Annotated in this window: 56 protein-coding genes and 2 pseudogenes (2 of these 58 cut by a window edge); 32 read left to right on the top strand and 26 right to left on the bottom strand. The window is 62.0% G+C overall.

All coding sequences use genetic code 11. The annotated features are described in order from the left end of the window. Positions 1-282, top strand: the 3' end of a protein-coding gene (locus ABIE33_RS12375) for a multidrug effflux MFS transporter (RefSeq protein WP_429125256.1). It extends 933 nt beyond the left edge of the window; only the last 282 of its 1,215 coding nucleotides appear in the window; the start codon falls outside the window, past its left edge; its stop codon occupies positions 280-282. A 119-nt stretch (positions 283-401) separates the two neighbouring features. Then, a pseudogene (locus ABIE33_RS12380) lies at positions 402-1,243 on the top strand (isocitrate lyase/PEP mutase family protein). Positions 1,244-1,333: 90 nt separating this feature from the next. Here the strand turns inward: ABIE33_RS12380 and ABIE33_RS12385 are convergent. Beyond that, positions 1,334-2,221 carry an SDR family oxidoreductase gene (locus tag ABIE33_RS12385; protein ID WP_429125258.1) on the bottom strand — a complete coding sequence of 296 codons (888 nt, stop codon included), beginning with the start codon at positions 2,219-2,221 and terminating at the stop codon, positions 1,334-1,336. A gap of 161 nt (positions 2,222-2,382) precedes the next feature. Here ABIE33_RS12385 and ABIE33_RS12390 point away from each other — a divergent pair, with 161 nt between their 5' ends. From ABIE33_RS12390 to ABIE33_RS12400, 3 genes are all read left to right on the top strand, one after another. Then, positions 2,383-2,787 carry a winged helix-turn-helix transcriptional regulator gene (locus ABIE33_RS12390; protein ID WP_429125260.1) on the top strand — a complete coding sequence of 135 codons (405 nt, stop codon included), beginning with the start codon at positions 2,383-2,385 and terminating at the stop codon, positions 2,785-2,787. Positions 2,788-3,195: 408 nt separating this feature from the next. Beyond that, positions 3,196-4,476, top strand: a complete 1,281-nt coding sequence (locus tag ABIE33_RS12395; protein ID WP_429125262.1) for an FAD-dependent oxidoreductase — start codon at positions 3,196-3,198, stop codon at positions 4,474-4,476. A 183-nt stretch (positions 4,477-4,659) separates the two neighbouring features. After that, entirely contained in the window at positions 4,660-5,034 is a 375-nt protein-coding gene (locus tag ABIE33_RS12400) for a VOC family protein (RefSeq protein WP_429125264.1), read from the top strand. Between the two features lie 171 nt (positions 5,035-5,205). Here the strand turns inward: ABIE33_RS12400 and ABIE33_RS12405 are convergent, their stop codons facing one another. Next, a complete protein-coding gene (locus tag ABIE33_RS12405; RefSeq protein ID WP_429125266.1) occupies positions 5,206-5,925 on the bottom strand; it encodes an aspartate/glutamate racemase family protein in 720 nt (239 codons plus the stop codon). Between the two features lie 200 nt (positions 5,926-6,125). Between ABIE33_RS12405 and ABIE33_RS12410 the strand changes: the two genes are divergently transcribed. After that, positions 6,126-6,590 carry an Lrp/AsnC family transcriptional regulator gene (locus ABIE33_RS12410; RefSeq protein ID WP_053252711.1) on the top strand — a complete coding sequence of 155 codons (465 nt, stop codon included), beginning with the start codon at positions 6,126-6,128 and terminating at the stop codon, positions 6,588-6,590. 8 nt (positions 6,591-6,598) lie between these two features. Beyond that, a complete protein-coding gene (locus tag ABIE33_RS12415; protein WP_429125268.1) occupies positions 6,599-7,180 on the top strand; it encodes a cysteine hydrolase family protein in 582 nt (193 codons plus the stop codon). A gap of 180 nt (positions 7,181-7,360) precedes the next feature. On the opposite strand, the gene ABIE33_RS12420 is transcribed toward ABIE33_RS12415, so the two are convergent. The 3 genes from ABIE33_RS12420 to ABIE33_RS12430 all read right to left on the bottom strand — a co-directional run bounded on the left by ABIE33_RS12420 (position 7,361) and on the right by ABIE33_RS12430 (position 9,050). After that, complete coding sequence (locus ABIE33_RS12420) at positions 7,361-7,630, bottom strand: antibiotic biosynthesis monooxygenase (RefSeq protein ID WP_429125269.1); 270 nt, start codon at positions 7,628-7,630, stop codon at positions 7,361-7,363. A gap of 186 nt (positions 7,631-7,816) precedes the next feature. Next, positions 7,817-8,080, bottom strand: a complete 264-nt coding sequence (locus ABIE33_RS12425; protein WP_429125271.1) for a hypothetical protein — start codon at positions 8,078-8,080, stop codon at positions 7,817-7,819. Between the two features lie 574 nt (positions 8,081-8,654). Continuing rightward, a complete protein-coding gene (locus ABIE33_RS12430; protein WP_429125272.1) occupies positions 8,655-9,050 on the bottom strand; it encodes an Ohr family peroxiredoxin in 396 nt (131 codons plus the stop codon). A gap of 154 nt (positions 9,051-9,204) precedes the next feature. Between ABIE33_RS12430 and ABIE33_RS12435 the strand changes: the two genes are divergently transcribed. Then, on the top strand, positions 9,205-9,711 hold the full coding sequence (locus ABIE33_RS12435) for a MarR family winged helix-turn-helix transcriptional regulator (RefSeq protein ID WP_429125274.1): 507 nt from the start codon (positions 9,205-9,207) through the stop codon (positions 9,709-9,711). A gap of 56 nt (positions 9,712-9,767) precedes the next feature. On the opposite strand, the gene ABIE33_RS12440 is transcribed toward ABIE33_RS12435, so the two are convergent. Continuing rightward, entirely contained in the window at positions 9,768-11,549 is a 1,782-nt protein-coding gene (locus ABIE33_RS12440) for an autotransporter domain-containing protein (protein WP_429125276.1), read from the bottom strand. 495 nt (positions 11,550-12,044) lie between these two features. On the opposite strand from ABIE33_RS12440, the gene ABIE33_RS12445 reads away from it, so the two are divergent. Continuing rightward, entirely contained in the window at positions 12,045-13,313 is a 1,269-nt protein-coding gene (locus ABIE33_RS12445; RefSeq protein WP_429125278.1) for an NAD(P)/FAD-dependent oxidoreductase, read from the top strand. Positions 13,314-13,402: 89 nt separating this feature from the next. On the opposite strand, the pseudogene ABIE33_RS12450 reads toward ABIE33_RS12445, so the two are convergent. Further along, positions 13,403-13,562, bottom strand: a pseudogene (locus tag ABIE33_RS12450) (SAM-dependent methyltransferase); the annotation flags it as partial. Between the two features lie 269 nt (positions 13,563-13,831). On the opposite strand from ABIE33_RS12450, the gene ABIE33_RS12455 reads away from it, so the two are divergent. The 3 genes from ABIE33_RS12455 (at position 13,832) to ABIE33_RS12465 (ending at position 16,029) form a co-directional block, all read left to right on the top strand. Next, complete coding sequence (locus ABIE33_RS12455; protein ID WP_429125280.1) at positions 13,832-14,275, top strand: hypothetical protein; 444 nt, start codon at positions 13,832-13,834, stop codon at positions 14,273-14,275. Between the two features lie 3 nt (positions 14,276-14,278). Then, entirely contained in the window at positions 14,279-15,511 is a 1,233-nt protein-coding gene (locus ABIE33_RS12460) for an HlyD family secretion protein (protein WP_429125282.1), read from the top strand. A gap of 152 nt (positions 15,512-15,663) precedes the next feature. Next, positions 15,664-16,029 (top strand): DUF1801 domain-containing protein, encoded by a 366-nt coding sequence (locus tag ABIE33_RS12465; protein ID WP_429125284.1) that lies wholly within the window; start codon positions 15,664-15,666, stop codon positions 16,027-16,029. A 225-nt stretch (positions 16,030-16,254) separates the two neighbouring features. On the opposite strand, the gene ABIE33_RS12470 is transcribed toward ABIE33_RS12465, so the two are convergent. The 3 genes from ABIE33_RS12470 to ABIE33_RS12480 all read right to left on the bottom strand — a co-directional run bounded on the left by ABIE33_RS12470 (position 16,255) and on the right by ABIE33_RS12480 (position 18,374). Beyond that, on the bottom strand, positions 16,255-16,677 hold the full coding sequence (locus ABIE33_RS12470; RefSeq protein WP_429125286.1) for a DUF1801 domain-containing protein: 423 nt from the start codon (positions 16,675-16,677) through the stop codon (positions 16,255-16,257). A 408-nt stretch (positions 16,678-17,085) separates the two neighbouring features. Beyond that, entirely contained in the window at positions 17,086-17,556 is a 471-nt protein-coding gene (locus ABIE33_RS12475; RefSeq protein WP_429125288.1) for an N-acetyltransferase family protein, read from the bottom strand. 386 nt (positions 17,557-17,942) lie between these two features. After that, positions 17,943-18,374: a rhodanese-like domain-containing protein gene (locus ABIE33_RS12480; protein ID WP_429125290.1), complete on the bottom strand. Its 432-nt coding sequence runs from the start codon at positions 18,372-18,374 to the stop codon at positions 17,943-17,945. A gap of 73 nt (positions 18,375-18,447) precedes the next feature. Here ABIE33_RS12480 and ftrA point away from each other — a divergent pair, with 73 nt between their 5' ends. Further along, positions 18,448-19,503 carry a transcriptional regulator FtrA gene (ftrA, locus tag ABIE33_RS12485; protein WP_429125293.1) on the top strand — a complete coding sequence of 352 codons (1,056 nt, stop codon included), beginning with the start codon at positions 18,448-18,450 and terminating at the stop codon, positions 19,501-19,503. Between the two features lie 43 nt (positions 19,504-19,546). Here the strand turns inward: ftrA and ABIE33_RS12490 are convergent, their stop codons facing one another. Further along, the gene (locus ABIE33_RS12490; protein ID WP_429125296.1) at positions 19,547-20,530 is read right to left on the bottom strand and encodes a nucleoside recognition domain-containing protein; all 984 of its coding nucleotides are present in this window, start codon (positions 20,528-20,530) and stop codon (positions 19,547-19,549) included. A 112-nt stretch (positions 20,531-20,642) separates the two neighbouring features. On the opposite strand from ABIE33_RS12490, the gene ABIE33_RS12495 reads away from it, so the two are divergent. Continuing rightward, the gene (locus ABIE33_RS12495) at positions 20,643-21,095 is read left to right on the top strand and encodes an Lrp/AsnC family transcriptional regulator (RefSeq protein WP_429125298.1); all 453 of its coding nucleotides are present in this window, start codon (positions 20,643-20,645) and stop codon (positions 21,093-21,095) included. Positions 21,096-21,322: 227 nt separating this feature from the next. After that, the gene (locus ABIE33_RS12500) at positions 21,323-22,033 is read left to right on the top strand and encodes a glyoxalase superfamily protein (protein ID WP_429125300.1); all 711 of its coding nucleotides are present in this window, start codon (positions 21,323-21,325) and stop codon (positions 22,031-22,033) included. A 171-nt stretch (positions 22,034-22,204) separates the two neighbouring features. On the opposite strand, the gene ABIE33_RS12505 is transcribed toward ABIE33_RS12500, so the two are convergent. Next, the gene (locus ABIE33_RS12505) at positions 22,205-22,954 is read right to left on the bottom strand and encodes an SDR family oxidoreductase (RefSeq protein ID WP_429125301.1); all 750 of its coding nucleotides are present in this window, start codon (positions 22,952-22,954) and stop codon (positions 22,205-22,207) included. Between the two features lie 126 nt (positions 22,955-23,080). Between ABIE33_RS12505 and ABIE33_RS12510 the strand changes: the two genes are divergently transcribed. Next, a complete protein-coding gene (locus ABIE33_RS12510; RefSeq protein ID WP_429125303.1) occupies positions 23,081-23,314 on the top strand; it encodes a hypothetical protein in 234 nt (77 codons plus the stop codon). A gap of 14 nt (positions 23,315-23,328) precedes the next feature. Here ABIE33_RS12510 and ABIE33_RS12515 read toward each other — a convergent pair whose 3' ends face one another. Next, positions 23,329-24,321, bottom strand: coding sequence for a threo-3-hydroxy-L-aspartate ammonia-lyase (locus ABIE33_RS12515; protein ID WP_429125305.1), 993 nt, complete (start codon positions 24,319-24,321; stop codon positions 23,329-23,331). Between the two features lie 488 nt (positions 24,322-24,809). After that, positions 24,810-25,973 carry an IS110 family transposase gene (locus ABIE33_RS12520; protein ID WP_429125307.1) on the bottom strand — a complete coding sequence of 388 codons (1,164 nt, stop codon included), beginning with the start codon at positions 25,971-25,973 and terminating at the stop codon, positions 24,810-24,812. A gap of 316 nt (positions 25,974-26,289) precedes the next feature. On the opposite strand from ABIE33_RS12520, the gene ABIE33_RS12525 reads away from it, so the two are divergent. Next, positions 26,290-26,697, top strand: a complete 408-nt coding sequence (locus tag ABIE33_RS12525; RefSeq protein WP_429125309.1) for a GFA family protein — start codon at positions 26,290-26,292, stop codon at positions 26,695-26,697. Between the two features lie 189 nt (positions 26,698-26,886). Here the strand turns inward: ABIE33_RS12525 and ABIE33_RS12530 are convergent, their stop codons facing one another. The 5 genes from ABIE33_RS12530 to ABIE33_RS12550 all read right to left on the bottom strand — a co-directional run bounded on the left by ABIE33_RS12530 (position 26,887) and on the right by ABIE33_RS12550 (position 32,905). Beyond that, positions 26,887-27,585: a Type 1 glutamine amidotransferase-like domain-containing protein gene (locus tag ABIE33_RS12530; RefSeq protein WP_429125311.1), complete on the bottom strand. Its 699-nt coding sequence runs from the start codon at positions 27,583-27,585 to the stop codon at positions 26,887-26,889. Between the two features lie 65 nt (positions 27,586-27,650). Continuing rightward, positions 27,651-28,136, bottom strand: coding sequence for a hypothetical protein (locus tag ABIE33_RS12535; RefSeq protein ID WP_429125313.1), 486 nt, complete (start codon positions 28,134-28,136; stop codon positions 27,651-27,653). Between the two features lie 237 nt (positions 28,137-28,373). Beyond that, the gene (locus ABIE33_RS12540; RefSeq protein ID WP_429125315.1) at positions 28,374-30,317 is read right to left on the bottom strand and encodes a MacB family efflux pump subunit; all 1,944 of its coding nucleotides are present in this window, start codon (positions 30,315-30,317) and stop codon (positions 28,374-28,376) included. 20 nt (positions 30,318-30,337) lie between these two features. Next, positions 30,338-31,663, bottom strand: coding sequence for an efflux RND transporter periplasmic adaptor subunit (locus ABIE33_RS12545; RefSeq protein WP_429125317.1), 1,326 nt, complete (start codon positions 31,661-31,663; stop codon positions 30,338-30,340). A gap of 345 nt (positions 31,664-32,008) precedes the next feature. Next, entirely contained in the window at positions 32,009-32,905 is an 897-nt protein-coding gene (locus tag ABIE33_RS12550) for a DMT family transporter (RefSeq protein ID WP_429125319.1), read from the bottom strand. 160 nt (positions 32,906-33,065) lie between these two features. On the opposite strand from ABIE33_RS12550, the gene ABIE33_RS12555 reads away from it, so the two are divergent. The 4 genes from ABIE33_RS12555 to ABIE33_RS12570 all read left to right on the top strand — a co-directional run bounded on the left by ABIE33_RS12555 (position 33,066) and on the right by ABIE33_RS12570 (position 36,655). After that, entirely contained in the window at positions 33,066-33,953 is an 888-nt protein-coding gene (locus tag ABIE33_RS12555) for a LysR family transcriptional regulator (protein WP_429125321.1), read from the top strand. A gap of 131 nt (positions 33,954-34,084) precedes the next feature. Next, complete coding sequence (locus tag ABIE33_RS12560; RefSeq protein ID WP_429125323.1) at positions 34,085-34,732, top strand: TetR/AcrR family transcriptional regulator C-terminal domain-containing protein; 648 nt, start codon at positions 34,085-34,087, stop codon at positions 34,730-34,732. A gap of 248 nt (positions 34,733-34,980) precedes the next feature. Further along, complete coding sequence (gene ilvC, locus ABIE33_RS12565; protein WP_077505830.1) at positions 34,981-36,000, top strand: ketol-acid reductoisomerase; 1,020 nt, start codon at positions 34,981-34,983, stop codon at positions 35,998-36,000. A 367-nt stretch (positions 36,001-36,367) separates the two neighbouring features. Continuing rightward, positions 36,368-36,655: an NUDIX domain-containing protein gene (locus ABIE33_RS12570; protein WP_429125556.1), complete on the top strand. Its 288-nt coding sequence runs from the start codon at positions 36,368-36,370 to the stop codon at positions 36,653-36,655. A gap of 313 nt (positions 36,656-36,968) precedes the next feature. Here the strand turns inward: ABIE33_RS12570 and ABIE33_RS12575 are convergent, their stop codons facing one another. Both ABIE33_RS12575 and ABIE33_RS12580 read right to left on the bottom strand, forming a co-directional pair. Continuing rightward, a complete protein-coding gene (locus ABIE33_RS12575) occupies positions 36,969-37,214 on the bottom strand; it encodes a helix-turn-helix domain-containing protein (RefSeq protein WP_429125325.1) in 246 nt (81 codons plus the stop codon). A gap of 509 nt (positions 37,215-37,723) precedes the next feature. Next, complete coding sequence (locus ABIE33_RS12580) at positions 37,724-39,895, bottom strand: P-loop NTPase fold protein (RefSeq protein ID WP_429125327.1); 2,172 nt, start codon at positions 39,893-39,895, stop codon at positions 37,724-37,726. A 379-nt stretch (positions 39,896-40,274) separates the two neighbouring features. On the opposite strand from ABIE33_RS12580, the gene ABIE33_RS12585 reads away from it, so the two are divergent. From ABIE33_RS12585 to ABIE33_RS12605, 5 genes are all read left to right on the top strand, one after another. Continuing rightward, on the top strand, positions 40,275-40,907 hold the full coding sequence (locus ABIE33_RS12585; RefSeq protein WP_429125329.1) for a LysE family translocator: 633 nt from the start codon (positions 40,275-40,277) through the stop codon (positions 40,905-40,907). A gap of 82 nt (positions 40,908-40,989) precedes the next feature. Beyond that, positions 40,990-41,952: a bifunctional helix-turn-helix transcriptional regulator/GNAT family N-acetyltransferase gene (locus tag ABIE33_RS12590; RefSeq protein WP_429125331.1), complete on the top strand. Its 963-nt coding sequence runs from the start codon at positions 40,990-40,992 to the stop codon at positions 41,950-41,952. Positions 41,953-42,264: 312 nt separating this feature from the next. Further along, positions 42,265-43,224 carry an MYG1 family protein gene (locus ABIE33_RS12595; RefSeq protein ID WP_429125558.1) on the top strand — a complete coding sequence of 320 codons (960 nt, stop codon included), beginning with the start codon at positions 42,265-42,267 and terminating at the stop codon, positions 43,222-43,224. A gap of 398 nt (positions 43,225-43,622) precedes the next feature. Further along, positions 43,623-44,144 (top strand): DUF4365 domain-containing protein, encoded by a 522-nt coding sequence (locus ABIE33_RS12600; RefSeq protein ID WP_429125333.1) that lies wholly within the window; start codon positions 43,623-43,625, stop codon positions 44,142-44,144. Further along, on the top strand, positions 44,144-45,271 hold the full coding sequence (locus tag ABIE33_RS12605) for a hypothetical protein (RefSeq protein WP_429125335.1): 1,128 nt from the start codon (positions 44,144-44,146) through the stop codon (positions 45,269-45,271). Before ABIE33_RS12600 ends, ABIE33_RS12605 begins: the two co-directional genes overlap by 1 nt. A 107-nt stretch (positions 45,272-45,378) precedes the next feature. Here the strand turns inward: ABIE33_RS12605 and ABIE33_RS12610 are convergent, their stop codons facing one another. Then, complete coding sequence (locus ABIE33_RS12610) at positions 45,379-47,169, bottom strand: adenylate/guanylate cyclase domain-containing protein (RefSeq protein WP_429125336.1); 1,791 nt, start codon at positions 47,167-47,169, stop codon at positions 45,379-45,381. Positions 47,170-47,429: 260 nt separating this feature from the next. On the opposite strand from ABIE33_RS12610, the gene ABIE33_RS12615 reads away from it, so the two are divergent. From ABIE33_RS12615 to ABIE33_RS12625, 3 genes are all read left to right on the top strand, one after another. Next, positions 47,430-48,089: a peroxiredoxin gene (locus tag ABIE33_RS12615; RefSeq protein ID WP_173420465.1), complete on the top strand. Its 660-nt coding sequence runs from the start codon at positions 47,430-47,432 to the stop codon at positions 48,087-48,089. 157 nt (positions 48,090-48,246) lie between these two features. Then, entirely contained in the window at positions 48,247-49,305 is a 1,059-nt protein-coding gene (locus tag ABIE33_RS12620; protein ID WP_429125338.1) for an MBL fold metallo-hydrolase, read from the top strand. A gap of 238 nt (positions 49,306-49,543) precedes the next feature. Then, the gene (locus ABIE33_RS12625; RefSeq protein ID WP_429125340.1) at positions 49,544-49,876 is read left to right on the top strand and encodes a hypothetical protein; all 333 of its coding nucleotides are present in this window, start codon (positions 49,544-49,546) and stop codon (positions 49,874-49,876) included. 262 nt (positions 49,877-50,138) lie between these two features. Here ABIE33_RS12625 and ABIE33_RS12630 read toward each other — a convergent pair whose 3' ends face one another. Beyond that, positions 50,139-51,107, bottom strand: a complete 969-nt coding sequence (locus ABIE33_RS12630) for an NAD(P)-dependent oxidoreductase (RefSeq protein ID WP_429125342.1) — start codon at positions 51,105-51,107, stop codon at positions 50,139-50,141. A gap of 53 nt (positions 51,108-51,160) precedes the next feature. Here ABIE33_RS12630 and ABIE33_RS12635 point away from each other — a divergent pair, with 53 nt between their 5' ends. Both ABIE33_RS12635 and ABIE33_RS12640 read left to right on the top strand, forming a co-directional pair. Beyond that, on the top strand, positions 51,161-51,517 hold the full coding sequence (locus ABIE33_RS12635) for a winged helix-turn-helix transcriptional regulator (protein WP_429125344.1): 357 nt from the start codon (positions 51,161-51,163) through the stop codon (positions 51,515-51,517). A gap of 516 nt (positions 51,518-52,033) precedes the next feature. Further along, positions 52,034-52,234: a hypothetical protein gene (locus ABIE33_RS12640; protein ID WP_429125346.1), complete on the top strand. Its 201-nt coding sequence runs from the start codon at positions 52,034-52,036 to the stop codon at positions 52,232-52,234. A 202-nt stretch (positions 52,235-52,436) separates the two neighbouring features. On the opposite strand, the gene blaOXA is transcribed toward ABIE33_RS12640, so the two are convergent. Further along, complete coding sequence (gene blaOXA, locus ABIE33_RS12645; protein WP_429125347.1) at positions 52,437-53,243, bottom strand: class D beta-lactamase; 807 nt, start codon at positions 53,241-53,243, stop codon at positions 52,437-52,439. 536 nt (positions 53,244-53,779) lie between these two features. Between blaOXA and ABIE33_RS12650 the strand changes: the two genes are divergently transcribed. Further along, positions 53,780-53,989, top strand: coding sequence for a cold-shock protein (locus ABIE33_RS12650; RefSeq protein WP_025427573.1), 210 nt, complete (start codon positions 53,780-53,782; stop codon positions 53,987-53,989). Positions 53,990-54,131: 142 nt separating this feature from the next. Here the strand turns inward: ABIE33_RS12650 and ABIE33_RS12655 are convergent, their stop codons facing one another. Both ABIE33_RS12655 and ABIE33_RS12660 read right to left on the bottom strand, forming a co-directional pair. Continuing rightward, positions 54,132-54,530, bottom strand: coding sequence for a hypothetical protein (locus ABIE33_RS12655; RefSeq protein ID WP_429125349.1), 399 nt, complete (start codon positions 54,528-54,530; stop codon positions 54,132-54,134). 66 nt (positions 54,531-54,596) lie between these two features. Beyond that, on the bottom strand, positions 54,597-54,777 hold the 3' portion of the coding sequence (locus tag ABIE33_RS12660; protein ID WP_429125351.1) for a hypothetical protein. It continues 104 nt past the right edge of the window; only the last 181 of its 285 coding nucleotides appear in the window; its start codon lies off the right edge, out of view; it ends in the stop codon at positions 54,597-54,599.

Consider the following 54,777-nt stretch of genomic DNA (forward strand, 5'->3'; position numbering starts at 1 on the left):
ATGGTGCTCGGCTTTGCGGCGTTCTTCGCGATCGGGGTGCTCTTTGGCAACCTGAACGCCATGGCAATGCGCTCGCTTGGCCAGGTGGCGGGGCTGGGCGCATCGTTGATCGCCTCCGGATCGAGCCTTATCGCGACCCTGTTTGCGATCGGGATGGGCGCCTTTTACGATGGTTCGACGCTTAATCTGTCGGCTGGCTTCTTCGTCGCAGGCGTCAGCGCACTCGTGCTGGCCGAGATTGCCGTGCACGGCGATACTGCGCCGGTGGAAGCGATACGATAGGCCCCTGGGAACACTCGTCCTCGAGCGGATTACTGAATGCTCGACTGGAACTTGGGTCTGGTTCCCTTTTTGTTCACGACTGTTATGCTTATGCGTGTAGACCTAGCGCGGGGGAAGCAATGTCCGATCAGAAAGAGAAGTTCGCTCGCCTGAAGGCGTTGCACGACAGGGAAACGGCATTCGTCATACCCAACCCCTGGGACGCCGGCTCGGCCCGCCTGCTGACGAGCCTGGGTTTCGAGGCGCTGGCGACGACCAGTGCGGGTTATGCTTTCTCCAAAGGCAAGCGCGATTCCTTCGCGAGCCTCAGCAGACGCGAGATACTGGAAAACGCCGCCGAAATCGCAGAGGCAACCGACCTTCCGGTTTCCGCCGATCTTGAGGATGGTTTCGGAGCTGCGCCGGAGACCTGTGCGGAAACGATCCGTATGGCATGCAAGGTCGGGTTGGTTGGTGGTCTATCGAAGACGCAACGGGCGATCCGGATGAACCGATTTACGAGCTTTCCCAAGCGGTTGAACGCATTCGCGCGGCTGCAGAAGCTGCTCGCGATCTGCCCTTCCTGCTGACGGCGAGAGCCGAAAATTATCTATGGGGGCGGCCAGACCTCAGCGATACCATCAGGCGGCTGCAAGCTTTCTCGGAAGCGGGGGCAAACGTGCTCTACGCTCCGGGTCTTCCTGACCTTGAAGCGATAAGGACCGTTTGCGGTGCCGTGGATAAACCGGTGAACGTCGTCATGGGCCTGAAGGGGCGGAGCTATACGGTAGCGGAGTTGTCCAACGCGGGCGTCCGTCGCATCAGCGTCGGCGGATCTTTCGCGCGCGCAGCGCTCGGTGCCTTGATGCGTGCGGCTGAAGAGGTGAAAGTATCCGGCACGTTCACCTATGCGACGGAAGCGATCCCTGACAACGTCGTGAGCCAGCTTATGGCACAGGACAAATGTATCGAAAGGCGATGACTGCCTCGTCCCAGGATGGGTATCGGGGCCGGTGCGATACGCGGAGCCCGGCGCAAACGGCCGGGCCCACTTCGTTTCGATTGCAATCGATCAGCCGGCAAGTCTTGCCTTGCTGGCTTCCAGGAAAGTCGTGAGCGGCAGCGGTGTGGTGCCGGTCAGGGTCGTCACGTCGCTGGTCACCATGTCGATATGGCCCTCGCGGGTGTTGGCGTCGAAGGAGACGACGATCGGGATGAGAAAGTCCGGCAGGCCCGCACCCTTCAACCCGCCGGCGAGCGCATCGTCGGAAATATGCACGACATCGAGTGGTTTGCCGGCCGCCTTGGAGACGAGCGCGGCGATCTCGTCGGTCGAGCGCAGCTCCGGGCCGGTCAGCGTATAGGTGCGGCTTTCGCTGCCGGCCGAAAGCAGCGCGGCGGCGGCAGCCTTAGCCGCGTCGGCGCGGGCGAGGTGGGCGAGGCGACCCTTGCCCGAGGACGAGTACCACTGTCCGGTTTCAAGCGCATGCGGCAGCGCCATGAACAGGTTTTCCATGTACCAGCCGTTGCGCAGGATCGTGTAGGGGATGCCGGTTGCCTTGATGGCGTTTTCGGTGCCGAGGTGATCGGGCGCGAACGGGATGACTGAGGTCTCCGGGTTCGGCATCGAGGTGTAGAGGATGTGCCTGGCGCCGGCCTTCTTCGCGGCCTCGACGGCGGCCAGATGCTGACGCAGGCGCTTGCCCGGCTGGTCGAGCGCGTCGGTGGAAATGATCAGGATACGGTCGGCACCGGCAAAGGCCTGGTCGAGGGAGGCCGGGTCGTCGAAGTCGGCGACACGCGCCTGCACGCCCTTGCCGCTATAATCGGAAAGCTTTGCCGTATCGCGGCTGGTGGCGATGATGTTGGCCGGCTCGACCTTGCCGGATTGGAGCAGCGCATCGAGCACGAGCTTGCCGAGCTGGCCGGTGGCGCCGGTCACGAGCAATGTATCGGACATGGGTTTTCCTTTTTCTCTGTGATGCCAGCCGACGCTTCGGGAGGGAAAGCACGTCTGCCGGTCGCTGGTCTCTTTTTGAGAGTTGCTCTAATCTAGTAATCTGGTAAGAGCTGTAAAGGAGGCAGTTTTTTCTGCTGTGGTAACAAAAAGGGTACCGCCTCATGAACAAGCTGACGGGTGATGTGAAGGGCAAGCGCGTGGCGATGGTCTGCGGCGTGCCGATGGATGTCGAGAACTGTCCGGTGCGCGATGTCATGGACAATATCGGCGGCAAGTGGAATTCGCTGATGATCCTGTCCTTGGCCGACGGAGCGTTGCGCTTTTCCGAACTCAGGCGGCTGATCCCTGATATCTCCCAGCGCATGCTGACCCAGACGCTGCGCGACCTGCAGCGCGACGGCTACATCAGCCGTACCGTGTTCCCGACGCAGCCGCCGAGCGTGGAGTATGCGCTGACCGATCTCGGGCGCTCGCTGCTCAAATTGCTGAAGCATTTCGTCGATTGGTCGCTTGCCAACCATGTGGCAATCCGCGCCGCCCGCGAGACCTATGACGCGGCGCCGTAGGGGCGCGTTGATCTGGTTTGACGGAAGGCGGGCGCCTGTCCGGCCCGTCTCGACATTCCAAGCTATGGGCGCTGTCTGCCCCTCACCCTAACCCTCTCCCCGCAGGCGGGGAGAGGGGACGTGGCTCACGGTTCTGCCGTGGGAGGGGAAAGTCGCCGCAGTCTTCCTTCTGCCCGCAATTGGGAAAGAGGGATGGAGCGCCGGCAGTGCGGCATACACCTTCTCCCGCCAAGCAGGGAGAAGGTGGCCGGCAGGCCGGATGAGGCGCAATTGCGTCCCGCCGCGTGGGGCGCGTCATGCGCGACGCCATGTCCCGGCGAAGCAAGCTTGCCGTAGCGCTTTGATTTTCCGTATAGTTTGCCGATCAAACGAATCCAGCACATCGACCAAGCGTCGTGCCGGGGGACCATGAAGACACTGAATATCGGCATTGCGGGTGCGGGCCCGGCGGGGCTTGCGGCGGCACTGATGCTGTCGCGGCACGGCCATCGGGTGGAGATCCTGGAACGTTTCGCTGAAGCCGCGCCCGTCGGCTCCGGGCTGATGCTGCAGCCGACCGGGCTGACCGCACTCGACGCGCTCGGGCTGCTTCAGCCGATGATGGTGCTCGGCAGCCGAATCGACCGGCTGCACGGCGCCGATGCCAGAAGCGGCCGCACGGTGCTGGACGTTCGCTATGACGCGCTTGCGGGTGGCCGTTTCGGACTGGCGGTGCAGCGCGCAGCGCTGTTCGGCGTGTTGCACGATGCTGTTACGGCGGCCGGTATTCCCATCCGCACCGGCATGACGCTGACGGCAGCCACGACTTCGGGCGAAAAGGCGGTGCTGACGGATGCCGCCGGCCAGGAGGCGGGGCGCTATGATCTCGTCATCGACGCGACCGGCGCGCGCTCGACCATTGCGGCGGGGGCAGCGACGGCGCCCGGCGTGCGCGAGCTTGCCTATGGCGCCTTCTGGGCGACGCTCGACAGTGACGGTCTGACCCATGATCCAAATGCGCTGACGCAGCGCTACGACCGCGCCAAGGTGATGATCGGCATTCTGCCGGCGGGCCGGGCGCGGCCGGCAGCGCGCGATCGCGTCGCCTTCTTCTGGAGCGTCAAGGTCGGCGATGCCGACGCCGTGAAGGCAGCGGGTCTGGATAGATGGAAGGCAGCTATTCGCGGCTACTGGCCCGATTGCGCCCCCTTGCTCGACCAGATCGACGATTGGGACCAACTGACGTTGGCGCACTATGCCCACCGCACCATGCGCCCGCCGGCGTCGGGCCGCGTCGTCTTTGTCGGCGACAGCGCACATTCGACCAGCCCGCAACTGGGGCAGGGCGCCAACATGGCGCTGATCGATGCGGCGACGCTTGCACACGCGCTTTCGGTCTCGGGCGATATCGACGCGGCGCTTGCAGCCTATGGCCGCGCGAGGCGCAATCACATGGTGCTGTTCCAGCTGCTGTCGCTGGCGTTCACGCCCTTCTACCAGTCGGACTCGGCTGCCCTTGCCTGGCTGCGCGACCGGCTGGTGGCGACGATCGCCCGCATTCCGCCGGCACCGGCGCTGCTCGCTTCGATCGTCTCGGGCACGCTGATCGATCCCTTCGCGACTGCGGGCCTCAAGGAGTGCGACTGGGCAACTGTTGCGGATGAGAGCCATCGGTCGACCGCGGCAACGGCGGTGCCTGCTCCCGCCTGAAACGTCCGGCATGAAGGCGAATTCAGACGCCGTGTATCAGGCTCCTGTCCCTGAGTATGTTGTTCCCAAACCAACTACATATTAATGGGTGAAATGCATTGGGGTCTTCGCGTGCAGGCCGCATAAGGCCGTCCGTTCTCGCCCGTGCCGTCCGGCTCGATTCGCTCCATGATGAGGTTGCCCATGACCGATTTCGTTGCTGCCGTTCTGGTGCATGTCGCCGACGTGGAGGCAGGGCTTTCCTGGTACCAGCGCGCCTTCCCGAGCGCCGAGCGGCACCGGCTGGACGCCTTCGATTTCGAATATCTGAAGATCGGTTCGACCCATCTGGAAATCGTGCCGGCGGACGAGAAGGTTGCCAGCGGCGCGGCCGGCACGGTCGTCTATTGGCAGGTCGAGGATTTCGACCGGGCGCTTTCCCATTTCAACGATCTGGGGGCACCGCTCTATCGCGGCCCGCTGGCGATCCAAGACGGGTTGTGGATGTGCCAGGTTCGCGACCCCTGGGGCAACTGTATCGGCCTTCGCGGGCCACGCAGCGGGCAGGAAACGGCTTGAACATCCGACGCACCCGAACGGCGGTAAACATCAAACACGCCGCGCGGCAAATTCGCATCAGGGGCCGAGCACGGGGCCATGCCGCATGGACCAACGGGAAATGGCCCGCAGCGTACGCTGGGGGCCATTTCGTTTGCGATCAGTGTGATCAGGGGACGCCCGATCCTCAGCTTACGCCGCGCAGCGCAAATCCTGCAGGCCGAGCGCAAATTCGACGGCGGCGTCGGCGTGGATCGCGGTGGAATCGAAGCCCGGCAGCGGCAGGTTCTTCGGGTCGAGGATCAGGCAGATCTCGGTGCAGCCGAGGATGACGGCGTCAGCGCCTTCGGCCTCGGCCTTGTCGATCAGCTCGATCAGCGCCTTGCGGGACGAGCGCAGAACCTTGCCGGCGCAAAGCTCGTCGAAGATGACATTGTGCGTCAGTGTGCGGCCGTCCGCGTCGGGCACCATCACCTCGATGCCGTGACTCTTCATGCGCTCGGCGTAAAAGCCGTGCTCCATGGTGTAGCGGGTGGCGAGCAGCAGCGGCTTGCTGATGCCGGCGGCCTTGAGGCGGGCTGCGGTTTCGTCGATGATGTTGATCAGCGGAATGTCGACGGCCGCCTGCACGGCGTCGGCGATCAGGTGCATGGTGTTGGTGCAGATCAGCACGCAGTCGGCGCCGGCTGCCTTCAGCCCGCGGGCGACGTCTGCGAGCCTTCTTGCGGCGTCATCCCAACGGCCAGCCTTCTGCAGGTCGACGATCGACTGGAAGTCGACGGAGTGCAGCAGCACCTCGGCCGAATGCAGCGCGCCCAGCCGCTCGCGAACGGCCTCGTTGACCATGCGATAATAGACCACCGAGCTTTCGAAGCTCATGCCGCCGATAAGACCGATCTTGCGCATTTCCATCGTCTCTTTCCCTGATCCTGTCGCGATCCGCATCGAGGCGCGGTCAGCTGTTGTTCGATGGGGACACTATGCCGGACCTTCATCAGCAATGGTTTGCTTTGATCGCGCGAGAATGGTGGTTTGGCGCGAATGAATTGCGCAATGAGTGTAGAATGTGCAAGTATGCAGCGTAGAGTATCGATGAAATGGGAGTGGTGAGCGTGCTGGATGAAAGAGACAGGAAGCTTTTGGCGCTGTTGCAGCAGGATGGGAGCATGGCCGTCGGCGAACTTGCCGACCGGGTGAACCTTTCGCTTTCGGCCTGTTCGCGCCGCATCCAGCGGCTGGAAGAGGCGGGCTACATCGCCAAGCGCATCGTCGTTCTTAACCGCGAGCGCATGGGCGTGCCGACGACCGTCTTCGCGATGATCAAGACCGCTCATCACTCCGACGAATGGATCGAGACATTCCGCCGGGCGATCAGCGACATTCCCGAGATCGTCGAGGCGCATCGACTGACCGGAAACTACGACTATATCGTCAAGGTCGTGTTGCCGCGGGTCGAGCATTACGACGTGGTCTACAAGCAGATCGTGCGCAAGGTGGAGCTCTTCGACGTTTCCGCTTCGATCTCGATGGAAATCCTGAAGAGCGGCACGGCTGTGCCGGTCGATTATGCGGAGTGATTGCGGCGGTGAGCGAGAATGACGTCAAACTGGCCGAGGCGCTTGTGGTCGTCGACGTGCAGCGGGCCTTCATATCGGGCGTGGAGGCGGTGCCGGATCACCTGTCGCTGCAGCGCGCCGTTGGCCGGCTGCTCGAGCGGGCGCGGAAAAAGGCGGTTCCCGTGATCTTCCTGCAGAACGACGGACCCAAGGGTGCGCCGGACGAGCCGGGCACGGACGGTTGGCAGCTGTTCTTCGATGCGAGACCCAGTGAAACGGTCGTGCGCAAATCGGCCGACGATGGTTTTCACGACACGGATCTGGCGGCGCAACTGAGGAGCCATGGGGTCGAAACCATTGCGATCTGCGGCATGCTGTCGGAAATGTGTGTGGCGGCAACGGCGCGCCGGGCGATGGATCTCGGCTTCGAGGTGATCCTCGCCCACGATGCGCACGCCACCTACGATGTCCCGCCGGGGCCGGGCGGCTCGCAAAGGGTGCCGGCCCACATGGCGGCGCGGGCGGCCGAATGGTCGCTCGGCGACGAGATCGTGCTGGTGGGAACCGTCGACGAGATCGGCTTCGAGCCGGTGCTTGCACAGGTGCGGTAGCCTGGAGTTTCTTGGTCGCAGCGTCAGGGTTGACGAATATCTCTCGTGCAAGAACCGGCCGTCGGGCAGGTGGCTGCCAATAGAAAGCTGTAGGCGTTGTTTGCACGACTACGGCGTTGCACGAGCGCCTATGCGCCGTGCGAAAACCGACCTCCCATGCAGAGGTGAGTTCCGGTTGCTTCATGCCTTGTTGGTAAACCACACGGTCGGCGTGCCCAGCACACCGCCTTGGCGCATTGCTGCCTTCAGTTCGTCCAGCTTGCCGAACGCCTGAGCCGCTTCAAGCGTGGCAAACTCATGCGTGACCGTAACATCGTTGGGATTGTCGGTGGCTTGATAAACCGCCTCCGCCATGACGCCGTTTGCCTTTTGCACGGGCGAAAACGCATCATAGACGCGGCGCCAGGCTGCGTAGTCGGAGACCTCGTGCCTCACGAATAATGTCGTCATATCATCCTCCCACGTTGAGTTTCCGAGGCTGCTTGAGACGTGTGTCCCGCCTTGAGATGACTCTCGTTCAGGGCGGAGAGAGCCATTCGGAACAAGATGAAGTTGTTTCGCAATGCTGAGGCATCGTCGCAAGAACCGCAAAATCGCCGAGGCCAGGCGAGGCGCTGAACATGACAGCCGCGGCCGTCACGATTGAACGAGAAATACCATGGTCTCAGGCAACACACCGTCATGCGCCATCGCATCCGCAGCTGCTTTGGTTTGCATGAAGGCGTCCAATTTATCCATGTCGGCAACGTCCATGACCAAGCCAACGCGGTTGGACGCTTGAGGATCTACAAACGTACGAATATTGGTGACGCCCACGGGTTCTAATACCTCCTTACGAAGAGGTGAAGCGAGCCAGTGTTTCGTGTCTTTGACATCGTGATAGACCATTACGGTAGGCATAATGTCCTCCTGTTGCAGCCTCAGAATGAAGGCCGCGTACACCACTGCGCGTTGGTATATTTATCTCAAATACTATTACGCAGATGGATGTTTTCGACCCGTCCATCCTAAAGATATATCTGCTATCACTTTGGATTAATTCGAAATAATACAATCACTGGGCGGTCCCGCCCCGCGCTGAAGCTCCAGGTGATTTCTTCGGCAAAATTCGCGCGTAAGAGTTGGTTTTCCGGGAAGGTCGCCGACAAGATTGAAATGCTGACCTGCGGCAAACTCAGGGGCGATACGCCACTATTCGTTTGGCGATCGCAAGCTCAGTGATTGTCCATCTGGCGGGATCACGGTCTATTCGAAACGACTGAAAATGGCGGCCCGAACCATTCAACATGGGTTTCTACCATCCGCCGCAAGCTTCGATGTGAGGGCTTGGGCGACCCCCGTCGCGGGGCCGCCCTGCGTTGGCCGGCATGCTGCGTGATCGACCGCGGTGGACCTGGGATGATTGTCCTTGCGCGTTCCGGTTCATTCGCAGGCATGTATCGTCGGTCTTCGCCGAATGGAGGCTGGATCCGCCTCAGATGAGGTTGGTCTCGACGTCGATGTTGCCACGTGTTGCCTTGGAATAGGGGCAGATCTCGTGGGCTGCATGGATCAACTCGTGGGCGACGTCGCGGTCCAATTCCGGCAGGCTGACGTTGAGCCGTGCCCGCAGGAAGTAGGAGCCGTCATCGACGTTCAGGTCGATCTCGGTGTCGACCGCTAGACCTGCCGGAAGCTTGATCTTTCTCTGCGAGGCGGCGACCTCGATCGCGCCGATGTAGCAGGCGGACCAGGCAGCACCGAAGAGGTTTTCGGCGGCCGGGTGAGGCTGCGCCAACTTGAGGTCAAGCATGCCGTCGCTGCTGTGGGTGCCGCCGTTACGGCCGCCGGTGTTGTGGGTCTTGCCGGTGAAAAGAAGCTTCTCAGTCATGGTGGTGTCCTTTCTGGTTACGTTAGCTCGTATCCGCTTCAATCGGATGCGAGTTAAATATGTCAACTCAAACCGGATGTCAACATCATTGCGATTTAATCGGATGCGATTTATATTGGAGTGGACAGCGAGGACAAAGGAACAGGATATACCCATGCCCACATCCCCAACAGCGAAAGGCGCGAAGACGACCGAGTCTTCCTCATCGCAGGCCGAAAACGGCGGCAGGAAGCTTTCGAACTTTCTGTGCTTTGCAATCTATTCCGCCAACCTGGCCTTCGGCCGCGCGTACAAACCGATCCTCGACAAGCTCGGGCTGACCTATACCCAATACGTGGCGATGGTGGCGCTTTCCGAGGAAGACGACCAGACGGTGGGAACGCTTGGCGAAAAGCTCTTTCTGGAGTCGAATACGCTGACCCCCATCCTCAAGAAGCTCGAGGCCGAGGGCTATCTGCAACGCCGGCGCGACCCGGCCGACGAACGGCAGGTGCGCGTGACGCTGACGCCGGCCGGACGCAAGCTGGTTGAAACGGAGCCTGGATCAGCGCTGACGGATGCGATCGGTCTCGGAGACGACTTTCCGGTCGTGCAGCAAACGGTGGTGCGGTTGCGCGACAACCTGCTGCAGGCGACGCAGGCGGGCTCTGAGAAAGGGTGAGGGTGTGCCGGGGCGGGCAACTCTAATGCGGCCCGTCCCGTGCCGTTCTACCGATCTCAGAAGCTCCACGCGACGTGGAGCTTGCCCTCCCAGACATCGAGATCTTTCTGGCCGAAGCTCAGATAGCCGCCCGTCGCTTCGATCTGGAGGTTGTCGTTCACCAGCATTCTGAAGCCCGAGCGGAGTGAGAACGACCATGGCGAGGGCGTTACTTCCGAAAGGTCGCCGGTCAGGATCTTGCCGTCGTTGGGCCGCTCGAATTGGTATTCGGCACCGAGTTCGGCGAAGGCGAGAAACGGCTGCCCGTCCGGCAAACGGAAGTAACGGCTGACCTCGGTCGAGAGATCGAGGACGCCATAATTGAAGCTGTCGCCGGGAAGGGAAACGCTGACCGGTATGTTGAGGAGGCTGCCCGAGAGGTCGTAAGCGTCGCTGTCGATATGGGACCAATTGACGGATGCCTTGGGGCGGATGAAATAGGCATCGACCTTATATTGGCCGTGGAGAGAGATTTCGCCGGCAAGACGCTCCGAATCCTGTCGGCCACTCAGCACGCTCAGGTCAATATCGTTGTTGTAGCGCCCGTATGTCAGCGATCCGTCGATCGCCCAGTGTTTCGACAGGCGATAGGCCGCATAGGGTCCGAAGCTGAAGCCGTCGGTGTCGATGCCCAATGTGCCGTCAAACGCATCGGTCGAACTGTTCTCAAGGGAAACGGTCATGCCGACGACGAGGTCGTTGGTGATGCGGCGATCGAGACCCATCGTCAACGAGCGAGCGAGTGTGTCGCTGTCGCGGTCATACCGTTCGTCGGATATGTCTGCGAACTGGATATCCGACCAGAAGTTCCAGAGCGAGGGCGCCGGCAGATCGCGACCCGGCGTCAACGGCACCTGTGATCGGTCGGCGCTCTGGGCGGCGGCTTCTTCGGCAGCGAGGTCCCGGCAGATCGGCAGGTCGCGCTGTTGCTTGTTGGGATTTATCGACCGCGGGTCGATACAGGTGTCCGGCGTCCGGGCTGCGACCACGCGGCCGCCTCTGATGGCGGTCGGGGTGCGCGGCGTGAACCCCGGAAACACCGGTTGCGGGCCGATATCCGGCCGCCCGTCGGGCAAATTGAAATCCGGCGGGATGGGCTGCGGGCCGACATCCGGGCGGCCATCGGGCCAGGCGATATCCGGGAAGACCGGTTGGGGTCCGACATCCGGCCGGCCATCGGGCCGGTCGAAACCCGGGAACACCGGCTGCGGGCCGACGTCCGGTCGGCCGTCAGGCAAGTCAAAACCCGGGAAGACCCGCTGTGGGCCAACATCCGGGCGACCATCGGGCCGGTCGAAACCCGGGAACACCGGCTGCGGGCCGACGTCCGGTCGGCCATCAGGCCAGTCAAAACCCGGGAACACCGGCTGTGGACCAACATCCGGCCGGCCGTCCGGCCAGTCGATGTTCGGAAGGATACCACTCCGCACCTGATTCTGCGTGTCGAGCAGGCACGGTTTTCCGCTCGATATATCATAGAGCTTGTGCGTGCCACCGTTGCCGTTTGAAACCACCGGGGACAGTGAGAGATGGAGCCCGCGCTTGCTCTTGCTCCAGGTGTCGACCGTCTGATTGCCCTGAGCCGCCTCGAGGCCGAAAGACCCGGCACTGGTTCCGGAAAGCCAGACTGAGCCGGTGGCCCCTTTCGTGTTGCCGAGATAGGCCAGGCCGCCGCGGGAACGGCAGTTCGCGGCAAATGCGTCGCCGGTCACGCCAAAGCCGCAGAGGCCGGTGAACAGCGCCGCACCCAGGTATGCCATCGATGCCGCTTGCCGGAAATGGAAATCAGCTCTGCGCATGCTTCCCCCAAACTCTCTGCGACATTCCAGCCGCAGCGAAGTAGCGTGAATCGCTCCAAGCCGCTATTGTCCTTGCCCCCGAAGCAGGAAGCGGTTGTCCCGCCGCACCTACTCCAAGTCTATATTTCCCCAAAGCTTGCTGCACTCCCACCGTAGTGGTACGACGTCGGATTTTTTCCCGCATGCCTGGAAATTGGGCCGAACTCGACAAAGCCGTTGCTGATGCTCGACCAACGTCGCCGGGGACAATGCGGAGCACCCCGTGCGGGCGGTTCAAAGGTGAAAGAAACGCGGTTGACCCGTCGTTGCGCGGGGCAGAGGGGAAACGGTCCGGCCAGCACCGACTAGCGGCACCTGTGTACGGTAGCGCTACACATTATTGCAGCGCCGGCGCCGGCGCCATCATCGATTTTGCAAGGGTGGCATACGAAGCCGGCGGTTGTGTTGTGGCGCCTGCGCCCCACATTTGAGAAAAGTCAAATCGGGATCAGGACCATGCGGGACAGGCATCATGTCGTCGTCGTCGGTGGAGGGTTTGGCGGGCTGCAGCTCGTCAACGGGCTTGCCGGCGCGCCGGTGCGCATCACGCTGATCGACCGGCGAAACCACCATCTGTTCCAACCGCTGCTTTATCAGGTCGCAACCACGCTGATCGCCACCTCCGAGATCGCCTGGCCGATCCGCAATCTCTATCGTGACCGGCCGGAGGTAACGACGCTTCTGGGCGAGGTCACCGGCGTCGACGCTGCCGCCAAGGTCGTGACGCTGAAGGGCGGGCAGGCGATCGGCTACGATACGCTGGTGATCGCCACCGGCGCGACGCATGCCTATTTCGGCCATGACGAATGGGAGCCGGTGGCGCCGGGCTTGAAGACGCTGGAGGATGCGACCACCATCCGCCGCCGCGTGCTGCTCGCCTTCGAACAGGCGGAGCTCGAGGACGACCCGGCCGTCCGCGAGGCGCTATTGACCTTCACCGTGATCGGCGCCGGGCCGACCGGCGTCGAGCTTGCCGGCATCATCGCTGAAATGGCCCACCGCACGCTGCCGAGCGAGTTTCGCCGCATCGATACGCGCCAGGCCCGGGTAATTCTGGTGGAGGCGGGGCCGCGCATTCTGGCGGCCTTCAGCGAGGACCTGTCCGACTATGCCCGGCGCGAGCTGGAAAGGCTGGGCGTGGAGGTTCGGACTGGAACGCCGGTGACGGCCTGCACGGCGCAAGGCGTGACGATCGGCGAGACCTTCGTCGCCAGCCGCACGCTCGTCTGGGCGGCTGGCGTCCAGGCATCGCCCGCCGCACGCTGGCTCGGCATTGCCGAGGACCGAGCCGGCCGGGCGGTCGTCGGCGCCGATCTCAAGGCGTCCGGTCATGACGATATCTTCGTTATCGGCGATACGGCCGCCGTCACCTATGACGGCGGCAAGCCGGTGCCGGGCATCGCACCTGCCGCCAAGCAGCAGGGAGCCTATGTCGCCAAGGTCATCCGCGCGCGCCTTGCCGGCGGCAAGCCGCCCGGCGACTTCCGCTATCGCCATCAGGGCAGCCTGGCGACGATCGGTAGGCGGGCGGCGATCATCGATTTCGGCCGCTTCAAGCTCAAGGGCGCGCTTGCCTGGTGGATCTGGGGCATTGCGCATATCTACTTCCTGATCGGCACGCGCAGCCGTTTTGCCGTCGCCTGGAGCTGGTTCTGGACCTATCTCAGCGGCCAGCACAGCGCCCGGCTGATCACCCAGAAGGAGACGGTTCGGGAAAAGGACTGAGTCCCTCGCGGCGCGACGGAGTCATTCGTTTCAGGGCAATGGTGGCAGGCCTGGCCGGCGGCCGCCTCGCCGGAATGGCGCGAAAATCAGCCGAAACCGCAGCCGAAATCTACCACGCACTTTCCTGAAGGGTTCAGTGGCAGCGCGCATTTCCGGCCATTCTGCCGCACCGGCAAGGCCGTGGACCGAGCGTCCGAGCTGGCTGTAGCCTTCGAAGAATTCTGGTCTGTCGTAGACGTTCTGAGCCATGGCGGCCTCCCTGGGGAAGGGTTGGCCAGTGCAAGTGCCTGCCGCGCGCGATAGGGCGAGCGGGCATCTATTGCTGTTACTGGGGGAACAGCATGCTCCTTGAGATCCTGCTCGAAACCAGCGGCACTTCAAGGTGCCGTCGCGCCGATTTGCTAAGGCGCACGGCGCCGCAAGGTTAAGTTGCGGCCGATGTGCAAGCTTTTGTTTTTGTTTTTTGGGGGTGTGCTAATGTTCGATTCTCTGCTCCATCTGCTCTCGGGGGAGACATGATGTCCGACAGCATTCATCCAACTGCAATTCACCATCTGCCGCCTTTCGTTACCGCGCCCGGTGAGACCGACGTCCTGTTCAACGTCGTCGTCATCTTCATGATCCTGGCGATCTTCGCGCTCGGCACTTTTTACCTGCGGCTGCATTCGCTGCCGGAAACCATGGCGCATAAAAGCCACAAGGTGCAATACGAGCTGGTGGCGGTGCTGGGGTTGATCTCGCTGCTCACCCACAACAACATCTTCTGGATCGCGGCGCTGATCCTGGCGCTGATCGATCTGCCGGATTTTTCGTCGCCGCTCGCGGCGATCGCCCGCTCTTTGGAGAGAATTGCCGGCAACGAGGACAAACCCGTTGCAGCGGAGCCGAAGGTCGCGGAGCCGGAGCCGGTGGCGAGCCAGCCCGCCGCGTCCGATCAGGCATCGGTGGAAGGGAAGGTCTAAGCCATGTTCGAGTTTCTGCTTTGCTCGCTTCTGACGATCTTCCCGGACTATCTCTTCCGCCGCTATGTCCAAGGCAAAAGGTTCGGGCGCGAGATCACGCTCTATTCGGTCTGGTTCGAACTGCGCTGGGGCATCACCGCCTGCATCATCCTGACGGTCTCGCTGATCACCCTCATCTTCTACTTCCATCCGTCGACCAAGAGTGTCACTTCGGTGTTCCGCACCGTCGCCGTGCTGCCGGAGACCGGCGGGCGGGTGGCCGAGATCTATGTGAAACTCAATGACAAGGTCGCGGCGGGCCAGCCGCTGTTCCGGCTCGACAATACCGAGGAAGAGGCCTCGGCCGAGCTCGCGCGCCGTCAGATCGCTGAGGTCGATGCCGAGATGACCGTCGCGCGCACCGAGCTTATCGCTGCCGATGGTGCGATCGTACAGGCCGAGGCCGCCGTGAAACAGGCCCAGGACGAATACGATACCCAGGTCGAACTCAATCGGCTGAACCCCAACGTCGTCGCCCGGCGCGAGATCGAGCGCCGGCAGGTCGCGCTCGAAGGGCGCAAGGGCGCGCTTACCGCCGTGCTTTCCAACAAGCAGACGCTTGAGACGAAGATCGCGTCGCTTCTGCCTTCGCAGAAGGCAAGCGCCGAAGCGGCCTTGCAGCAGGCCGATGCCGACCTCGCCAAGACCACCGTTCGCGCCGGCGTGTCCGGTACGCTCAGCCAGTTCGCGCTCCGGGTTGGCGAAGTGGTCAACCCGATGCTCAGGCCGGCCGGCGTGCTCGTTCCCGAGGAGGCGGGCCGCACCGCGCTTGTCGCGGGCTTCGGGCAGATCGAGGCACAGGTGATGAAGGTCGGCATGATTGCCGAGGCCACCTGCATCGGCAAGCCGTTCACGATCATTCCGATGGTCGTGACCCAGGTGCAGGACGTCATCGCAGGCGGGCAGCTACGGGCCAGCGACCAGCTCATCGATGTGGCGCAGCTCGCCCAGCCGGGCACGCTCACCGTCTTCCTGGAACCGCTCTATCCGGGACTGCTGGAAGGGATACCACCAGGCAGCAGTTGTATCGCCAACGCCTATACCAACAGCCACGACGAACTGTCGTCGCCCGATATCAGCACTGGCCGCTGGCTCTACCTGCACGTGGTCGATGCAGTCGGCCTCGTCCACGCGATGATCCTGCGAATGCAGGCGCTGATGTTGCCGGTGCAGACGCTGGTGTTTGGCGGCCATTGAGGGCGATCTCCATCCGAGGCGAGCCGCAGGTCCGTCCTCTTGCGCTCGACCTTGGGTTGCTGCTTGGCTTGGTGCTCCCGCTTCCGGACAGTCCCGTCCATCGTGTTTTGGGGAGGCGTTTGCCGCGCCTTCCCACGGATCGGAGCAAGGACATGGACAAGGCAGTTGATGCCTTCATCGAGGACAAGGTACAGCCTGAACATCGGCCGATCGTCGAGGCTTTTCGGGCGTTGATCCGAAAGGTCGCGCCTGACGTCAAGGAGGGGATGCGCGGAGGCACCGAGGCCTATTACGGGGTGCCGGTCTACCGGCTGAAGCGCGATATCATCGCCATCAGCCCGAACAAGAAGGGCGTCAATTTCGCCTTTTCGAAAGGCGTGCTGATCGAAGACAAGTATGGCCTGCTTCAGGGCCTGGGCAAGGTCAACCGCAATGTCCTCGTGCGGAAAATGGATGAGTTCAATCCGGAGGCTCTCGCCTATTACATCGGGCAGGCGGTGAAGATCGACATGGCCTGAAGCAAGTCGCGATCTCCAGGATCCGCCTGCTGCGCTTTACAGCGCCGCGCGTCAAATATGGCGCGCGAAGGACGCTGTAACGCTGCTGCATAATTCCTTAGATCGAACCCCGATTTAGGGAATTATGCGGTAGCTCTTGTTTTCGCCCATGTTGTTATCGCAAAACCGCTGCGCACTTTTGCGCGACCTGCTGTAGGCCAGCGCAGGCAGGGGCAGGTTACCGCGTCATGCGTCCTTGCTTTTGGCTGCCTTTGTCCGGTTGCTTGCAGGGGCCTTCTTCTTTTTTGCCTTGGCCTGATTGTACTCGATGGCGGCGCGGATGAGGTTTTGGAACGCTCGCTCGTCGATCTCGTCGCCTTCGAAGAGATCGATCGCGCGCCAGACCTTGCCGTTCAGGCCGTTGTTGAACAGATTTTCGGGGTCCGGCAGGCTCGCGCCGTGGGAGAAGGTAAGCTTCACCTTATCCTTGTGGGCATTGCCGACGGCGATGATGCCGTCGCGAGACCACACCGGGCTTCCCATCCACTTCCATTCCTCGATGATCTCCTTGTCCGTTCCAAGGATGGACTTGCGCAGGCTGGCGAGCGTCTTGCCGCGCCAGTCGTCGGTTTCAGCGATCAACTGGTCGATGTGTTCCGATGCATTCATTGGGTCTCGATCCTCCGATTTCCGGCTTCGTTTCATCCGGTGGCAAAACAGCGGCTGGCTTGGTCGTGCACGCGCCGCCGTCTCAGTTGCTCCGCCGCCTGGGCGGCGCAATTGCCACCGCACAATGCCTCAAATCGGAATCGATTCAAGGTTTTATGCGGCAGGATTGATGTGTTGCTGCGCCGTGAAGCGCAGCGCCGTTGTGCCGTCAGTTTGAAGATGCCGCCTGGCGCCATTTCCGGCTTGCGCGGCAATATGGTGCGGGCGGGTACAAGGTCGAGAGTCGCCTTGAGTTGTAGCGATAGACCATCCCACACGACGAGTGGCCGTTGCACTGCCGCGCATCGGCTGCCGCTCGCGGTCGAGTGTGCTGGTGAAAGCCGCTGAGTTTCACTGCCGCGACGTCCCCTAGTCGCCTGATGGCACCGGCATCGTCCACGGTTCCCAGACTACGTCCGGTCCGCCGCCATGGCGCTGGTAGAAGCGTTTTGCCGCGGCGTTGCCGGCAAGCACGGTCCAGTTGATGCGGGGTGCGCCAATGACGGCGGCGTGGCGCTTCAAGGCGGCGATGAGGGCAGCGCCTGCGCCCGACGAGCGCGCGCCTTCCTCGACGAACAGTTCCTTCAGCACCACCGTCGGCTTCAGGTCGTAGGTCCAGGGAATGACATAGTGCACGGCGATGCCGGCGACGCGACCGTCGAGTTCGGCCACGAAGACCCCGAAGCGCGGGTTGTCGCAGAGGCCGTGGTCGATCAGGTCCTTTTCGGTGACGGCAAACTTGTCGATATAGCCTTCGAAGACGGCAAGGCCGCGCATCAGCGCCAGCACCGTGGCGACATCGCGATGCTCGAATGGGCGGGTGGAAAGGGCCATCGTCATCGGGGTCCTCAGCCGGCTTGGCCGGCAATGTTGCTCCTGCCGGCTACCTTGGCGTGTTTGCGCGATTCCGCCAAGGCCATCGTTTGGCGGCCAGAGCGCGATGACAAAGGTTGAAATTGCCAGTTTGGCGGGAGGCTGGTGCAGTTTTCCCTCATTCCGGCCTTGTGCCGGAATCCGGCGAACTGACGTCCATCAGGTCAAAAGACCTTTCAGCCCAAAGACTTGGGCTGGTCCCGCAGTTCCAGCGGAACTGCTAGAGATCTCTGTGACAAGCACAGAGATGAGGGAGATGTTGGCTAACGCCGAGCCTTCACGGTGGCCTGACAACTATTAGCGCCGACTTTGTCAGCAGTCCAAGGCGGCCGTTCGGCGGGCCATCCGTCTCGTCAGGCGGCCAGCAGCAGCTTCGGCTCTCCGGGGGCCGCACCAGAAGCGAAGGCAAAGCCCTCGTCTTCCCAGCCGGTGATGCCGCCGATCATGATCTTCACCGGCCGTCCGAGCCGGGCGATCTTCAGCGCCGCCTGGTCGGCGCCGTTGCAATGCGGCCCGGCGCAATAGGCGACGAACAGGGTGTCGGCCGGCCACTCGGCCATCCGCTCGGCGGTGATCTCGCGGTGGGGCAGGTGGATCGCGCCCGGCACATGGCGGCGGGCATAGGCGGCCTCGGTGCCGACAGCGTGCAGCAGCACGAAATCCTGCTCGCCGGTCTTCAGGGCATGGGCGACATCGGCGCAATCGGTCTCGACGCTGAGCCGCTGGGCGAAATGGGCGATGGCAATCTCGGGTGCGGCGGCTGGGGTTTCGGTCACATAGCTCATCTGGCTCTCCTGTGGCTCTGGTCTTCGGCGGTTGACGAGGATGGTTGTAGCAATGTCGGGAAAGGGCTGGCAGATGGCAGGTTTGCCATATATGCTCAAGATCATGCCAAAACCATTCGCCACCTCGCCATCACCCGCCAACCCGCTTGTCGTCGCTCTTGCCTATGATGGTCTCTGCACCTTCGAGTTCGGCGTGGCGGTGGAAATGTTCGGCCTGCCGCGGCCCGAAATGGGCGAGGGGTGGTATCGTTTCGCCGTCGCGGCCATCGAGCCGGGAGAGTTGAGGGCCACCGGCGGCATCAGGCTGATGGCCGATGGCGGGCTCGATCTGCTGGCCCAGGCTGGAACCGTCATCGTGCCCGGCTGGCGCGGTGCCGATACGCCGGTGCCGGAATCCCTGTGCCAGGCGCTGCGGGCGGCACATGTGGGCGGCGCGCGGGTTCTTTCCATCTGTTCCGGTGTCTTCGTGCTGGCGGCAGCCGGGCTGCTCAGCGGGCGGAAGGCAACGACCCACTGGCGCTACACCGATAAGCTCAAGACACTTTACCCCGATGTCGAGGTCGTGCCCGACGTGCTCTATGTCGATAGCGGCACGGTGCTGACGTCGGCGGGCAGTGCTGCCGGTATCGACCTCTGCCTGCATCTCATTCGCCGCGATTTCGGCAGCGAGGCGGCAAACCGCGTGGCCCGCCGCCTCGTCGTGCCGCCACACCGTGATGGCGGCCAGGCGCAATATATCGAAAGGGCGGTGCCGGAGGTGCACGAGAGCGCGCGCCTCGGGCCGCTGATCGACCGGATGCGCGCGCAGCTCGGTGAGGATTTTTCGATCGCCGCGCTGGCGAAATCGGTGGGCATGAGCGAGCGCACCTTCCTGCGCCGCTTCGAGGCGGCCACCGGCACGACGCCGGCGCGCTGGCTGCTCGGCGAACGGCTGGCGCGGGCGCGGCAACTGCTGGAGGAGAGCGCGCTCGGCATGGAGCAGGTGGCCGAAGGTTCGGGCTTCGGCTCGACCCAGACCCTGCGCCACCACTTCCGCCAGCAGCTTTCGACGACGCCCGCTGCCTACCGCGCCATGTTCGGGCGGACGGCGCCGCTGACAAACATGTCCGCCGAGACGGCTGCGGAGTGAAGCGGCCGGCGTGAACCTCGCCGCCGCGCCTGTGAACCACGAGCTAGGCTTCCGACGGTGCCAGCTTGGCGCCTTCCTTGCGGAAGAACGACTTGAAGAACACTGTGTCGGGCGCCGAGCCGATGATCCTGGCGATCACGGCCGTGGCGACGATCGCAAAGACCAGGCGGCCGAAAAAGACGCTGGTAAAATCCGCACCGAGCGCGACGACGACCAGCGTGTCCTCGACGAGGCTGTGGCCAAAGCCCATGAACACGCAGGCAAGGAACACCTGGCGCGGTTCGACGCTTGCCGTGCGCGCCTCGCGGATCAATAACGCGCCTCCATAGGAGATCCCGAGAAGCACGCCGACGGCGGTAAAGGGCACTGTCTGCGGCTGGATGCCGGCGAGGCGGAAGAGCGGCGCCATTCCCCGGTTCAGCCAGTCTAGGATGCCCACCATCTTGAGGATCTCGATCATCCAGCTGAGCGCCAGCAGGACGACGAGCATGGTGCCAAGCGTCTTCAGCGTGCTGAAAGTGAAGCTGATCCAGTCGGAGCCCTGGTTGACCGGTACCCATGTCGGGCTCAGAGGTGTAGCGAGCCATCCGGTTGCCGAAAACAGCTGGTGCAGCAATGCTGCGAAGATGAGGCCGCCGCCTATACGCAGCGCCCCTGTGACCATGAAGCTCGGCCCTGCTTTCTGGATGATGCGCTGTTCGATCGGAATGGCGTGCGCCACCAGCATCAATGCCGAGAAGACAGTCATGTCGGCGGTCGTCAACTCCGACACCGGCACCAACGCGAAAACCACCACCACCGCCCCCCAGATGCCGACGAGCAGGCCGGTGAGCCAGGCGAAGGCGAGCTCGGGTGGCAGCCCGACCAGGGTCATCAGCGGCGCGAAGGCGGGCGCGATCGCCCGGATCACGCCGAGTTCCTGCAGGACGTGCGTGGCGATGGTGACGGGAACGATGATGCGCACCAGGTCCCAATAGACTTCGAGTGTCGCGAGCGTCTTGCGGTAGAGGATGATGTGAACGGCCATGACAGTGTCTCCCTGGTTGTCACCCAAGGACTAGCGCGAGGCCGTTCGCAGTTGTGGTCAAAATATGCGAGTTTGTGCAATAAAATTGCACGCGACGACAACGGGGGATGAAATGGACCGGATCGACCGAAAGCTGCTCACACTTCTGCAGCAGGATGCGTCGCGAACGAATGCGGATCTCGCCGCCGAAGTCGGACTTTCTCCGTCGAGCTGCCTGCGCCGCATCAGGCGCTTGAGGTCGGCCGGGGTCATCGACCGTGTTGTTGCCATTCTCAATCCGGCGAAGGCCGGCAGGTCGGTGAAGGCGATCATCACGGTCGAGCTCGAGCGCCACGGCGAACAATATGTGCGCCGCTTCCTCGATCTCGCCGCTGCCGAGCCGGCCGTCACCCAGGCGTATAGCGTCAGCGGCGAGACCGACGCGCTGCTGATGCTGCGCCTGAAGGACATGGAGGAGCTCGATGTGCTGACCGAGCGGCTCTTCCGGGAGGAAAGCAACGTCGCGCGCTACTACACCACCTTCGTGATCCGCACGGGCAAGGACACGACGACTATTCCGATTTGACAAGGAGGGCGTGGCTTAACCACGGGGAGGGCTCGCCACTCTGTCGGTCATTTGCCGATACTTGACGAGGAACGGGTGGGCGGTAATCTGCGACTCAGGCCGTGCAGCCTGCCGCTCGCACCCATTGGGGATGGTGAATGCACGAACAGATTTCGGTTTGACCCTCGATACGGGCGATCGCGTCAGCAATGCGAGCACTGACTTTCTGCCGCCCTGAGGATCGGACCATGAGAAGTTTTCTCGATGCAAAAATGATGGCCAAGAGTCTTCGCCAGGCTCTGGCGGACCGAAAGATCGATTTGTCGCACGGTGATTGCCTGGAACTGGTGGCAAAGCAGTTCGGCTTTCAGGAATGGAACATGCTTGCTGCTCGCCTCGGTGAGCTGAAACCAGATGAAAAGCGCCTCAAGCTTCCATCTCGGTGGCAAATGAGTGGGTCCGTGGTTCCGGGCACGACGCATCAACTTGGACTTGACCCCACCATCCCCGGGGCGGCGCTGGTAAAAAGCCTCGTTCCCCGCGCTGGCGAAATCGACCTGACCGGAAAAATCGCGGTATTGCTGCAAAATATCGGCGCCAATGAGTTCGTCGGCAAACGCCTGAAGTTAACGGCCTATCTTAGGACTGGGGATGCTGACATCGGCACGATCTACATGAACGTGTCCGGCGCGCAGGGAACGATGCGCTTTGACAACTTGCTTAGCCGCGAGACTGACGGACCGCTCAAGGGAACACACGATTGGACATTGCGAACAATCGTGCTGGATGTTCCCCAGGGAGCCGAATGCATCCACTATGGCTTCTTCCTGAAAGGATACGGCAAGGTCTGGGCAAGATCGTTCGAGCTGACCGCGGTCGAGGACGACATCGCGCCGACTGCGGTCCATAGCCAATATCTGGACAGACCGGCGAATCTCGATTTTTCGCAGGCCATGTAGAGGGGCCACACTCTCATGACGGCATTCGCATGGCGTGTCTAAGAATGTTCTGATCCGCTGCCGCACTCTGGGGGCGGCTGCCTCATCTTATGCAGCGCGCCAAGCGGGCGCGCTGCCTTTTTGCTGGCGGTCATCGCGGTAAGGATCGATCACCTGGAGGCACGTGACGGGTCACTTGACCGCGGCGTTGCCGCCGTCGGCGTAGAGCGCGGAGCCAGCGACGAAGCTTGCCATCGGGCTTGCCAGGAACAGTGCCGCCCGGGCGATCTCGTCGGGCTGGGCGATGCGCTTCATCGCGTGCAGGCCGGCGGCCCATTCCTTTTGCTCCTTGCTCCCGGCCGCCGGCGTATCGACTCCGCCCGGAAGCAGGGCGTTGGCGCGGATGCCGCTCGCGCCATAGTCGGCGGTGATACCCTTCACCAACCCCATCAGCCCGGCCTTGGAAGCGCCGTAGGCGGCCATGCCGGGGATGCCGGCGCTGGTGCCGACGAAGGTCGAAGTGAAGACCAGCGATCCGCCGCCGCGCTTCAGCATTGCCGGGATCTGGTGGCGGGCGCCGAGGAAGGCAGAGGTGAGGTTGGTGGCGAGCGTCTCCTGCCATTCCACCGCCGTGATCTCGGCGAGCGGTCTCATCGCACCGACGATCCCGGCATTGTTGACGGCGATGTCGAGGCCGCCGAAATGCCTGGTTGCGGCTGCGACCAGCCGGGCATGCGTGTCTTCCTCAGCGACATCGCCGCTGACGGCGATCGCCTCGCCGCCCTTAGCGCCGATAGCCTCCACCACGGCGTTGAGCGGGGCTTCGGTACGGGCGTTCAAAACCACCTTCGCGCCTTCGGCGGCGAAGAGTTCGGCGACCGCGCGGCCGATGCCCGACGAGGCACCGGTGACGATAACGATCTTGTCTTGCAGCATGGACATGGACTGCTCCTCTTGGTTGAGGCGCCCTGAGTAGCGTCGGCAAGGAGCAGCGCCCACCCGATTTCCGATGGGGGTGCAAATGAATGACGGTGGTCATCGAGGATTTGAAGGGTTGGGCCCGCTTGAATGCTGGGTGGCAAGAAAGCCGCATCGAAACGCAGCCTCTGCCACGACCGCGTGTTTGCCGTGCACCCTGGAAAGCTTGCCGCCGCGCGCTCACCTTCATCGGAAGAAGAAAAACCAGACGGCAAAGGCCAGTATCCAAATCAGGACGTAGTAGAACGCTTGTCCCTCGACCATGGCGACGATCCCCATTCCCCCGATCGTCGATATATTAGCATTGATGCAAGCGAAGGATAAGCTGACACGCCGCTTCAGCGTCCGCCCAGAAGTGTGCTGAAGGTTTTCAGATCGATATTGCCGCCGCTCAACAGAATACCCACCCGCTTTCCGCCACAGGGGATTGCGCCATGCAAAACGCCCGCCGCGGCCAGGCAGCCGGTCGGTTCCACGATGATCTTCATGCGCTCGGCAAAGAACCGCATTGTCTCGACCAGTTGGGCATCGGTGACCGTGGCGATGTCATCGACCTTGTCTCTCAGAATGGCGAAGTTGTGGTCGCCGACATGGGTGACAAGCGCACCATCGGCGATCGACTTCGGCACCGGGATCTGGACTACTTCGCCCTTCCGCAATGATTGCTGGCCGTCGTTGCCCGCCTCGGGCTCGACACCGACAATGGTGCAGGCGGGCGACAGCGCTCTCGCGCTGAGCGCGCTGCCGGCAAGCAAACCACCGCCGCCCAGCGGAACGACGAGCAAATCGATCTCCCCGACGTCCTCGATCAGTTCCAGTGCGGCGGTGCCCTGTCCGGCGATAACATCCGGATGGTCATAGGGAGGGATCAGCGCTGCGCCCCGCTCGGCGGCAAGGCGCCGGCTTATTTCCGCGCGATCTTCCGTATACCGATCATAAAAGACGATCTCCGCTCCATAGCCCTTGGTCGCCGCCACCTTTATCTGCGGAGCGTCGCGCGGCATCACCACCGTCGCCGAAACACCTTGGAGCCTGGCGGCATAGGCGAGTGCCTGGGCGTGATTGCCTGAGGAGAAGGCGACGACACCATTCTGTCGGGAGAGTGCGTCCAGAGCAGCGATGGCATTGTACGCGCCACGGAATTTAAAGGCTCCTGCACGCTGCAGATTCTCTGCCTTGAAGAAAAGGGTCGCTCCGGCTCGTGCGTCTGCAGTTCGCGATGTCAAAACGGGCGTGCGGTGCGCTGCGCCAGAGATGCGTGCTCGTGCGGTCCGGACATCGTCGAAGGTCGGGAGGCGCAGCGAAGCGGGTGCCGGTGCAGGATTGACCACGAGAAACCTCCGTTGCGCACTCGGTGGGCCCGGGTCGAGAGGGAATTGTCCAAGGCACGGCAATGTATCATCGCGCCGGCGTTTGCACGAGCCAGGTCGAACAGCCATTGGTGCCGTCTGCCTTACGACACCGCTGCCACGGACCAAACCGCATCGTGCCTGCTTTGTGGCCTTTGCTTATATGAGGAGGGTCAACACGGAACTTTCGTCAGAGTGACATTTCGCACTCCGTCATTCATTGCGGCATCCATGGTCTGGGCCCGTTGCGCGACGCGGCTCGTTGCCAAGCCAAATCCAACTTATATACGGTCGCTGTCCGAGACAGCCGCACCAACATCCCGCTTGCGTGCGGACAGGGCTCAGGAGGACGAAACCATTCTACACTAGCGGCCCATTTTCGGGCCAAGCAAAGGCTCGGTTCGTCCAACCTGGATCCGCCAGGACCAATCGGATCCTGGAAGATTGCAGAATTTGGTTCGGGTAACCGATCAGGCGGTCTTCATGACCGCTCCCTCGATAATGACGCCGGCATTGACGTATTTCCACAGCGCGACGAGCAGCTTGCGGGCGAGCGCGACGATGGTCGTCTTCTTGAGACGGCCACCGTTCTTCTTAACCCGATCTCTAAACCACAAGGTGAGCGCCGCGTGCGGTTGATGACGCACCCACAGCCAGGCCATCTGGATCAACGTCGTTCGTAGTCTCGGATTGCCGGATTTCGAGACCCCTTGGTCGTGATCGACCGAGCCACTCTGCCAGGGTGTTGGTGCAAGGCCGGCATAGGCGGCAACCTGTCGTCGGTTGTCGAAGTGACGAGACAGCCCCTCCGACCAGAGCACGGCGGCAAACTCCGGCCCGATGCCTTTCAGGGTTAGTAGCATCGTCGGTGCTGGCGAGAAGACCTGTGTGGCGGCGAGCATGGCGTCGCGGCCAGCCTCGACAGCCTTGATCTGCTCGAGCAGCAGTTCCAACCGATCGAGTTCGCGGCCGATCTGCGCCTTCAAATGTGCCGGCAGCGGCCGGCCGTCGCCGGTCTTGCATTCCTCCAGTTGCTTGCGTCGATCGCGGCGCAGCGGCTCGTAGCCGGATATGCCTTGGCTGAACAGCAGGCCCTTGATGCGGTTGACGTGCCTTATGCGCTCGCTCGTCAGAGCCTGGCGCTCACGCGAGAGTCGGCGGCGGTCCTCTTCCTCGGGTGTCGGCACCCGAACCATCGCGCACACTCGCGGTTCGCCCCGCTGATAAGCGAGCAATGCGCGAACCAGCGCTTCGCCGTCGATCCTGTCGGTCTTGGCCCGCCGCCGGCGGCGCGAGATTGCAATCGAAGCCGGATCAACAACGTGGCTTTCGATCCCCTCGGCCTCTAACACCCGATGGATCCAGAAGCCGTCGAGCCCAGCCTCCTGGATGACAATGATCGGAAAGCACCTCCCGGTGCGTGCCCGCGCTTTCCTCTTGAGTTCAGCAAAACATCCCAGCATGCCGGCGACGTCGCCAGCCGCCACCGCATGCTTAGACATCTTCTCTCCACCGCTCGGCGACAGCGAGGTGATGACCCATTTAGATTGACTGAGTTCCAACGAGACGAAGATTGCGCCAAGATCAGTCCGGATAGCGGCCGGCCCTTCGGATCGGTGAGCTGAAACAGGCATGCTTGCCTCCAAGGTAGGGTGTTTGTGGTTAAGCAACCTCACCCTGCCACAGGACTGGTCGCTATCCACCCTCCTCATAGGATCTATCTAGAGCGTTTCCGGTTTAGACGGAGTCGCAGAAACGCTCTATCTCTTTGTTTTTACGCATTCCCTGACGGAAAACCGCTTCGCACTTTTCCTGGAAATGCTCTAGCTCCGCGATTTTCAACCGCTGCGACCGGTGGCATAGTTGCGCGGCTTAGCAGCGTCGCGTCGGATATGACGCGCCGCAAGACCTTAAACTGGGGTTCTTTTCAGGCGAGGCGGGAGGGGCGAAATGCTGAAGACCTACACTGGCAGCTGCCATTGCGGCGCGGTGCGCTTCGAGGTGGATATCGACATCAGCGCCGGAACGGGCAAGTGCAACTGTACCCTCTGCACCAAGATGCGGCTCTGGTCGGTTGAGGTAAAACCGGAGGCATTTCGCCTGGTGGCCGGCGAAGCCGAACTGACGGATTATCGCGGCAGCAACCCGGTCGCGCATCACCAGTTCTGCGGCCATTGTGGCGTGCGACCGTTCGAATGGGTCGACGTGCCGAATATGAGCGGCGACAAATACTTCAACATCAATGTCGCCTGCCTCGACGGCGTCGATATCGACGAACTGGTCGCTGCGCCCGTCACCTATTTTGATGGCCTCAACGACGATTGGGGTTCGACACCATCAGAGATACGGCATCTCTGATCGCCGCGGACACTCACGTTTCGCCGGGCGGTCTTAGCGCACGGGCTCCGGCTCCAACGCCGCCAGCGCCGGCGGCTTCGCGGCAAATCGCAGCTTCCGTTCGATGTGCGGAGGCCGCGCGAGCGGGCGATGTAGGCGGCGAAAGCGTCCGGGCTTTTTGGCGCGAGCGGCGGTACGAGTGCCGCGAACTCATGGCTGCGCTATCGAGAAACCGTCGAGCTTGATCTCGCCTGCCGCTCGCGCTGCGCCGCCGGAGATCCACAGCGGATTTCCCACGCATTCGACCCGCCCGGCGGCGACGACGACACCGCCGCCATCGTTGCAGGCAAGGATCGGCCTCGGCGTATGGCCGCTGTAGCGCAGCAGATCGGGAAGGTATCTTGCCTCGTCATTGAGGTGCGGGAAGAACTCGAACGGTACGAGGTCGAGCGCATCGCCGTCCGCTATCTCCTCCGGTTTGCGGCCGATGAACAGCGCGTCTGTTGCGATCGTCGGGCCCATGAGAATGGCGCCGGCGCTGACGCCGATCAGGATGCCGCCGGACAGCGCCCAGTCCCGCAGCGGCTGGATCAGCCCGCTGCGTCGCATCCGATCAAGGAAACCGCCCGTATGTCCGCCGGAGAGGTGAATGGCGTCGCAGGCAAAAAGCGCGGCGATGTCCTCGCTCGAATGCGGTTCGTCGAGATCGAAGAACAACGACAGATCGAGATCGTATCGACCGTAATAGGATCCGGCGTCCAGGAAGAAACGGCGATCCGGCTCGGGGCTCGACGCCACATAAGCAAGCCGCTTACCGGTGCCGCGCCCCTTCATCAATTCGACGAGCCTGCGGTCGATCGCCGAACAGGCGGGCCAGATCTGATCGCTGTAGAGTACGAGGTTGACCAACTTGCCCTCTTGGATTGCCAAGCCGATGCGGCGTTAGCTAACAAAGAACGCCAAAGTCTCGGCGATTATCTAATGCCGCCGAAAGTCTCGTCGTATGGCTGCGTAAAGCGTTCCCCGTTGAAGGTGTGCGAACAGCACCCACATGTCGGCCTCATATCGTCGATGGTGAGCGTAGGGTCCACCAATGCCAGGCGCTTGTTCTCATCAATGTACAGGCCGTTGTAGTACGCACTCTCACCGAGGCGGACGTACGGCTTTCTTTCCTCTTTGCTTCGAGCCCCCAACCAAAAGATGGGATCAGAGCGATCAATCCTAGCGACAGCTTCGCTGTACGTTTTGTCCCAATCGTCGCCAACGCGTGAAAGAAGAAATCTGAACAGCGGTGTGTAGTCCAATCCGTGCCGGTGGTGAGAGTGCATCGGGCCGTTGTAGGATAGGTCTTGTTTGACGACCTTGGTGTTTCGTGACTTTCGCCACTCACCGCCGTCACCGTGACGCACGCCATGGGTTCGGGTGTTCACCTTGCGATAAAGCGGTTTCTTGCGTTGCATGCCGGGTGCTCAATACGCCTGATAAGGGATTTCCCGTTTTTGTTGCATGACGGAGTAATGTCCGCAATGGGCTGATATCGTTGCCCCCCGAGAGCTGCGGCCACCGAAGGCGAGGCTCCATGAGGAACCGCAAAGACCTTTCAGATCGCTAACGGCATCCCCTGGCTGCAATGCGCCATGCCGGGTGGCGGGGCGCACTTTGTCTACGTTCCGCCAGATGGCAGCGCCGCCCTTGCCTCAATCGGCACTCAACGCCACGGCCGGCTGCAGGCGCGAGGCGTTGCGGGCGGGTAGGAAGCCGAAGACGAGGCCGGTGAGGAAGGCGCAGGCGAAGGCAAGCGCCACCGGTCCGAGCGTGAAGGCGACGGGCATGCCGAACTGGCCGGCAAGCGCGCCGGTGGCAAGGCCAAGCACGACGCCGAGCGTGCCGCCGATCGCCGAGACGACCAGCGCCTCGATGATGAACTGCAGGAGGATGTCGCGCTGGCGTGCGCCGGTTGCCATGCGCACGCCGATCTCGCGGGTGCGCTCGCTGACCGAGACGAGCATGATGTTCATCACACCGATGCCGCCGACGAGCAGCGAGATGGCGGCGACCGACCCCAGGAACAGCTTCATCGTGTTGGAGGTTTCGGTGAAGGCCTCGCGCACCGACGACATGTTGGTGATCTGGGTGTCCTCACGCTTGTGGCGCTGGTTCAACAGCGCCTGGATCGTCTGTTGCGTGATGTCGATGGCGGCCGCGTCCTTCACCTGCACGGTGATGGTGCGCACGTTGCGCTGGCCGAAGAGACGCATGCTGCCCGTCGTCAGCGGCACCAGCACGACGTCGTCCTGATCGTTGCCGAAGGAGGTGGCGCCCATCTCCGCCATCACGCCGATGACCTGGAACGGGATCTTGTTGACGAGCACATATTGCCCCAGCGGGTTGTCGCCCTCTGGGAACAGCGTCTTGACCACCGTCTGGCCAAGAACCGCCACGGGCGCATAGGTGTCCATGTCGTCCTGGGTGAGGAATTCGCCCTGCTGCATCTTCCAGGATTTGGCGGTGGTGAACTGCGGCACGGTGCCGTTGGCGCTCGTCTGGTAATCGACATTGCCGCGCCGGACCGTGACGGTGCTAGTCATTTCGGGCACGGCGAAGGCGACGTTCGGCACCTCGAGGATGGCGTCGGCATCGGCCGGAACAAGCGTGACGTTGCTGCCGCCGGCGCTGCCGCGGAAATTCGCCATGCTCGGCCTCACCACCAGAAGGTCGGAGCCCATGGAGGAAATGCGGTTGAGCACGGAATCCTGCGCGCCGGTGCCGATCGCCAGCATGGCGACGACCGAGCCGACGCCGATGACGATGCCGAGCAGGGTGAGAATGGTGCGGAAGAGATTGGCGCGCAGCGCCCGCAGCGCCATCTTGACGGCTTCCGTGACGTCGGCGATCGCAGCCGAGCCTTCGCTCGCCGTCTGGCTCAGCGCCCGCGCCGCTTCGGGATTGGCGCGGCTCTTCTTGGTGCGGTCGGCGACGATGCGGCCGTCATGGATCTCGATCAGCCGGTCGGCCTGTTCGGCGACCTCGCGCGAGTGGGTGATGACGATCACCGTGTGGCCCTTGTCGTTCATGTCGCGCAGGAGCGCCATGACATCGGAGCCGCTCTGGCTGTCGAGCGCGCCGGTCGGCTCGTCGGCCAGCACCACGCGGCCGCCGTTCATCAGCGCGCGGGCGATCGACACACGCTGCTGCTGGCCGCCGGAAAGCTGGTTCGGGCGATGATCGAGCCGTTCGCCGAGCTTCAGCTGATGCAACAGTGCTTCGGCGCGATCATGGCGGTCGCGCGCCGACATGCCGGCATAGACGGCCGGCACCTCGACGTTCTCCTGGGCGCTTGCGGTCGGAATGAGATTGTAGCTCTGGAAGACAAAGCCGAAGGTGCGCCGGCGCAGCGCTGCCAGTTCGTCGGTGTCGAAGCCGGAGACGCGCTCGCCGTCGATGAGATAATCGCCCTCGGTCGGCTGGTCGAGGCAGCCGAGGATGTTCATCAGCGTCGACTTGCCCGAGCCGGACTGGCCGATGATGGCGACGAACTCGCCGGCCTCGATGTCGAGCGAGACGCCGTGCAGCACCTCGACGGCGAGATCGCCGTTGAAATAGGTCTTGCTGACGTGCCGGAGCGAGAGGAGCGGGGTCATGGCCAATCTCTAAATTGTCCTCAGAACATCGGCGGCATGCGCATGCCGCGCTGGCTGCCGCGGCTGCCCGCCGCCGGGGTATCGGAGCCGGTGGCGACGACGACGGTGTCGCCTTCGCTGAGGCCGCTCCTGATCTCGACGTTGACGCGGTTGCGGATGCCGACCTCGACAGCGCGGGTTTCAAGCGTGCCCGAGGGCGTGACCACGGTGACTTCGGCCTTGCCGCCGGCAGCATCCGCGTTATCAGTGCGCTTGCCGGCGCCCTGGCCGGAACGCTGGCCGGTGCCTTGTCCGTCCGTCATGTGCAGCGCCGCGCTCGGCACGATCAGCACGTCCTTGGCTGACGATTGCAGGAAGAACACCTGGGCGCTCATCGACATCATCAATTCGCCGTCCGGGTTCGGAACGTCGAAGAGCGCGTAATAGAGCACGACGTTGTTTTCCGTGTCCGGCATCGGCTGGGTCTGGCGCAGCTTGCCCTCGAAACGTTTTCCCGGCTGGCCGAGCAGGGTGAAATAGGCGTCCATGCCGACCTTGAGCTTGCCGACATCGGCCTCCGACACCTGTGCCTTGACGGTCATGGTCGACAGATCGGCGACGGTGACGATGGTCGGCGTCGTCTGGTTGGCGTTCAGCGTCTGGCCTTCCTTGGCCGGGTTGGCAACGATGGTGCCGGCCATCGGCGCGAAGATCTTGGTGTAGCCGAGATCGACCTTGTCGCCGGCAAGCGTCGCCTGCTGCTTGCGGATCTGCGCTTCGATGGCGTTGACGTCGGCCTCGGCGGCGGCGAGATCGGCGATCGCCTGGTCGAGCGTCGACTGCGCGATGCTGTTGGCGGCGACCAGATTGCGCTGGCGATCGATATTGGCCTGCTTCAGCACGAGCTGGGCCTTCTTCGACACGAGCTGCGCCTGGAGATTGGCGAGCTCGGCCTGGTCGATCTCGATTCTGTTTTCGATGGTGGCGGGGTCGATTTCGGCGACGAGCTGGTTCTGCTCGACCTTGTCGCCGATATCGACATGCAGCGCCTTCAGCTGGCCGGAGACCTGGGCGCCGGCGTCTACCGACTTGACCGCGTCGAGGGTGCCGACGGCGGTCACGCTGTTTTCGATATCGCCGCGTGCGACGACCTGGGTGACCATGGCAGCGGTGGTCGGGTTCGTCGCGTAGCGCGCCCAGCCGTAATAACCGGCGCCGACGACGGCGAGAACGACGGGGATCCACAGCCAGGTGCGCGTGCGGCGCTTGCGCCGGACAGGGGCGGCACCGGGAATGAAGGTGACGTTGGGCGTCGCTTCCTCGCGTGCGGTGGTTTCGGTGCGTGCCGTCTTGCCTGTCTTGTTCATGCCCATACCCGGCCCCATACCTGGCCTTGCCAGCGCCACTGTCATGGCCGCGATTCATCCTAGCAGCAAATAGGCACAAACGGCCCGACCGGGAAGCATTGAGATCATTATATTATTGTAATGTTTTGGCTGCGGAGGGCGGAGTATTCCCCGCGGCCCAGCTCGCGATGACCTGGTGAAAACCCTGCAGCAGTCGTCCCTCTCGCTGTTTGCAGGGAGCAGATGCCGGCAGGCCGGATGAAGGACGCAAACGCTGGGCCTCAAGCGTCTTGAGCGTGGTATTGCGTCGCAAACGTAACCAACGGCCGCCGATCGCCCATTGCGGACACCGGAGTCTGCAAGCACTCAGCCGCGTGAAGTCATCCATACGCCGACCAGAGTCACAGACAACCCTGCGAACATCGCGCCTGTCAGAGGCTCTGAAAACAGCATCCAGGCCCACAGCATCGTCACGGGTGGGCTGAGGTAGATCGCCGCGCTGACCTTGGCCACGGGGAAGAGACGCAGGCTGGTGTAGTAGACGGCGTAGGCGAGGAACGTTGCGATCAGAACGAGCCAGATCATCCCGACCGCAAAATCACGGGTCATCGGTGGCGCAAGGCTGCCTTGCGTCAACGCGCAAAGGCCGAAGAGAACCGAACCCATCAGTGTCTGGATGCACAGGCTCTGATGGACAGGCATGGCTTGCGTCTTGCGTCGCCTGTGCAGAACCGAGGCGACGGCGAATATCAGCATCGAACCGACGGTCAGCCCGTAGGCCCAGACGGGGGCCGTACCGAAACTGAGGCTGTCGAAGGACACGATCAAAACGCCGATGACGGCAATCGCGGTGCCCAGCCATTGCCGCCGGGTCAGCCGTTCGCCAAGGACGGGTTGCGAAAGTGCTGCGATCGCCAGCGGCAACAGGTCGGCGATGAGCGCGACCAGCCCCGTAGGCACTTTCTGCTCGATCGCCAGCGCGAAGCCGCCCAGATACAGGAACACGGCCATGATGCCAAACAGGGCCTGATCTCTGACCGCACGCATGGACATGCTCGGCCCGATGGCCAAGGCGAAAGGCAGAAGGATCAGTCCCGAAAGCAGCGTCCGCCAGAACAGGAGAAGCATGACGCTCGCCTCCTGGTTTGCATACCGGATACCGACAAAGCCCGAACTCCATCCGATGATCAGGAGGGTGGCGAGGAATGGCCATAGGAGAGGGTGGCGGTTCGAGGTGGTGGAGGGGAGGGAGATGTCGGTCATCAAGGGCTCTGGTGCGAGGAATACGATCAAGCAATAGGCGGATCGCACGAAACGCGCACATGACAAATTTCGATGGATGCATGACATTTCGCAAATCAGTGTCATGATCGGTGTCGTTCGTGATAAGCTCTTTCCTTGGGAGATTGGAACGGAGATGGCCTTGAACGAGCTCAACAGTCGCCGCCTCGAGATCGACGCATTGCGTGCGCTCTCCGCGATCCGCCAACATGGTGGCATTACCCGCGCGGCCAATGCCCTGGGCCTCTCGCAGTCTGCCGTCAGCCACAAGATCAAAAGACTGGAAGTCAGCCTCGACTGCGAGCTGCTCGGCCGGAAGTCGGCGGGTCCGATGTTCACCGATGCGGGAGAAGACCTGCTCGACTACGCCAGCCGTATCCTCGGGCTGCACGACGAGGCCCTGCTCAGCCTGTCGAAGACCCCGCTCGCGGGCAGGCTTGCCCTCGGCCTTACCGAAGATACGGCGTGCACTGACCTCGCCCGCATTCTGGGGCGGTTTCGGCGTCTGCATCCAAATGTCTCGGTCCGCACCAAGGTGCGCATGAGCCTCGTCCTGCGCGCCATGCTCGAGCGTGGCGAGCTCGATGCCGCAATCGTCCAGGTCTTCAGCCACGAGGTGCGTCCCGCCGATGTCGTGCTGTACCGTGAGGACCTTCACTGGGTAAAGCATCCGGATCTGGCGCTGCCACAGGACGGCCCGATCCCGTTCCTGTCGTTCGACGACGAGTGCTTCTACCGCCAGTGGGCGCTCGACATCGGCCAGGACGATGCGGTCCTCGAAACCGTCTTCGAATGCTCGAGTGCCGCGGGGATCGTCTCGGCCGTCAACGCGGCCATGGGCGTGGCGTTGTTGAGTGACCGCCATATCCGTGGCGAGATGCAGATCATGACCGACCGCCTGCCGCCGCCACCATCCCTGGCCTATGTCGTGAGACGCGCCCGCAAATCGAGAAATCCAGCTCTCGACAGCCTGGTTCGCGAAATCGAGAGGGACGTTGGCCGCCAAGGAGGCTTGGCGCTCGCTGGCTGATGATGGTTATGTCTGCCCGTGCCATCCTCGCTAAAATTTCCGCCATCCGTCAAAATCGCCTTGACGCCTCAGGTGCGCTTCACTAGAAGAATGCGAACCGTACCGTACGGTACTGAAATGGGTGGAGCCAGGTGCAAAGCGTTGCTGCGACAAGAGAGGCGAATGCCGGGAGCGGCCTGACCGAGCGTCAGGGCGTCGTTCTCGAAGAGGCGTTGCGTCTGCTGGTCGATGGCGGCGAGAAGGCGCTGACGACGGCCGGTGTTGCGCGGGCTGCCAACTGTTCGAAGGAAAGCCTCTACAAGTGGTTCGGCGATCGCGACGGGCTGTTGTCGGCGATGATCGGCTTTCAGGCGAGCAAGGTTCGCACGCAGGATGTGGCCGCAAGCGCGCTCGACGCCGAGAGCCTGAGCCGGCATCTGGTCGTGTTTGCCAAGGATCTGCTCGAGGTTCTCTCGGGCGACGTGTCGCTGGCGCTGAACCGGCTGGCGATCGGCCAGGCAAGCCGTGAAGGCTCCAAGCTCGGCCACATGCTGCAGGAGCGCGGCCGCCGGCAGATCGGGCGGCGGGCCGCCGCACTGCTCGAGGCCGGCCGCAAGGCGGGGCTGCTGGCATTCGACGACGCCGACGAGGCCTATGGCGCGCTTTACGGGCTGGTCGTTTCCGACTGGCACCTGAAGATGCTGCTCGGCGAAGAGGCCGGCGAGATGAAGAAGGGTTTCGGCCGCAAGGCGGAGCAGGCGGTCAGCGCTTTCCTCACGCTCTACGGCAGGAGAGTTTAACGGCGGGGAGATCTCCGCCTGCAGCGCCGTGCGTCGAAAGACGCGCATAGGTCGCTGCAGCACTGAATTTGCAGCGCCGAGCGTCGAAAACGCTCATAGGTCGCTGCAGGACTGGAATTGCAGGACTGTGCGGCGGGAAGCGGGACGGTTTCTGCAGAACACGGAATTGCTGCAAAGTGCCTGGATCGATCCCGGTTCAAGCGCCGGCAGCGGAAATACAACTGATATCAACGGGAAGGACCATTCAAATGCGCGTCTATTACGATCGTGATGCCGACATCAACCTCATCAAGTCCAAGAAGGTCGCCATCGTCGGCTACGGCAGCCAGGGCCGCGCCCACGCGCTGAACCTGAAGGATTCTGGCGCCAAGGAAATCCGCGTCGCGCTGAAGCCGGGTTCGGCAACGGCTGCCAAAGTCGAGGCCGATGGCCTTTCGGTTCTCTCGGTCGCCGAAGCTGCCAAGTGGGCCGACCTGATCATGATGGCAACGCCGGACGAACTGCAGGCCGAAATCTACAAGGCCGACATCGCCGGCAACATCCGCGACGGCGCTGCCATCGCATTTGCACACGGCCTCAACGTTCACTTCGGCCTGATCGAGCCGAAGGCGACGCTCGACGTCGTCATGATCGCACCGAAGGGCCCGGGCCACACGGTTCGCGGCGAATACCAGAAGGGCGGCGGCGTTCCCTGCCTCGTTGCCGTCCACCAGGACGCTTCGGGCAACGCCCTTGACCTCGCGCTCTCCTACGCCTGCGGCGTCGGCGGCGGCCGTTCGGGCATCATCGAAACCAACTTCAAGGAAGAGTGCGAAACCGACCTCTTCGGCGAACAGGCCGTTCTCTGCGGCGGTCTCGTCGAGCTCATCCGCGCCGGCTTCGAAACGCTGGTCGAAGGCGGCTACGCGCCGGAAATGGCCTATTTCGAGTGCCTGCACGAAGTGAAGCTGATCGTCGACCTGATCTATGAAGGCGGCATCGCCAACATGAACTACTCGATCTCGAACACGGCAGAGTGGGGCGAATACGTCACCGGCCCGCGGATCATCACGGCAGAAACCAAGGCCGAGATGAAGCGCGTTCTCACCGACATCCAGACCGGCAAGTTCACCTCGGAATGGATGCAGGAATACAAGTCGGGTGCTGCCCGCTTCAAGGGCATCCGCCGCGTCAACGACAACCACCAGATCGAAGAAGTCGGCGCCAAGCTGCGCGGCATGATGCCGTGGATCGGCAAGAACAAGCTGGTCGACAAGGCGAAGAACTAAGTTTTAGCGATCAAGAATTTAGGAAAAGCCGGGGCGAAAACCCCGGCTTTTCTTTTTTGTCTTAAGGCTATCGGAGTTATGGGCCACGCCATCCTGTGACAGGAACTTGCCTCGAAGATCAGAGGAACGCGGCCAGGCCTCATGAACGCTCTTGCCTAGTTCCTTCCCGACATTCAACATTGGCTTTCAACGCCAAGGAAAGCGCCTTGATGAGCCCGATGAGATCGTATCTGACGGAGCTGCGCGGTTTGATCGGAAACCGCTTGCTCCTGCTTCCCTCCGTCGCCGCCGTCATTCATGATCACGCAGGCAAGCTGCTGCTCCAGGAGAAATCTTCGGGCAGGGGTGGAGCCTGCCTGCCGGCGCGATCGAGCCCGGCGAAACGCCGCAGGAGGCCGTCATTCGAGAGGTGATGGAGGAGACCGGCCTGACGGTTACTCCGACCTCGGTTCTCGGCGTCTTCGGCGGGCGCGCGTTTCGCTACACCTACCCGAATGGCGATCAGGTCGAATACATCGTCACATTGTTCAGGTGCGAGGTTGTTGAAGACCTTGGCTCGTGGACAGACAACGAGACAAGATCGCTTCGATATTTCGCGCGTGATGAGATGCCGCCGCTCGCATTGCCATACCCTGCTTCGGCGCTTTTCTCGTAGTCTTCAACCGACGTCGTTTCGGTCCGTCGATGCGAATTGAGGACGTCCATTTGACGCGCGGCGATGCAGACTCTGCTGGCGATGCCGACGCCGGGACAGGCCCTCCAAAAACGAAGGAAGCCGGGGCAAAACCCCGGCTTTCCCTTTTGAGCCAATGGCCTGAAGGCCGGATTTCAGTTCAGACTCTCGGCTTGAAGCAGCGGCGGTTTCGCCTTGCTGCAAGAGAATGAAACTTCTAGTCCGCATTTCTGGGTGGGCAATGCGCCCGACTTGGGCACGATGCCTGAACTGGGCACGATGCCCGGCACCGCCGTTATTGTGTGGCGGTGAAGGTGGTAGGCGAGATTTGCAAGGCAGCGGCGATGCGCTGGAGCTTGACGGGGTCGGTATCGGCGCCAAGTTCGACCTTGGAGATTTCCGTTTCCGTCAGGCCCGTGGTGACCGACATTTCATCGACAGTGTAGCCGTGGGATTCACGCGAACGCTTTACAGCGGCTCCGATGCTGACGCGTGAAACAGTAGCGTCGGTAGCCTTATTCAGATTTTTCTTAAAGGACATGAAGTGTCTCCTTCGTTCGTCCACCGGCAAGGAGTTTTGTCGGGTGAAGGGGGCCCGAAAATATCGTGCGACTCGAACAATGAGTGGCGTTCAGGCATCGCTAATATAGTCAGCGCGACCGTCAAGGCAAGTTGGCCAGCGAATTTTTGAGTGGATAGAGCCGCTACCTCCGCCGGAATGCATGCGTCCGCCGGCCTGAAAAATCGTTTGTAAACCTTATGATATGGGGCCTGGGGCGACAGGGGCGAGGCGAAAAAAAAGCTGAAATGAGCGTGCTTAGCGGGTGAAAATTCCACCGCAGTCCGGCTGGTTCCTGTCTTTTGGGCAGCGTTGGCGCTGTAGACGCCGGTGATATCGGGGTCGCAGGCAAGGGCGTGGCCGAGAAGCTCCATCACATCGTGTTCGTCGCGGTCGAATGGCGGGCTCGAGGGCGTCCGCTGGGTGGAAAACTGCGGCCTCGGTTGGCGCACCGTTCGAGAGGTGCAGGCGCTGATCGCAGCGCCTGCACCCTACGGCGTTTTTTCATTCTCCGTGACCGGCGGGCCGGCGCTCACACTTGGGTTGGTGCGGCCCAGACCGTCGATGTTGTCGAGCACAAATCGATAGGCCTTCTGCATCTGGAACGGCTTCTTGGAGTCGTTTTGAAAGAAACGCCTTATGCTTGGCAGAAGGCTCGGAACGGCGATTACCTTGCTGATGTCGAAGCCATGGATCCTCTTGTCGTTCCAGGTCCGGTAGACGAGCCCGACAATCAGGTCGGTCTGCCTTTCATCGCGCGGGTTCGAAAGGATATCGCGCGTCCTTTCAAGACCCTGATTGGACCGCGCCGCAAGCCAGATGGGGTAAAGGCTCTTGACGACCTTGCCTTCGCCGGACTGCGGCCGAAGCAGATCAGGTACGCATGCGGCTGCACGGGCCACGATCTTCAACAACTCGTCTTCCGGCAGCAGGTGTGAAAACTCGCCCTTTCTCGGAATGCCGGTGCACCCGAGAGCGGCGCAAGCAAAGTAGAGGAAACAGGCCGGCAGATGCAGGTAGCCGTCGTCCAGCCACTGGTCGATATGGTCGGCGACGACGCTCTCGTCCCTGATATAGCCGGTTGCCACGCCGCGGGCCCACACATGGGAGAGATCAAGAAATTGCGACCAGCTCGTCATGGCGGGAACAGGGACGTCGGCGTCGAAATGGATGGAGAGTTGCCGCCAGAATTCCTGGCGGCTCGCTCGGGAAATGCCTAGGTGATAGACGGTCCTGAGCTGCAGGTGCGCGTGGCGCAGAACCTGTTTTCCTGCTGCTGACCGGAGCGTTTCGGCGAGGTTCTCGGGGCTCGAAAGCAGCGCCTTTGCTTGATCCGGCGTCAACAGATCGGGCGACGGGTGGTAGTTCAGCACGGTTCGAAGCGAGCTTTCGTAGCACAGGCGTCCTGCCGCGCGCGCGATCCTGTCCGGCCCGCCAGGCGCAAGGGCCGGAAGCAGTTGCGTCAGGAGCGCCCGTTCCTCGGGGTGCTGCTGGTTCGTATGCTCGGCTTCCGGGTCGCTCACCAGAAGGAAATCGAGCACGTTGCCGCTGTCTTCGACCACGATCTCCGGCCTCCTCATCAGTTCGCGATAACCATCGATGCTGCAGCGATGCAGGCACTTGGAGAGGCGCTCGGGCAGAAGCGGGAACCTGGTTTCGAGCGCGCAGAAGCGCAGGAGGTCCATCTTGTACAGGTTTTCCGCATGCAGAAGCCGGAACAGAACCAGATTGCGTAGCCTGACGACGTCGCGGGGCGTGGAAATGATGCGCGGCACGAGATCGTGCATGACGCGCTGCACGTCGGACCACGGCACGTCGTGCCAGGGCGTTTCCGGCGTCATCCCCAGAGCTTCGTACGCATAGGTGCGCATCAACTCGGCAGGGGAGGCAGGCAGGCGAACCTGTAACTGGACGATTTTCTCGAGATACTGCAGCCCGGCCTTGATGCTGACGTCGCCGCTCAATGCCAGGGCAACCCGTTCAGGATCGTAGGCCAGGAGATAGGAGACATTCGGGATATTGCCGACGGACTTGACCAGGGCCGCCACGTCCCGAATTTCGTCGTCTTCCAGCCTGTCGAGGTCGTCGACGATGCAAACGACATGCAGATTTTTGTTCTGCAGCCGCTTCATGACCGACTTGAAAAGTCCCTCCGCGGTCTGTCCCATCAAAACCTTGAGGATCTGGCCAGCTCCGGATTCCTGCATGTCCAGCGCCTGTATGGTGATGTCTTTCACCTTGTCGCGTTCCTCCTTGTAGTCTTCCCACCGTTTGCGGAGCCAGTTGACGCCTTCCTTCGTCGACCTCCCGGTGTTGCTCTTGGCCAACGTGTCCTCGGTGATTTCTTCACCCAGCCGCCTGAGGAAATAGAGGAAGAGGTCGTCGCGGCCGCTGATCCGCCAGGGGTCAAACCGAAGGATGATGAAGTTTCGGCTAGTGGTATTCTCGGTCTTGAGGGCGTGGATCTCGGCCTCGATCCAGTTGATCACATAGGTCTTGCCGCTGCCCCACGGCCCCGTCAGGCCGACGACCATCCCCGTCGACTTTCCGTCTTCGTCAACAAGCTGCCGTCGGACGGACTGAACGAAGCTTTCGAGCTCGAATCTGTCCTTTGCTCGGCATTCGTCTCGCCCTGTCGGGGGACGGTCCTGGCTGATGTTCATGGCGACGCTCCAGTTCGCGACGCGTGTTGAGGAGATGCGGCAGCTCGCTTGCGCTTCCGCGACGCGGTCGATGGAGACTTTCCCGCCTGCGGCAGACCCTGTTCGTTCGGGCGTTGTCTCCGCTCGCCGCGGCAGCGAGGACGGCGCCATCGATCGGGCAGCCAATCCTTGCCGTATTCATCCCTTCGCCGCAATTTGAACAATGGGCGTAGGCGGCAAGTGCCGGTGCTACCGGACTGATCCGGATCGCCCTTGCGCGGCGATTCGCAGACTGCTCGTTGCGCGGCGGAGCGCCACATGGGCTCGCGGTGTCTTATGGCCTTGCCATCCCCACGAATCCGGTTAAACCGAAATTCCGGCCACCTCAAAGGAAGATGTCATGCCGGATTTCTCCACACTTGTACTTTTCGCCGCTGCATCGCTGGTGCTGACTGCCACACCCGGTCCCGATATGCTGCTGATCGCTTCACGCAGCGTCAGCCAGGGGCAGGGGGCGGGCTTCCTCACCTATGCCGGCATCGCGCTCGGCACCTATTGCCATGCGCTTGCCGCCGCCCTCGGACTGTCGCACCTTATCGCCACCGTGCCGATCGCCTATGAGATCGTGCGCTGGGCCGGCTGCGCCTATCTGCTCTACCTTGCATGGAAGACCCTGCGCTCGCAGGCGATCGACTTTTCCCCGTCCTCTTCGCTGAAACGGCTGTCGCTCTGGCGGATCTTTGGCGAGGGCCTGTTGACCAACCTGCTCAACCCGAAGATGGCACTGTTCGTGCTGGCACTGTTTCCGCAGTTCATCCGGCCCGAAAACGGCGCGATGATCGTGCAGACGCTGGTTCTGGCAACGGTGCTGAACGGCATCGGCTTTCTGGTCAATGGCGCGGTGATCCTGCTCGGCGGCCGGATCCGCAGCCGGCTCTCGGCACCCGCCCGTTTCAGGAAGCTGCCGCAATATCTGCTCGCCACCGTCTTTGCCGGACTGGCCTGCCGGCTGGCGCTCGGGGCCAGGAACTAATACGTCCCAGCTGGCTGCCATTTCATGTTGACTCAATCAACAAATCATTGTTGATTGAGTCAACTTAGGCTGGATCATCCCCATGGCACTCACCAACGATCACCCTGATGTGGCGGCGCTGCGCGCTTTCAACCGTCTCTATACCAACCGTCTGGGCCTCTTGAACGCCCATCTCGACCAGAGCCCGTTCACGCTCACCGAAGCCCGTATCCTCTACGAGCTTGCCCACGGGCAAGAGCCGACGGCAGCCGACCTGATGCGGACGCTTCAAGTCGACCGCGCGCAGCTGAGCCGGACGTTGAAGCGGTTTGCCGACCGTGGACTGGTCGAAAAGTCGGACCATCCGGAAGGTGGTCGCCGCCAGCCGATCTCGCTCACACCGGCCGGGCGCACGACCTTCGCAGCCCTGGAGCAAAACACCCGCGAAGCCATCGGCGCGCTTCTGGGTACTTTGCCCTCGACCGAGCGCAAGCGGCTGATCGCGGCCACCGGCGTTGTCAGCGAGGTCCTTGGGCAACGGGCCGGAGGGGAGTTGCTGCTGCGCGATCTGAAGCCGGGCGATCTCGGCTGGATCATCCATCGCCAGACCGTTCTCTATGTCGAGGAATATGGCTGGAACCAGGAGTATGAGGCGCTGGCTGCGGGCATCCTTGCGGATTTCGTAAAATCCTTTGATCCGGCTCGCGAGGCAGCCTGGATTGCCGAGATCGACGGCCGCATCGTCGGCTCGATCTTTCTCGTGGCCGGCGACAAGCCCGGCTTCGCCAAGCTGCGGCTGCTCTATGTGGAGCCGGATGCGCGCGGCCGCGGCGTCGGAGCGGCACTGGTTGCTGCCTGCATCGAGCGTGCCCGCTCCGTCGGCTATCACACGCTGGTGCTGTGGACCAACAGCGTGCTGACCTCGGCCCGCCGCATATACGAGCGGGCCGGCTTCACGCTTATCGAGGAAGCGCCGCACCACTCCTTCGGCAAGGACCTGGTGGGCCAGACCTGGTCGCTCGACCTTGGGCAAGGGGTGAAACGGAAAGCGGCCGGCGACCGATAGGCGGCATACGCCGTCCGTTGGCGCCGCACGGTTCCCATTCATCAACCCGCATGGCGGGCGCGGCGGCGGCGCTCGGCGGCAGGTCCGTTCGGGGCAGGCGGCCGCCTATCCGCTCACGGCGGCTTTCTGCGGATCGGAGCGCCGGTTGATACTCCGGGCTGGAAACGAGAGTGCCTCCGTCGAAACCCGGGCCGTAGCGATGAGGGCGAACATACCGGAATAAGCGATGGGTGGGTTGAGATGGCGCCGGGCAAGGGCTATCTGGTGCCCTCAGCAAACGACCCCTCAGAAAACCACAAGGCGCATCCCGGCATGACCCCAGATTTCCTCGTCACCCATTCCGGTGGCTTCCATGCCGATGAGCTCATGTCGAGCGTCATCCTGACCCGGCTGTTCCCGCAGGCAAAGATCATGCGCAGCCGGGCGCCGGAGTGGATCACGCCGGGCGCGGACCGCATCATCTACGACGTCGGCGGCGCCTATGACGCCGCAGCGCAGATCTTCGATCACCACCAGCGCGGCGCGCCGCTGCGCGAAGACGGCCAGCCCTATAGCTCGTTCGGCCTGATCTGGAAGCATTATGGCCGCGACTATCTCGTTGCCTCCGGCGTCCCCGAAGCGCATCTCGAGGCGGTGCACGCCTCGTTCGACAGGAGCTTCGTACTGCCGGTGGATCTGGTGGACAACGGCGCGCTGAGCCCCTCCGTTGCCGGGCCGCTCGCCGGGCTGACGCTGCCGGCGCTCTTGGAAACCTTAAAACCCGTTTTCGACGAGACTGACCCGGATGCCGATGATCGTGCCTTCCATGCAGCGCTTGCCATCGCCCGCAGTTTCGTCGAGGCGAGCGTCGGGCGTAGCGCCGCAAAGCTGCGGGCCGAGGCTGTCGTGCATCAGGCGATCGTCGAGACCGGCGAAGGCCGCGTGCTGGAGCTGCCGATGGGAATGCCGTTCCGCCCCGCCATCGTCAAGGCGGGTGCCGACCACCTGCAGTTCGTCGTCCATCCGCGCGACAAGGACTGGTGCCTGACCGGCATCCGCCGCGCCGACGAGGGTTTTGAGCTGCGCGCCGACCTGCCGGCCGCCTGGGCCGGCCTCACCAACGGCGACCTCGAGGCCGCCTGCGGCGTTGCGGGCGCCACCTTCTGCCACAACGGCCGCTTCATCGCCGCCGCCAAAACCCGCGAGGCGGCGCTGGCGATGGCGGAACTGGCGGTGGTGGAGGCTGTTGCCGTGGGGCAGGGGCAGGCGGCGGTGGCGGCTCAGGTGGCGTGAACAGTCGAGATTGGCTTTCACGGCCCTACAAGCGTGCCCAATTCTCGCTCGTCGAGGAGATCATCCATTGCTTCGGCAATGACCTTGTACGCTTGATCGCTCGTTCACCTTGGCTAGCGATGAACCAAGAAGTGTCAGGAAGAGAGCCAAGCGGCGGCTCCAGTTGGCGCTAGAGGTCTCTGTGTAATCAAACAATTTATCTCGAACCTCATCGTCGTCTTCTCTCTTGGGCTACCTTCCCGCGGCAACTTTTGGGTCCGGCGCAGGTTTCGTCAGTTACAAGATGATCAGGGCCTGCAACCAATACTTGGTATTGAATTCTCACCGCGATCGTTGTTATCGAAGTATCAATCAAGTTGCGCTCTGGTGGCGTTGCTTGGGGGAGTTGTAAACGTTCAATGATCACGATCCAACACACACAGGAAAGCCTAAGTCGTGCTTACATCCATGCGGTCGCGGGCTCTGCTGGCATCAATTGCTCAGGTGAGCGCGCTTTTGATTACGGCATTGATGGAACATTCAGACCTGTTGTAGTCCGCGGGAACCGCAGAATCGAAAATGGGTTTCCTCTGGACTACCAGTTGAAGTGCACCATTAACTGGCAGCATCAAGACGAAAACGTTGTGTATGATATCAAGTCAAAGACGTACAACGACCTTGTTACTCGCGACCCGGACGGAATTGGTGTCGTTTTGTTGTTGCTATGCGTGCCCCCTGAGCAAGAGCAATGGGCAGAATTCACCGAAGATTTCTTGACGTTACGGCGATGCTGTTACTACATAACTCTGGCTGGAGATCCTGTTCCAAATGAAAACTCCACGCGGAGGATATTGATACCTCGTGCGAATGTCTTAACTGCCGTTACATTGACCGAGCTTCTCGCTAACGAGCGTGCAAGAAAACTGCAGGGGGCTGCGTGATGCCGCACGACGACGCCAGCCAGTTCGGCCTCGACCCACGCCTAGTCGCACGTTACCTAACCAGTAATGGATGGCAACTTGATCAACTTCGAAGCAATCTTCGGCGCATCTGGCTGCCGGAGGAGGGAGCCGCGAATCCGATTGAGATTTTCCTCAGCTTCGATACAAAATCGCAAGATCGTGATCTCGCTTTTGCTCTGACCACCATCTCGCAATATTATGAGAGAAGCGTAGAAACGCTTGCCAGTGAGATACGGGCGCTATCTTGTGACATTATCTCGAGCAAAATTCCGGACGAATATGTTCGAAACGACTCAATAGAACTACGTATTGCTTCTGAGTACCTCGACCGTATGAGAGTATTCCTCGCGGCGTCTGCGACGACGGAGTTGAATGGGGAACGTTTTTATAAACGGTTGCGAAAGGAGGCGGTGGAGTACTCTGAAAGATGCCGCTTCGGTCACACCTTCCGAGGAAGTTTTGGCTTTCACATTGAGTCTCCGGTTGGCTTAAACGATGCACCAAGTTTTGAGGGAATAGATGAAGAGGTTCCCTTTGGACGATTAGTCGTTGAACGCATTTCAAGAGGACTGTCCTCGCTATCTCAAGCTGCGCTGCAAGGAAATCCCAACTTGATCGTGGCTGAGGGCCAAGGCCTCAGTGCGAACATGTGTGAGGCGATTATCTCCATCATCGAAGACATCGGCGTTTCAAGGATTGACATGCAGATATCTTTCTCTCCCGAATGGAGGCCGCGGGTTTCGCCGCTACCAACTAAATTCTCAATGCACTTTCAACAGCTCGATATTCTTAAGGACGCTGCAAAAGCACTCCGAGTCGACGATCCACCAAGACATGCTCAAGTGTTTGGCCGGATCAAGCGACTGGAAACTGAAGGTAACCCCGCAGATCTGATCGAGGACAAGTCCCGCCGAGAGATCGAAGTTAGCTGGGTCAATGAGGAAAACCAGTTGGTACAGGTTAGAGTTGCACTCTCTCCTGAAGCTTATCTCGACGCGCTGGAAGCTCATAAGAATGGTCACGCTGTTTTGGCAACCGGTATTGTGAGCAAAGTGGGGAGAAATTGGCGGCTCGATCCAATTGAGACGTTTAAGATAGTGAGCTGAGCGATCCTGGCAATGGCGGTTTCGGCTCGGCTATTTGTTTACGGGGGATAAGCCTTCGTCAGTTAGATGCTCGTTGCTTGGTTGCGGCACATAGTTGGAGGTACACCTCAATCCACCAACCCCGCCTTGCGCAGCCCCTCCACCCGGCGTTCGAAATCGTCCGGATTGCGGAAGGGCAGGACGCGGCGGCGGCGATCGATGGAGAAATTGGGGTTGAGTTCGAGCGCGCGGTTCCAGGCCTGGCGGCTTTGGTCCGGCCGACCGAGATGGCCGTGGCAGGAGGCGAGCAGGGCGAAGGCGGTTTCGGAGTGCGGGTTGCGCATCAGCCGGGCCTCGATCGCCAGGATCGCGGTTTCGTAATTGCCGAGCGAAAAGTGGGCGTCGGCGAGGAACTGCAAAAGCACTTCGGGATAAAGCGGGTCGAGCCGCATGGAGATGTCGAGTTCGCCGAGTGCTGCCTTCGGCTCGCCGGAAAAGATCAGCGCATGGGCGAGCGCCATATGCAGTTGCACCGAATTGGGTGCGAGCGCCAGCCCCAGATGCGCCTCGTCCCGCGCCCGGTCGAGCTCTCTCATCCACATGCAGGCGACGCTGAGTGCGCAGCGGCAGTCGGGCTGGTCGTCTGCCATCACGACTGCCTGTTCGGCAAGCGTGCGGCCGGTGCGAAGCGACTGCTCGGGATCGGCGCTCCAGTCGTTGATATAGTCGAGCACGTGGGTGAAGGCGATGAGCGCATGGGCGGCGGCATAGTCGGGATCGATGGCGATTGCGGCTTCGGCGAGGCTGCGCCCGGCGGCGTTGGCGAGCCGCGTGTGCACGGACGCCTGCTCGCGACCGCGCAAAAGCAGCTCGTAGGCCTTGACGTCGACCGGGCGGCGGCCGGCGAGCGGGCTCTGGTCGCTGCCGGTGAGCTGGATCTTCAGCGCCGCGACGATCTCCCGGGTCAGTTCGTCCTGAACGGCAAAAATATCGGTGAGATCGCGGTCGAAGCGATTGGCCCAGACATGGCCGCCATCGTTGGCGTCGATCAATTGCGCGGTGACGCGCACGCGATTTCCCGCCTTGCGCACGCTGCCTTCGAGCACGTAGCGCACGCCGAGCGCCTTGGCGACATCCGGAACGGAGACGGCGGCGTTCTTGTAGACGAAGGACGAGTTGCGGGCGATGACATGCAACTCCGACAGCCGGGAGAGATCGGTGATGATGTCCTCGCTGATGCCGTCGGAAAAATACGCCTGTTCGGTATCGCCGCTCATATTGTCGAAGGCGAGCACGGCGATGGAGGGCTTTTCCGGCAGGCCGTACGCGGCCGGCGGCGGCGGGTGCGGTTTTGCCGACGATGGGGCCGGCGCCGGGCCATCGGCTTTGCGGGCAAGGCCGATCTCCAGCGCGTAGACCCGGATCGGCTCGACGATGTTCTTCAGCTGCGTGGCGCCGAGGTCGGTCACCGCCAGGTCCAGGCGCGCCTTCACCTGGCGATAGGCATCCTCGGAAAGGCAGATCGCACCGGGGCGGGCGATGCCCTCCAGCCGCGAGGCGATGTTGACGCCGTCGCCCATCAGGTCGCCATCGCTTTCCTCGACGACATCGCCGAGGTGGATGCCGATGCTGAACTCGATGCGCCGATCCTCGGGCACGCCGGCATTGCGCTCCTGCATGGCGCTCTGGACCTCGATGGCACAGCGCACGGCATCGACGACGCTGCGAAACTCGATGATGCTGCCATCGCCGGTGCGCTTGACGATGCGGCCGTTGTAGACGGCGATGGTGGGGTCGATCAGGTCGCTGCGAAGGGTGCGCAGCCGCGCCAGGATACGCTCCTCGTCGAGGCCGGCGAGCCGGCTGTAGCCGACCACGTCGGCGACAAGGATGGCCGCAATTTTTCGCGTATCACTCATGGACGCCAGCTCCGACCTGATACCAGCCTGCACTGATAGCCGGAGCGATTTTGGTTTCCGGCAAGGAGAAAATCGCAACCGGACCACGCAATCGGTCAATATTAGTTCAGGTTGGTATGACGCCAGATTACCACAGCGCCAAGGCGGCCGCCTCTGGTCTCTCTACTTCTTCTTTAGAAGTTGCCTATCGCCCCAAAAGTGGCACACTCCCTGCCTTGTCTGGCTGAGGTCAGCATATCATTCAAACGATGGGGTCTATCGTGACACTTGCTATCAACGACATCGCACCGGATTTCCAGGCTGAAACCACGGAAGGCAAGATCCAGTTCCACGACTGGATCGGCGATTCCTGGGCCGTCCTGTTCTCGCATCCGAAGGATTTCACGCCGGTTTGCACCACCGAACTCGGCTACATGGCCAAGATCAAGCCGGAATTCGACCGTCGCGGGGTAAAGATCATCGGGCTTTCTGTCGATCCGCTCGACCGCCATGCCGGCTGGGTCAGCGACATCGCGGAAACGCAAGGCGCTGAGCCGAACTTTCCGATGATCGCCGACGTCGACTACAACGTGTCGAAGCTCTACGGCATGCTGCCGGCGCCGGTATCGGGCGACCCGACGCAGCGCACCGCCGCCGATAACCAGACCGTGCGCAACGTCTTCGTCGTCGGGCCGGACAAGAAGGTCAAGCTGATCCTGATCTACCCGATGACCACGGGCCGCAACTTCGACGAAGTGCTGCGGGTGATCGACTCGCTGCAGCTGACGGCCAAGCACAAGGTGGCGACGCCGGTGAACTGGAAGAACGGCGAAGACGTGATCATCGCCGGCTCGGTCAGCGACGAGGAAGCCAAGCAGAAGTACCCGGAAGGCTGGCGCGCGCCAAAGCCCTATATCCGGATCGTGCCGCAGCCGAAGTAATTTCAGGGGGCGGCTTGCCGCGCCCCTGACACTGCATGACGCCTTAAATCGGAGCCGGTTTCAGGGAGATCATGCAGGCGTTCTTTCAAGTGTCACAGCATCCTGCGGGCTCGATATGCCCCGCAGGATGCTGCAGGTTCGTGCAAGGGAGAAGCCGATGATTTTTCGTCAACTCTTCGACAGCACCTCGGGAACCTATACCTACCTCATTGCCAGCCGGCAGGGCGGTGAGGCGCTGATCATCGACCCGGTGCTCGAAAAGGTCGACCGCTACCTGCAGCTGGTGCGCGAGCTTGACCTGAAACTGGTCAAGGCGGTCGATACGCATCTGCATGCCGACCACATCACCGGGCTCGGGGCGCTGCGCGACCGCACCCATTGTATCACCGTCATGGGCGAGCAGACGATGGCCGATGTGGTCTCGATGCGGGTGGCGGAAGGGGATCGCGTTTCGATCGAGGGCCTCAGCCTCGATGTGCTCTACACGCCCGGCCATACGGACGACAGCTATTCGTTCCTGACGGGTGGGCGGGTGTTTACCGGCGACACGCTGCTCATCCGAGGCACCGGGCGCACGGATTTCCAGAACGGCGACCCGCGCCAGCAATATGATTCCATCTTCAACAAGCTGTTGAAGCTGCCCGAGGACACGCTGGTCTATCCGGCCCACGACTACAAGGGCGACACGGTCTCGACCATCGGCGAGGAAAAGCGCTTCAACCCGCGCCTCAAGGTGCAATCGGTCGACGAATATGTCGAGCTGATGAACAATCTCAACCTGCCGAACCCGAAGATGATGGACGTGGCGGTGCCGGCCAACATCCATGTCGGCCTGCATCAGGACGAGATCGCCGCTAAAGGCTGGGCGGTTTCGGCGGTCGAAGCCCTGGCGCTCAGAGGACGCCCGGATGTCGCGATCGTCGACCTGCGCGAAAAGGCGGAGCGTGAAAAACACGGCGCCATTCCCGGCGCGCTGCATGCGCCCTATCCGGAATTGCGGGAAAACATCGGTGCCGGCGGCATGTTGCACGAACTGGCGCTTGCGACCGGCAAGCGCATCGTCTTTTATTGCGCCTTCGGCGAACGCTCGGCGATGGCGGTCGAGGCGGCGCAAGCCGCCGGACTGATCAGCGCCTGCCATATCGAGGGCGGCATCGATGCCTGGAAAAAGGCGAACGGGCCGCTGGTGCGCGACAGCGCCGTGCGTCAGATATGACGCAAGGACGCTGTAACGCTCTAAACTTGCTGCATAACTCCTTAAATCGGATCCGATTTAAGGATGCGGGAGCCGGAAGGGGTGGGGCAAGAGGGAACTTTTACGGCAAGACCGGAGCATCGACCGGAGGGGGCGATCGCGGCCGGCTGTTTTTGTTTTTCCGTGCCGTCCCCGACTGCCGGAGCAGTGTCAGCTTGACGTTGCTCCGGTTTCGAGCCAAGAGGAGGACAACGGCCCGATGCATAAGCTTTTGACGATCATTTCCGTGGCACTCATCGCGCCGGGCCTTGCTGCCTGCTCAAAGAGCGACGCGCTCGAACAGCCGGCACCGGCACCGGTACCCGTGACCGCGCAGCCAAGCGCCGGTGCAGTCGAGGGCGGCGACAAGACCGACGAGATGGCGTGCCTCGCCATGGTCGGCCGGCAGGCGAAAAGCACGGTGTCGGTGCTGAGCTCCCAACCGTCCGGGGCGAGTACGGTCGTGATGGTCGGCGTCGGGCCGAAAAATGTTCCCTGGCGTTGCGTGGTGTCCAAGGGCATCGTCACAGAAGCGGTTTCGACTGCGGGCTAGGGGGCTCTACCGCTTGTTGCCGGTGTTTTTCCTGCTGGCAAGGGCAGACCACGCCACGGAACTATTTTCCGTCAACAGTCTCTCCATCCCTCAGCCCTGTGGTTGCCGAAGGGATCGCCCGCGCGTCGGCGCGGGCGAAGAAGGTCGGTGCAATCTGCCGGCGACTTTTGGCGCGGCAGAGACTTGGCTGTTGAACCGTTGCCAGCTCGGAACGGCGACCAGCCCAGGAATAGATGTGGCGTTCCTCGTTCGCTCGAGGGCGCTACGCCTTCCCCGTGAACTGGGAGAGGGCGGCAAAGTCATCATGCAGATGGCCCGATGCAATCGCCCGGCGGAAGATCGCGTCATAGCCGTCGACGACGGTCCGATCGATGCTGCGCGCCTCCATCAGTTCTTTGAGGTGCTGGAAAGCGCCGTAGTGGGGCGAGATCGACGACAGCGTTTCCGCGTCGCTGGCAAAGCGCCCGGCACCGGTCCGCTTGATCAGGTCGGCGACCAGCCCTTCGATCACAGGCGCGGTCGCCTTCCATTGACGCCCCAGTTCACCAAGGTCGATGTCTTCGGCCTTGCTGACGGCGATCGCGTGCAGGCCGCCGAAGAGTGCGCCCCACATCAGCGCGAGCACGGCGCTGTCCAGCGCGTTGGCCAGCCCCTCGTCGGAGCCGATGTGCTGGACATTGCCGCCGAGTGCGCGAAACACATTTTCGTTGGCCGTGAAGGGGGCAAGCGCGCCCGAGAGCAGGATCGTGCCCGCATCGGTGCCGATGAAATCGGGCGTCGCCAAGATGGCACCATCGATGTAACGGGCGCCCTGGGCTGCGACCCATTGGCTGGTTTCGCGCGCGCCCTCAGGCGTCCCCGACGTCAGCTCGACGATCAGCTTGCCGCGCAAGCCGGGCGCAACGTCGCCCGCGCGCAGCAGCGCTGCGGTGGCGGCATAGTCGCTGACATTGACGATGACGATCTCGGCCGCGTCGATCGCCTGGCGGACGGTTGGCGCAACGGTGGCGCCGAGTGCGGCCAGCGGTTCGGCTTTCTCCTTTGTCCTGTTCCAGACCGTGGTGCGATACCCGGCCCGGAGCAGGGCGCGCGCCAGCGCCGATCCCATGCGTCCCGTTCCCAAAACACTGATTGAAGGCTTCATTGCAAATCTCCATATCCATTGGCGCGACGCTCTTCGTTGCCGTCGCTGGCCAGAGGTATGGTGGCGCCCGGAGCGAGCAATACGCACCGGCCGGTAAGTGGTTACGCTGGGGTAAGTGCCCCGGGGTTAAGGAGGATATCGTGAACCCGACCATGGAAAATTGCGGCTTTGCCGTCGCGCTCAAGGCGATCGAGGGCAAGTGGAAGGTCGATATCCTCTGCGAGCTCGGAAAAGCGTCGCGTCGTTTTGGCCGCCTGCGCCAGTCCATTCCGGCGATCAGCGAAAAGATGCTGGCCCAGCAACTGCGCGAGCTCGAGGCGGATGGACTGGTCGATCGCACTGTTTATTCGTCGCTGCCCGCAAAGGTCGTCTACTCGCTGACCGAGCGCGGCGCGGCGCTCAAAGTCGCGGCCGCCGCCCTTTGCCGCTGGGGGGAGGAGGGCGGTCGACACAACGACGGTTCTTCGGCAGTGGTCGACGATGCCGTGGTTGCGTGAGGCGATGGTGTGCGGCTGAGAGGCCAGGGCGTGCCTCGCCGCCTCCGATGATTTTCGCGGGCCTGTTACCTTGGGAACACCTGCGGCCCACAACGTCAGCTAATATCCAACACATGCAAGGCAATGACCTTTGCCAAGAGCAATGCGAACCAGCTGATCGCCTCCCAGTCAGGTGGTTCACGTGATCCCAACGAGCCTCCCCGTTGGTGATCCGCATCTGCCAAAGACCCGTCGCGTGCTGACCGCGGCGGGTCTTTTCTCGTTTGCGCCGTGGCGTCGCGGCAGATCAGGGCCAGCAGGCGTTGAGGCGCTTGAAAGCCGCTGCATGTCGCTTCCCCAGGCAGATGCCGAACGAAGCAAGCATGACGTCGATGACGTCGCGTCGGCGGCAATGGGACGCAAGCCAACGCCTTGCTATGGTTGCATTCTTGCTTGACACCCATTCTCATGCTGCCACGATCCGGCCGCCGGGTTTCTGCCCCGGTGCTGTCGACGATGGTTCCCAAGGAGGGTGTCATGAAGACGTGCCTGCGTGTTGCTGCGGCAATCGCTGCATTCGCTCTGGCCGGCGAGGCCGTGGCCGGCATTCCGCAGGTCAATGCTTCCTGCCCGGGTAACATCGAAGTCCACGCCGACGAAGGCGGGCCGATCTATATCAACGGCAAGGAAGGCAAGCTGAAGAAGTTCAACGACAACTACTTCGAAGCCACTGCATAATTCCTTAAATCGGATTCGATTTAAGGAGAAGATTATGCAGCAGATTTAAAGTGTTATAGCGCCCCTAGCGCGTCATATTTGACGCGCGGCGCTGTAATGGCGCCGGCGTGACGATTTCGCTCAGCGTCAACCCGGATGGCTCGCCTGCCGTGTCCTATACCGGCAAGGGCGGCGCCAACGGTATCTGCACCATCAAGTAGCGCTATCTGCCGGCAAGCAGCGCCGGAAGTTCGCCGAGAAATGCATCGCGGGCGCGCACGCCGGGCGTTCCGGGCTCTTTCCTGTCGTCCTGGATCAGGCGGGCAAAGACGAAGGTCCTGTCGTCCTTTTGCGCCCAGCCGACGAACCAGCCCCAGCCGCGCGCCTGGTCAAAGCTGCCATCGGCCCGGCGCGGGAAGGCGGCGCCGGTCTTGCCGTGCACGGTCCAGCCGCCGGAGATCTGACGCTCTTCCACCACCTTGAGCGTCATGTCGGTGGCATGGGCGCTGACGGGAAGCTGGCGGTTGACGAGCTTTTTCAGGAAAGCGACCTGTTCGCGCGGCGAGATCTTCAGCGACGAGGCGATCCAGGCGCGCTCAAGCCCGTTGTTCTTGCCGGGGTCGCCGGAAAAGTCGGCGTTGCCGTAGCCGAACCTGGTGGCGTAGTCGTGCAGCGTCTTTTCGCCGAGCGATTTCGTCATCTGCTGGGAAAACCAGACGACGGAATATTTCATCCAGCGAACGGCGTCGGTCGGCTGCTTCCAGTTGTCACCGCCCCAATCGACATAACCCTTTTGGAAGGCAAGCGTCGGCTCGTGCTCGTTCTTGAGATAGCCGCTGTCATAGCCCATCAGGCTGAGCGCCACCTTGAAGGTCGATGCCGGGGTGACGCGGCTGTCGCAATCGCCTTGCTGCAGCACGGTGCCTTCGCCTGCGGCATCGGCGATCAGGGTGCAGATCGTGCGAGCCTCGGCCGTCGAGACCGTGGATATCGCCAGCAGCATGCCGGCGGCGAGGAGGCGGAGGTTCATGGCTGTTTCCCTTGCACTGCAAATTCGGCCGGGTGATAGCAAGGGTTCGATCGCGGCGACAAAGGGCGAATATTGGGGCGAGGCATGAGGAAAATTGGGCCTTGAGTATTCCGGGATCAAACTCGTCTCCGGTGCCCAGAACTTGCTACTGCATGTTTCCTTAAATCGTATTCGATTTAAGGATAAGAACATGCAGCAGTTCAAAGTCCTACAGCGACCTTTGCGCGTCTAATAAGACGCGCGGCGCTGTAGCGTAGCGGCCGGAGGGGCAGCCGACATTGAAAGTCATGGCCGAGGAGCGAGAACGGAATTATGCCGTCGGAATGGCGTAAGGATGCCATACGTATTTCCACAGTCGATTTCGGTCCTTGCTAAGAACACAATGTGCCTGTAAAGGGTCTGCCATCGATCTTGCTTGCTGAGCTTTGTTTTCTCGCCAACCGGCGTTCAAGCTGACCTTTCCTATCAAAATCGATCTTACTGCCGAGTCCGGCCCATAGCCGGGCGGCAAACTTTTTGATTGAAAGGAATTTCTTATGAATACTGGAACCGTAAAGTTCTTCAACACCACCAAGGGTTTTGGCTTCATCGCTCCGGACGACGGCGCAACCGATGTTTTCGTGCACGCTTCTGCTGTCGAACGCGCCGGCATGAGCTCGCTCGTAGAAGGCCAGAAGGTCCGTTTCGACATCGTTCGCGATGCACGTTCGGGCAAGAGCGCTGCCGACAACCTGTCTGCTGCGTAATCACCGATATTTCGTCTCTGGTCTTTGACCACGGATGTACTGGCACTGGCCATTGAGACGATATTGAGAAGGTCGGGATTCCCCGGCCTTTTTCTTTGCGCGCTTTTCAGCCGACACCCTTGTTGCAGAGGCCGGCGCCGCACTATTCAAATGATTCCTTGGAGCCATCATCATAGACGACCGCGTGCACGCATGTGTGGGCGGTGATGTCTTCTGCATTGACCTTCAGCAGCCGCTCGATGGTGAAGGGCCCCCAGACCCGTGTGTCGGTGAAGCTGCCGAGGGCGGGGATAGTGACATCCCGATCGATGACCAGGGGGCCGATCGTGGCGCCCAGAGTGTCGGTAAAGCGCAATTGCGCATCGAGCATCCGGATGCCTTTTCCGGCGCTGGAGCGGACGGTAAAGGACAGCTCGTTCATGTGGCTGTCGATCGGCTTTATCGACCATTTCGAGATTATCAGCAGATCGTCGTTGCAGGCCGACAGGGCTGGTGACATGCCGAACAGCGCCAGGGCAAGCCCCAGGAGGATGCTACGCATGAACTTTTCTCCGGTTGCGGGAAGGCGCGACGGCTTTGTGACTGCCTGGTTGGGCGCGACAGGCGCTCACGGCTCGGCGATGTGGCGAAGGTAGAAGGAATGGGCTGCGGCCAGCAGGGATTTCTCGGTTGAAAGCGGCCCGCTAAACGCCGCCATCAGAAATCGCGCGAGATGTTCGGCCCGGGCTCCTTCCCGCGGGATGTCGTATTCGATGCAGACGGCCTCGAAGACGCGACGGAGCATGTCG

The sequence above is a fragment of the Ensifer sp. 4252 genome, assembly GCF_050434565.1.
Taxonomy (GTDB): Bacteria; Pseudomonadota; Alphaproteobacteria; order Rhizobiales; family Rhizobiaceae; genus Ensifer.

Excerpts from the sequence above, each read along its gene's own strand:
- ABIE33_RS12440 (WP_429125276.1), bottom strand. The coding sequence starts at position 11,549 with ATGCGCAGAGCTGATTTCCATTTCCGGCAAGCGGCATCGATGGCATAC.
- ABIE33_RS12470 (WP_429125286.1), bottom strand. The coding sequence starts at position 16,677 with ATGAATGCATCGGAACACATCGACCAGTTGATCGCTGAAACCGACGAC.
- ABIE33_RS12655 (WP_429125349.1), bottom strand. The coding sequence starts at position 54,530 with ATGCGTAGCATCCTCCTGGGGCTTGCCCTGGCGCTGTTCGGCATGTCA.
- ilvC (WP_077505830.1), top strand. The coding sequence starts at position 34,981 with ATGCGCGTCTATTACGATCGTGATGCCGACATCAACCTCATCAAGTCC.
- ABIE33_RS12590 (WP_429125331.1), top strand. The coding sequence starts at position 40,990 with ATGGCACTCACCAACGATCACCCTGATGTGGCGGCGCTGCGCGCTTTC.
- ABIE33_RS12520 (WP_429125307.1), bottom strand. The coding sequence starts at position 25,973 with ATGCCTGTTTCAGCTCACCGATCCGAAGGGCCGGCCGCTATCCGGACT.
- ABIE33_RS12580 (WP_429125327.1), bottom strand. The coding sequence starts at position 39,895 with ATGAACATCAGCCAGGACCGTCCCCCGACAGGGCGAGACGAATGCCGA.
- ABIE33_RS12600 (WP_429125333.1), top strand. The coding sequence starts at position 43,623 with ATGATCACGATCCAACACACACAGGAAAGCCTAAGTCGTGCTTACATC.
- ABIE33_RS12390 (WP_429125260.1), top strand. The coding sequence starts at position 2,383 with ATGAACAAGCTGACGGGTGATGTGAAGGGCAAGCGCGTGGCGATGGTC.
- ABIE33_RS12505 (WP_429125301.1), bottom strand. The coding sequence starts at position 22,954 with ATGTCCATGCTGCAAGACAAGATCGTTATCGTCACCGGTGCCTCGTCG.
- ABIE33_RS12620 (WP_429125338.1), top strand. The coding sequence starts at position 48,247 with ATGATTTTTCGTCAACTCTTCGACAGCACCTCGGGAACCTATACCTAC.
- ABIE33_RS12475 (WP_429125288.1), bottom strand. The coding sequence starts at position 17,556 with ATGACGATGGCCCTTTCCACCCGCCCATTCGAGCATCGCGATGTCGCC.
- ABIE33_RS12640 (WP_429125346.1), top strand. The coding sequence starts at position 52,034 with ATGAAGACGTGCCTGCGTGTTGCTGCGGCAATCGCTGCATTCGCTCTG.
- blaOXA (WP_429125347.1), bottom strand. The coding sequence starts at position 53,243 with ATGAACCTCCGCCTCCTCGCCGCCGGCATGCTGCTGGCGATATCCACG.
- ABIE33_RS12405 (WP_429125266.1), bottom strand. The coding sequence starts at position 5,925 with ATGGAAATGCGCAAGATCGGTCTTATCGGCGGCATGAGCTTCGAAAGC.
- ABIE33_RS12595 (WP_429125558.1), top strand. The coding sequence starts at position 42,265 with ATGACCCCAGATTTCCTCGTCACCCATTCCGGTGGCTTCCATGCCGAT.
- ABIE33_RS12540 (WP_429125315.1), bottom strand. The coding sequence starts at position 30,317 with ATGACCCCGCTCCTCTCGCTCCGGCACGTCAGCAAGACCTATTTCAAC.
- ABIE33_RS12445 (WP_429125278.1), top strand. The coding sequence starts at position 12,045 with ATGCGGGACAGGCATCATGTCGTCGTCGTCGGTGGAGGGTTTGGCGGG.
- ABIE33_RS12575 (WP_429125325.1), bottom strand. The coding sequence starts at position 37,214 with ATGTCCTTTAAGAAAAATCTGAATAAGGCTACCGACGCTACTGTTTCA.
- ABIE33_RS12435 (WP_429125274.1), top strand. The coding sequence starts at position 9,205 with ATGCCCACATCCCCAACAGCGAAAGGCGCGAAGACGACCGAGTCTTCC.
- ABIE33_RS12625 (WP_429125340.1), top strand. The coding sequence starts at position 49,544 with ATGCATAAGCTTTTGACGATCATTTCCGTGGCACTCATCGCGCCGGGC.
- ABIE33_RS12545 (WP_429125317.1), bottom strand. The coding sequence starts at position 31,663 with ATGAACAAGACAGGCAAGACGGCACGCACCGAAACCACCGCACGCGAG.
- ABIE33_RS12500 (WP_429125300.1), top strand. The coding sequence starts at position 21,323 with ATGAGAAGTTTTCTCGATGCAAAAATGATGGCCAAGAGTCTTCGCCAG.
- ftrA (WP_429125293.1), top strand. The coding sequence starts at position 18,448 with ATGGCAGGTTTGCCATATATGCTCAAGATCATGCCAAAACCATTCGCC.
- ABIE33_RS12535 (WP_429125313.1), bottom strand. The coding sequence starts at position 28,136 with ATGCAACGCAAGAAACCGCTTTATCGCAAGGTGAACACCCGAACCCAT.
- ABIE33_RS12550 (WP_429125319.1), bottom strand. The coding sequence starts at position 32,905 with ATGACCGACATCTCCCTCCCCTCCACCACCTCGAACCGCCACCCTCTC.
- ABIE33_RS12455 (WP_429125280.1), top strand. The coding sequence starts at position 13,832 with ATGTCCGACAGCATTCATCCAACTGCAATTCACCATCTGCCGCCTTTC.
- ABIE33_RS12430 (WP_429125272.1), bottom strand. The coding sequence starts at position 9,050 with ATGACTGAGAAGCTTCTTTTCACCGGCAAGACCCACAACACCGGCGGC.
- ABIE33_RS12650 (WP_025427573.1), top strand. The coding sequence starts at position 53,780 with ATGAATACTGGAACCGTAAAGTTCTTCAACACCACCAAGGGTTTTGGC.
- ABIE33_RS12460 (WP_429125282.1), top strand. The coding sequence starts at position 14,279 with ATGTTCGAGTTTCTGCTTTGCTCGCTTCTGACGATCTTCCCGGACTAT.
- ABIE33_RS12420 (WP_429125269.1), bottom strand. The coding sequence starts at position 7,630 with ATGACGACATTATTCGTGAGGCACGAGGTCTCCGACTACGCAGCCTGG.
- ABIE33_RS12525 (WP_429125309.1), top strand. The coding sequence starts at position 26,290 with ATGCTGAAGACCTACACTGGCAGCTGCCATTGCGGCGCGGTGCGCTTC.
- ABIE33_RS12400 (WP_429125264.1), top strand. The coding sequence starts at position 4,660 with ATGACCGATTTCGTTGCTGCCGTTCTGGTGCATGTCGCCGACGTGGAG.
- ABIE33_RS12480 (WP_429125290.1), bottom strand. The coding sequence starts at position 18,374 with ATGAGCTATGTGACCGAAACCCCAGCCGCCGCACCCGAGATTGCCATC.
- ABIE33_RS12610 (WP_429125336.1), bottom strand. The coding sequence starts at position 47,169 with ATGAGTGATACGCGAAAAATTGCGGCCATCCTTGTCGCCGACGTGGTC.
- ABIE33_RS12495 (WP_429125298.1), top strand. The coding sequence starts at position 20,643 with ATGGACCGGATCGACCGAAAGCTGCTCACACTTCTGCAGCAGGATGCG.
- ABIE33_RS12465 (WP_429125284.1), top strand. The coding sequence starts at position 15,664 with ATGGACAAGGCAGTTGATGCCTTCATCGAGGACAAGGTACAGCCTGAA.
- ABIE33_RS12395 (WP_429125262.1), top strand. The coding sequence starts at position 3,196 with ATGAAGACACTGAATATCGGCATTGCGGGTGCGGGCCCGGCGGGGCTT.
- ABIE33_RS12510 (WP_429125303.1), top strand. The coding sequence starts at position 23,081 with ATGCTGGGTGGCAAGAAAGCCGCATCGAAACGCAGCCTCTGCCACGAC.
- ABIE33_RS12385 (WP_429125258.1), bottom strand. The coding sequence starts at position 2,221 with ATGTCCGATACATTGCTCGTGACCGGCGCCACCGGCCAGCTCGGCAAG.
- ABIE33_RS12425 (WP_429125271.1), bottom strand. The coding sequence starts at position 8,080 with ATGCCTACCGTAATGGTCTATCACGATGTCAAAGACACGAAACACTGG.
- ABIE33_RS12585 (WP_429125329.1), top strand. The coding sequence starts at position 40,275 with ATGCCGGATTTCTCCACACTTGTACTTTTCGCCGCTGCATCGCTGGTG.
- ABIE33_RS12605 (WP_429125335.1), top strand. The coding sequence starts at position 44,144 with ATGCCGCACGACGACGCCAGCCAGTTCGGCCTCGACCCACGCCTAGTC.
- ABIE33_RS12490 (WP_429125296.1), bottom strand. The coding sequence starts at position 20,530 with ATGGCCGTTCACATCATCCTCTACCGCAAGACGCTCGCGACACTCGAA.